Genomic DNA, 56550 nt, shown 5'->3' with positions numbered 1-56550 from the left:
CTGCGCTCCGGACTCGGCCAGCACGTGGTCGAGGGCCGACGCGGTGTCCGCGCCGACGGCGAGCGGGCCGTTCAGGTGCGCCCGCGGTTGTCCCGGTCCGAGCGGGTGGCCGACATGCCCAGCTCCCGGCCCTCCTGGTTCTGGCAGATCTCCAGCAGGCGTTCGGGGGTGGGCAGCGTCGTGCCCTTCCTGCGGGCTGCTGCTTCCGCCTCCTCGCGGGTCGCCGGTTCCATCTGGACGTACGGGTCCTCGTCGAACACCGCTTGCGCGTTCGTCTCGCTGCCGCTCACCGGGTCCCAGATCCACCGGCCGCTGGGCACGTCGAACAGGACCGTCTCCCAGCTCCCCCGCACGTTCCGCCGCGCCAAGATCTGGGTGACGCCGAGCTTGGTCCAAGTCACGACTGCGTACTCGAAGACCTCCGCCCGCTCCAGGTCCTCGGCCTCGTGCCGCACGAGCAGGTCGAGGTGTTCCTCGCCCGGGTCGTCCGGGAGAGCTTGATAGGGGGGCGGCGGAGCCAAACCCAGCCTCTCGTTCCTGGCTCGCACCTTGTCCAGCAGCGCCTCGTCCTCCTGCCGCACCCGTTCCCACAACACCCAGCCCGGGTGCTTCGGATCCGTCATCCGTTGATCCTCCCTCCGTGGTCTGCTGTGCAGCCACCTTCTCGGCGGCCGTGACTATCTCTTCCACGACCGGCTGGCTAATACCGGCCCGGACCAGGAAGGTCTCGGCCGACCCAACCTTGTGCACTGCAGCCTTGATGAACTGGACCGCTAGTTCCGGATCCTTCTCAAAGATGCGCGCCGGACTGTTTGCCTTGCCGGGCCCTAGCTTGTCGAGTCCCCGCACGACCTCAGATTCCAGCCCTTGCGAACGCACGATCTCTCGGATCTGCGCCAGCGCTTCGACCCGCTCTAGAGGGTTGTCTCGGTTCAAGCGGAACGTCTCGTACATCTCGTGGGTCTGTTTGCCCACCGCCCACGACGTCGCCGTTGGGAACTGCACCTCGATGCGCTGGCCGGTCACCACATGGGTCAGCACGACGAGCAGGCCGAAGTGCCGGTTGCCCGGCGCCCAGGTGTTCCGCCAGTCCTCATGCGCCGGCTGACCGGGTCGCGGGACCGGCGCTGCCCATCCGTGCTGGCCCAGCAGCTCGAGGGTGGCGAGCACAGAGTCGCCGTAGCGGGACGGGTCGGTCTGCACCGCGAACCGGACCAGGTCGTCCATGGCCCAGAACGCCGAGGCGACCGTGGACCCACCCTGCACCGGCGGCTGGATCTTTCGGACCGCCGACCACACGGTCTTGACCGCGTTCTCGGTGCCGACCGCCTCAGGCCTCGGGAACCCGCCCGCCTCTAGAACATCGAAGACCTCGTCGAGCTGCTGCCCCACCAGGTCGGCCCAGGGCTGCGCCCCGGCGACCGCCTCGATGGCGTACCGCTGGATCGCCCTCGGACTGCCCTCGTAGTGCTCCCGCTCGGCCGACGGCGGCGGATCCACCGGCGGTGGGGGCGAAGCTTCCGCGGGAGCGGCGGGCTCGTGCCCCTGCCCATCCTGGGTCTGGCCGTCTGCGTCCGACGTCCCGCCAGCCTTCGGTCCGTCGCTGTCGCCGCCGATCCCGCCGTCACCGGCGTGGGGCTGCGTCGATCCCGGCACGTCCGCGGCCGGAGACGTTCCCGCGGGAACGTCTCCGAGCCCTGCGGCGTGGTCGGTCGACGGTTGCACTGATGAGGACACGGCCCGGTGGACCTCGAACGCCCCTGACTGCTCGGCCGCGCTCACTGCCGTCGGAGTGGGGACCTCGGCAGCTGCAGCCCAGGTATCGACAGGCCCACCGGCGGCCGCCGAGGGACGTGCGCCTTCGGCCAAGCCGGCGGCGATCACACCCATGCCGGGCGCTCGGTCCGCACCCGCCGCCGAGGGCCCTACCGCGTCGGCCACCGAGGCTCCCGGACCGACGTCGGGCGGTCCAGCAATGGTCCCGGCCGGCGCGGCGGACGAGATAACGGGCGCCGCGGGACCTGCCGACGCAGGCCCGTCCCCGAACGAGGTGGCCGCCGCCCGGCTCGGGTCCGCGGTGGCCAGCGCGGAAGCTGTCCGAGAGGTCGTCAGCCGGTCCGCCCCCGCGGTGTCCGCTATTACTGCGACCCGGCCATCTGTGTCCGGGTCGACCGCGCCACTCCCCGGAGAGCCGGCCGCATCGAGAGCAGCCCCGCGGAACTCCTCCTGCGCGGTGCGTCCGGCCAACGCGTCGACGTGCAAGCGGGTCAGCGTCTGCATCGGCCGCGTGCCCGCGGCCAGCACTGCCGGGTGGGTCGGGCTGACCGTGCCGTAGCGGCCCGCTGCACCGAGCGCGGCGGCGAGGAAGGTCAAGCCGTCCATCGTCGGGATGCCCTGCCCCGTCAGCAGACCCGCCGCGATGCCGCCCGCCGGCGAGGCCACGACGTTGGTGCCGGCGGTGGCGGCCAGCCCGCCGGAGTGCCGCAGCACGCCGTTGCCGGTCCGCGCGGCGAGCCCGCCACCGGCGCCGAGCCCGGCCAGCGCGGCCATCCGCGGCGTCGACCGCATCCGCGAGAACACCGGCGCCACCAGCCCTGCGCCCACCGCACCACCGGTACCCCCGGCCAGCCCGGCTGTCACCGTGGAGAGCCCGTCCCAGCTGGTGCGCGTCCCGTCGCCGGCCTGCCAGGCCTGCGTACCGACGTCGATCCCCAGCTCCTCGAGCACCTCCTCCACGACCTCGTGCCGCAGGTGGTGACCGGTCGTGTGGACCGCGGCCACGCGTCCCGCCCCGTCCACGACCGCCCGGCCGACGTCCTGGACCAGCGCCCGCCGTCCGGCCGCGGACGCGAGGCCCTCCAGCGCGGTGAGCACCGCCTGCCGAGCGGTCGACGCGATCGGCCCCAGCGTCGCCAGGGACAGCCCGCCGGCGAAGGCCATCACCATCGCGAGCACCGCTGCCGTGGCCGCGACGGCGACCGCCACGTTCACCGACACCTTCGCGTACTGCAGGTCCACCCCGAAGCCGCCGACCTGGCGCGCGACCGCCGCGGCGTTCTGCACGTGCCCGGGCAGCCCGGACTCGGCCGACCCGAGCAGCGTCCGGGCCAGGTCGTCGAAGGCCTCGGCCGCCGGTGCGTCCCACGCGGTCAGCAGCTCGGCGGCCGCCGACTGCAGGTCACCCGACGCGTCGGCGAGCCCCTGAGCCAGGTCGGCCCACTCCTGCGCCAGCTCCCCCACCGCCGACTCGCTGCCCTCGGGCCAGGTGGACCCGCCGAACACCATCGACAGCAGGTCGACCCAGAACCCGTCGCCGTCCGCCCCCAGCCAGGTGAACGGGCTGACGACGTCGTCCGGGCGCTGCACCACCGTGTCCTGCGGTCAGCGCCGGCCGCGGAGCTGCTCGCCGACGATCCCGGCGACGACCTCGTCGTCCCCGTTGAGCATCGCGCGCACCTGCTCGCCGTCGGCGACGCCGGACATCAGCGCGACCACCTGGTCCTCGGCGGTCCAGACGGCGTGCTCGATGGTCTCGGTGATCAGCGCGGCCAGCGCCCCGGCGTCCTGCGTCCGGTAGATCCGCGGGTCCAGGTCGAGCCGGACGACGCGACCCTGCGGGCCGACGGTGACCGAGACGAGCCCGTCCGGCGAGGTCTCGGTGGCCTGCACCGCGCGCGCCTGACGGGCCAGCTCGGGACCCTGCTCGACCAGCCGCCGGAGGTCGAGTTGCAGCTGCTGCGCGTAGGCGCGGAAGTCGACGGTGGGACGTCGGTCGGGCTCGGTCATGGGGCTGCACTCCTGCCGGTCGAGGACAAGTGGTGCAGCGGACGGTAGGGGCCGCCGACCGGGCCACCGCGGGCTCGACGACCGAAACGAGCGCTCTGAGCTGGACTTTCGCAGTTGTCCACAGGCTGCGGGCAACGGGTTGGTGGCGTCACCACCCCGACCTACGCTCCCCGTCATCACCAGCCGCGGACGCCGAGGGAGGCCCGATGAGCGAGAGCACCGATGTGGACGCGGACGTCGTCCTGGAGTTCGCGAGCCGCCTGCACGCCCGCGCCGCCGACGTCGCCACTGCGACCTCCTCGCTCCAGCTGCCGATCGCCGGCGCCGGTCTCGGCGGGAGCGGGATGCAGGAGTCGGTGGTCGCCGCCGGCGCCTACTCGGCCGCGACCCAGGCAACTGCCCGGTTCCTGCGCGACGTGCACGACGGGCTGCTGTCGCTGAGCTACGTGGCCGCGACCGCGGCGGCGCACTACCGCGCCGGGGACGCCGAGCAGGCGGTCAGCATGGCCGCTGTCGACGCCGCCTTCGCGCCAGCAACCGGCCAGACCAGCATCACGTCGCGGCGGGCCGACGCCGCCGCGCAGGCCGAGCGGGTGGCGCACGAGGCGCTGCGTGCGCAGAACCAGGTCGACGGCACCCGTCCGCCGCTGCCGCCGGACCCGGAGCAGCAGCGCTTCGGCAACCAGCTGGACGCCGGACGACGCCCCGGCACAGCCGACGACCGGTACTCCCGCCCCGCCGACGCCGTCGCCGCGCACGACGACCAGATCGGGGACGACGGCGTGCTGGCCGAGGCCCGCTACGACCCGGCCGGCGACCACGACGAGGCTCTTCGCACGGCCGAGCGGCTCACCGCGCAGCACGGCATCCCGTACACCGCGGTCGTCGACGACCACGGTGTCAGCGAGGTGGTGCAGGCCGACCCCGACGACGTCCCGGCCGCCGAGCCCGACACCGACGTCGTGCAGGAACACGACCAGCAGGCCACGGACCTCGCGGCGGCCCTCGGTGGGGCGGGCTGAGGTGCCGGCCCCGCGCACGGACGGCGCCGGCGGCGGCTACCGGGTGGACCCGGTGGAGGCCGGCGGGCTGGACCTCCGGCTGCTCACCATCACCCGGATCTACCCCGCCGTCATGCTCGAGGACCCGACCGGGATGCGGGACGCCGCAGTGGCCTGGCAGGACCTCGGCGGTCTGCTGGACGCCGAGGCGCGCTCCCTGCGGCGGTCGCTGGCCGGGCTCGGCGACGGCTGGCGGTCCGAGGCGTCGACCAGGTTCGCTGAGCGCGGCGCGGCCGCGGTCGGCTCGCTGGAGTCCTGGTCCGAGATCGCCGCCGCGCGGGCCACCGAGCTGGCCGACCTCGCCGTGGTCGTGGCCGGCGCGAAGCTGCGGATGCAGTGGATCTGGGACGACTTCACCCGGGCGGCCGGTGCGATCGCCGACCGGCCGGACACCTCAGGCAGCCTGCTGGGACCGGCCGGCACGGCGGTGACCGACCTGGTGGACAGCGCACTCGTGGCCGGGGACCTGGAGGACAACGTCCGCCGGTACACCCGTCAGGCGCTCGACGAGGTGGTGGGCCCGCTCGCCACCCGGTTCGCCCAGAGCGCGTTGACCTTCGCGGCGCCCGGTCCCGTGTTCGCCGGTCCCACCGACGCGGTCGTCCCCGGGAACGCCACCCTCGCTGCCCTGGTCACCGGCGCCTGGCTGCCCGACGGGGTCGGCTTCCCGGGTGGGCCAGCGGCGCCCCGCATCCCGATGGCCCCTGCCGTCCCGGTGCCGCGTGCCGCATCGGCCTTGCCCACGCTCCCCACTGCTCCATCGATGCCGCCGCTGCCCGCGCCCGCGATGCTGTCCACGCCGGGCATCACGGCTGCGCCTGGCATCCCGGCCCTGCCTTCACCCGTGTTCCCACCTGGTGCGCCGGTCCTCACCGGGCGGGTGCCGGTGGCCCCGGCTTGGGGGGCGGCCGACGTGGTTGCAGCCGTGTCAATCTCAGCCCCGTCCTGGCCGTTTCCCCAGGTGTCGTCCGCTCCGGGGCCGGCGGGCGCGCGCTGGGTTCCCGCTTCGCCGAGGCTGGCGGGCCACCACTGGGTCCATGCCACCCAGGGGCCAGGACGCGCGCCGGTGGTCCCGACCCTCCCGGCCGGGCTCAGCCAGGTCGGCCGAGGTGCCGTGCCGTCGTTGGCCGGACGCCGAGCGCCCGCGATCGACCACATCCCGACCGTGCCCGGCCCGGCGCCGGGTCTGACTCCGATGCGGCCCATCGGGCCCCCGACGCTGCAGGACCACCTGCGTGGCCGCGGACTCCACGGGCTGCCTGAGCATCTGGGGGCACCGAAGCTGCCGCCGGCTCCTGGTGCGCCGGTGCGGGATGCCGGTGGTTCGTCGGCGCGGCCGGCACGCCGCACCGGACCTGGCGCCCACACCCGCCGAGGCCCGCGCCGTCGACCGGTCCCGGCGGCGGGCGGCGTGGGACGAGGACCGTCAGCAGCACGCCTCGGGTCGACCGCCCAGCTCATGACGGTCGACCGCGGGAGCCAGCCGCAGGTCAGCGGCCGGCGTCGAGCCTGGCCCGTGCCGGGGCCAACGCCGCGGCCTGGGCCTCGTCGCTGGCGAGGGACGCCTGGATTGCCGCCGCAACCTGCACGCCGAGCTCGTCGAGCCGGCCGGTCATCGTCTGCACCGCGTCCCGGGACGGTGCTGCGCCCTGCCGGTAGACGTCTGCGAACAGCGGACCACCGTTGTCCCCGCCCCAGGGCCGGGCGGCCTCGGCATCCTCGATGGCGGCGGCCCGCAGCTGCACCACCCGCTCGAGCTGCTGCACGGCCGCCTGCCAGGAGCGCAGTGCCGCACCGGCGGCATCGGGATCGACGTGCACCGAGTCGTAGGCCATGGGTCCTCCCGGGAGTGGCGGCCCGGCCACCGTGCCACCGGCCCGGCTGTGACACCAGCCCGCGGACCGGACCTGTGGACAACCACCTACCCCCCGGAGGTCAGCCGCCGGTCGACGCAGCAGCCGCCGCGGCCTCGGCGCGGGCAGCCATCCGGGCCCGCTGCGGGATGACGACGTACTTCGGGTCCTTGGACGACGCCATCCCCGCGTCGAACACGCCGAACCTGGTCAGCAGAGACCCCGTCGCCAGCAACGCGCCGGATGCCACGGCGCCCCAGCGCTTGCCACCGAGCACGGCGGCCCCGATTGCGCCGGCCGTGGTGCAGGCCTTGGCGATCCGCAGCGTCGTGCCGGCCCGGCCGATGTGGAAGGGCTCGCTGACGATGCCGTGGTCGTTCTCCACCTTGTGCATCGCGGCCAGCTCGACCGCGGCGCCCACGACGGCGGCCTTTCGGGCCGGTCCGGCCTGGTCGACCGGGGTGAACGCCATCGACAGGCCACCGCCGGCGGCCAGCGCCGACCCGGTGAACACGAACGGCAGCTGGTTCCCCGGCTCGTGCCAGGACGGCGTTGCCGTGTTGGCCAGCAGCACCGCGGTGTAGGCCGCCATCGGACCGCCGAACGCGGCCGCACCGACGCTCGCCGTCCGGCGCAGCCCGGTCGAGCGGATCAGCTTCGGCAGCCACCCGCTCGACCGACGCACCGCCGGCACCGAGCCGAGCAGGCTCAGCGCCGCCGCCCCACCGGCCGCGGTGCTGAACGGCGACAGGATGTAGGAGCCCACGCTCAGCGGGGACGTCGGCTTGAACACCCGCAGCATGTGCAGGAACCGCTCGGGCCGGCCCAGGTCGTGGATCAGGAACCCGACGCTGGCGATCGCGCCGCCGCCGGCGATCAGGTGCGCCGACCGGGCCAGCGCCGGCCGGTCGGTGAACTCGGCTCCGGCGCCGAGCACCGCAGACGCGCCGGCCGCGCCGCCCAGGAACAGGTAGAGCGGCACGTCCGGGGTCTTCCAGACGGCCGACTTCACGATCTGCCGGCCGTAGTAGCTCTGGAAGTCCGCGTCGCCGACGGTCGGATCACCGTCGCGGGCCCCGCCCCGGCGTCCACCGCGCTTGCGCTTGCGCGCCTCCCGACCGGACGCGGACGGGCCGTCGGCCTTGCGCCAGCCACCACCGGGGGTGGCCACGCCCGAGACCCCGGGCCGGTGGTCCAGCGGGGCGTCGACGTCCTCGTTCGGCCGGCCGGTGCGGTGCAGCTCCGGCGTCGCGGGCTGCGAGACCTCCGGGTCGGGCTGCTCCACCGGGGCCTGGGCCGCGCGGTCCGGGCCGGCGCCCTCGACCGGGGCTCCCTCGCCGGGGCCGGAGGCGTGCCGGCCGGTCACCGTCGCCGTCCCAGGAACCCGGACAGCGCGACGCCGACGAGCATCGCCGCAGCACCCGCGGCGTGCCGCCACATCGAGGGCAGGTCGCGGGTGGTCACCACCGGGTCCGGCGGCAGGCCGTAGACCTCGGGCTCGTCCAGCAGCAGGAAGAACGCCCCCGCGCCGCCCACGCCGTCGTCGGTGTCCCGGCCGTACAGCCGCGCGGTGGTCACGCCCTGCTCGGTGAGCGTCGCCAGCCGTGCGTCGGCGCGGGCCTGCAGCTCGTCGAGGTCACCGAACTGGATCGACTGGGTCGGGCACGCGGTCGCGCAGGCCGGCTGCAGACCGTCGGTCAGCCGGTCGTAGCACATCGTGCACTTGAAGACCCGGCCGTCGTCCTTCCGCTGGTCGATCACGCCGTACGGGCAGGCCGGCACGCAGTAGCCGCAGCCGTTGCAGATGTCGTCCTGCACCACGACGGTGCCGAACTCGGTGCGGAACAGCGCACCGGTCGGGCACACGTCCAGGCAACCGGCGTGCGTGCAGTGCTTGCAGACGTCGCTGGACATCAGCCAGCGGATCTCCCGGTCGGCCGACTGCGCGGTCTGCGGGTCGAAGCTCGACAGCGCCTGCGCGTTGAGCACGTCGGCCTGGTCGATCGTCGCGCCGTCCGCGTTCGCGTGCGACGGCGTCTCCGCCGACCCGCACGACCCCCCGCAGCCACCGCCGGACCCGGCGCCCTGGCCCGGCGCGGCCGGCAGCCCGATCCCCGGCATCGGCAGGTCGACCTCGCGGGACTGCTCGACGAAGGCCACGTGCCGCCAGGAGTTCGCTCCCAGCATGCCGGTGTTGTCGTAGCTCATCCCCGACAGGCCCAGGGCGTCGATCGTGCCGTCGGCGTCGTCCATCGGGAGCGTGTTCCACTCCTTGCAGGCCACCTCGCACGCCTTGCAGCCGATGCACACGCTGGTGTCGGTGAAGAACCCGACCCGCGCCGGGTGGTCGGGCTCGTAGCCGGCTTCGGCGGTGACGTCGGGCAGCGGCCCGAACAGCCGGTTCTCCGGGTCGTTGCCGGTGAAGGCCGGGCTGGCGGAGCTGATCTGGCTCACGAGGTGCCCTCCGCGATGTGGTCCGGTGCGCTCTGGGTGGTGTCGGCCTGCGGACCGCCCTCACCGGTCATGTTCGTCTCCTCGACCGGCGACCGTCCGCCGACCGGCACCCGGCCGCTCTTCACGCCGGCGCGCTGCCGGTAGGACTCCACGAAGTCCACCAGCGCCGGACCCCGCGGACGGCGGCCGGGCTGGATGTCGCAGGTGGCGACCTTGGACTCCTGGATGTGCACGTTGGGGTCCATCACCACGCCGAACAGGTCGTTGCCGCTGTCGCCGGTGGAGATGCCCTGCTCGCCCCAGTGGTACGGGATGCCGATCTGGTGCACGACCTTGCCGCCGCCCAGCTTCAGCGGCCGCATCCGCTCGGTGACCAGCACCCGGGCCTCGATCGCCGTCCGGGCGCTGACCAGCGTCGCCCATCCGCCGTTCTCCAGCCCGCGCTCGACGGCCAGCTGCGGGCTGACCTCGACGAAGAACTCCGGCTGCAGCTCGCTCAGGTAGGGCAGCGTGCGGCTCATCCCGCCGGCCGTGTGGTGCTCGGTCAGCCGGTAGGTGGTGAACGCGTAGGGGTAGACGTCGCTGGTCGGCGGGTTGCTCCGGTTCCAGGCGGCCTCGATGACCTCCCGACCCGGGTTGGCCTGCTGCCGGTAGAGCAGGTTGGGTACCGGGGACTCGTCGGGCTCGTAGTGCGTCGGCAGCGGACCGTCGGCCAGGCCGGACGGCGCGTACAGCCAGGCCTTCCCGTCGTTCTGCATGATGAAGGCGTCCGCGCCGCTGATGCCGGCGGGACCCTTCGCGCCGGGCTCGGGACGGTAGGACGGCGGCTTGGTGGCCTCGAAGTCCGGGACGTCGTGACCCGTCCACCGCTGGGCGCCCTCGTCCCACCAGACGTAGGCCTTGCGCTCGCTCCACGGCTTGCCCTCGGGGTCGGCCGAGGCACGGTTGTAGAGCGTGCGGCGGTTGGCCGGCCATGCCCAGCCCCACTCGCCGGCCACCCAGTTCTGCTCCCGGCCGGGCTTGCGGCGGTCGGACTGGTTGACCTCGTCGGCGTAGACACCGGTGTAGATCCAGCAGCCGGCGGTCGTCGTCCCGTCGTCCTTGAGCTCGGTGTAGCTGCCCAGGGTCTTGCCGTCCGGTCCGGTGCCGTTGATCTCGCGCAGCACGGCCTCGGCCGACGGCTCGACCAGGGGTCCGTGGGTCGGGTAGTCCCAGGTCAGGGCCTGCAGGCCGGCGTCGCGGGGGTCGGTCGAGTCGCGCAGCCGGTCGCGCAGGATGCGGCCCAGGTGGAAGTAGAACCACAGGTCGCTGCGGGCGTCGCCCGGCGGCTCGATCGCCTGGCGGTGCCACTGCAGCACGCGCTGGGTGTTGGTGAAGGTGCCTTCCTTCTCCGTGTGCGTGGCCGCCGGCATGAAGAAGACCTCGGTGCCGATGTCCTCGGTGACCAGCTCGCCGGTCTCGATCTCCGGCGCGGTCTTCCAGAAGGTGGCCGACTCGATCATCTGCAGGTCGCGGACGACGAGCCAGTCCAGGTTGGCGAGGCCTAGGCGCTGCATCTTGCCGTTGGCGTGCCCGACCGCCGGGTTCTCCCCGACCAGGAAGTAGCCGGGGATCTTGCCCTGGATCATGTCGGCGACCTGGCGGTAGGAGCCGTGGTCGCCGTTGATCTTGGGCACCAGGTCGAAGCAGTAGTCGTTCTCCGCCGTCGCGGCGTCGCCGAACCAGGCCTTGAGCAGGCTGACCATGTAGGCGCGGGTGCCGCCCCAGAAGCCGACCATCTGGTCGCCGACCTTGCAGTACTCGTCGAGCGTGGCGTGCTCGCCGGCGTGCGGCATGGGCAGGTAGCCCGGCAGCAGGTTGTACAGCGTCGGGATGTCGGTCGAGCCCTGGATGGAGGCATGCCCGCGCAGCGCGAGGATGCCGCCGCCGGGTCGGCCCATGTTGCCGAGCAGGGCCTGCAGGATGCCGGCGGTGCGGATGTACTGCACGCCGACGGTGTGGTGCGTCCAGCCGACCGAGTACACCCAGGCCGTCGTCCGCTCGCGGTTGCTGTTCGCGGTCACCGCGCGGGCGACGTCGAGGAAGACCTCGGGCTCGATGCCGCAGATGTCGGCGACCATCTGCGGGGTGTAGCGGGCGAAGTGCCGCTTCATCACCTGGTAGACGCTGCGCGGGTGCTGCAGCGTCGGGTCGGTGGCTGGCTGCGGGTCGACCTTGCCCGGCTCCGGGGCAGGCGGGTCGATCTCGTCGGTGCCGGTGGCGCTGGGTTCGTGCGCACCCTCGAACTGCCACGACGTCTTGTCGTAGGACTTCGACTCGTCGTCCCAGCCGGAGAACAGGCCGCCGAGGTCCTCGGTGTCGACGAAGTCCTCACCGACCAGGGACGACGCGTTGGTGTAGGCCAGCACGTAGTCGCGGAAGTCGAGCTCGTTGTCCAGCACGTAGCTGATCAGCCCGCCGAGGAACGCGATGTCGGTGCCCGCCCGCAGCGGCACGTGGGTGTCGGCCACCGCGCTGGTGCGGGTGAAGCGCGGGTCGATGTGGATGACCTTCGCCCCGCGCGCCTTCGCCTCCATCACCCACTGGAACCCCACGGGATGGCACTCGGCCATGTTGGAGCCCTCGATGACGATGCAGTCGGCGTTGACCAGGTCCTGCTGGAACCCGGTGGCCCCGCCGCGGCCGTACGTGGCACCCAGACCGGGCACCGTGGCGGAGTGCTATATGCGCGCCTGGTTCTCGATCTGGATGGCGCCCATGGCGCTGTACAGCTTCTTCATCAGGTAGTTCTCTTCGTTGTCCAGCGTCGCGCCACCGAGGCTGGCCAGCCCCATGGTGCGGTTGACCCGCTGGTCACCGTCGAACTCCTGCCAGCCCTTCTCCCGCGCGGCGAGCACGCGGTCGGCGATCATCTCCATCGCCTCGTCGAGGGCCAGGTCCTCCCACTCGCTCCCGTGCGGACGGCGGTACTTGACCGTGGTGACCCGGGACGGGCTGGTGACCAGCTGCTTGCTGGCGCTGCCCTTGGGGCACAGCCGGCCGCGGCTGATCGGCGAGTCCGGGTCGCCCTCGATCTGCACGATCTGCTCGTCCTTGACGAACACCCGCTGGCCGCAGCCCACCGCGCAGTAGGGGCAGACCGACTGCACCACGCGGTCGGCGGTGGCCGTCCGGCTGGTGATGCCCTCGGTCTTCTTGCTCCGGGCAGCGTGCCCGCGACCCAATGGATCGGGTCCGGTCAGCTGCCGGAACACCGGCCAGGAGTCGAGCCAGGTCTTCACCGGGTCCACTGTGCCACCGGCACATCGGCGGCGCCCGTCACGGGCCCGACGCTCAGCGGGAGGGACGACGGACCAGGAGCACCACGGCGACGATGGCCACGACCCAGCCCAGCAGGATCAGCACGTCGCCGGCGTGCAGCCCGTGGTTGTAGGTCAGCGTCAGGACCACCGGGCCCTCGAACTCGTAGGTGCCGTGCAGCAGCAGGGCGGTGAACCCGCTCAACACGAGCGCGACCAGCGCCCCCGCCGCAGTCCGCATGGGTGAACCGTAGGCGTCCGGCGGGTGGCCGCCCGGGACATCACCCGGGAGGGCGGACCCATCCGTCCCAGGAACCCCTCCTGCCGCGTGTCGGGGCGACACGCCCAGACGCACTGTCGTCAGATGCCTCCGGAGTGTCACCATTCCCGCCGACTGGGTGTCCACGGAGGCACCCGCACGGGGAAGGGACCACGGTGGACGATCACTTGATCACGCCTCGCCGCGCGTTGCCGCCGGTGCCGCCTCCGGGCCGGCAGTCCGGGACGGCCACCTTGGCACCGGCGGTGGACCAGACCAGCTGGTTCGACCCGCTGGACCCGATGAACGACTCGGCCGTGCACGCCGCGTTCACCGGCCTCGACCCGCTGGACGACGGCACGGCGGCCAAGGCCGCCCGGGACCTCATCCGCGAGTCCGGCCGCCAGCCGGTGCTCGACCAGGCCCTGCTGGAGGCGCTGGACGCCGCGGCGAAGGCCGCCGAGGCCCGTCGCGCGGTCACCCTCGCCGTCCTTCCGGCCACCGCTACGACCCCCTCCGTCATCGCGCCGCGGCCGGCACCGCCCGTGATGACTGCCGCACCCGTCCCCGTCACCGACCGCTCCGACGAGCCCGCCCTCGACATCTCTGCCGAGTTCGCCCGGCACGACGACCTGGTCGAGACCGCCCGGCACGCAGCGATGGACGACGGCTCGACGTCTGCCCCGACCCCTCCCCCACCGGCCACCGGCACCGGCCGACACCTGGCCCTCGACGTCGACGAGGACGCCGCCCAGCGCCGTCATGGAGGACCCGGCAGCCACCCTGGACGGGAACACCCCGGTCCTCGACCCCGAGCTCACCGACCCGACGGCGTCCACCGCGTCCGTGCAGGCGGACAGCAGCGTGCCGACCACCTGAGGCGGAACTCTCGCGCTGGCGAATGGTCCTGCATCCGCCACCCGACCGAACCGTGCTCCCGCACACTTCCCCGACGGCCATGTCCTCAGGGGAACGTTCGAACACCTGACCGATAACTACGCTGCGTGTTCGCCCACTAGGCGATGCGATGTAAATGCCTCCGGCGTGTCGCCACCAACACGCCGGTCGGGGCTGGTCCAGTGCGCACTGCGATCGATACCTTCCGTCTCCGTCAGCAGCGAATGACACGCATGCAATTCAACGGGGGACCACGATGGGCGGACATCGGCAGGACACCGGAAGCCGGCGGCGCTCGGAGTCCCGGACGGTCGGGCGACCACTGGGCCGCTCCGCACCGTCTCCCTCCCCACGGCTGCCCTCCCTGGACGACCAGACGTCAGGTGCGTCCACCGGATCCCGGCGTGCCCCGTCGGCGGGACCCTCGACGGGCCGTACCCGCGGCCCGTCCACCGGATCTTCCCGTGGTCCGACGACGGGCTCGCGACGTGCACCGCGGAGGACAACACCCCGGTGGCTGCCCATCGCGCTGGCCATCTGGATCGCCAGCTTCCTGGCCGTCCCGGCTGCCGTCCTGGTGCAGCAAGCGGTGTCCGCTGACGACGCCGCCGTGGTCGAGGCCGGAGACGTCATCGACGAGTCCGAGCCGTCGGCCGGGTCCTCCACCGGCGTCGGCGACCCCGGGGCAACGACCACCGCCCCCGCCGCCACCACCCCGCCAGATCCGGCCGACCTCACCGATGGTGCGGGTGAGGCCGTGGTACCCGGCACCGAGGTCGTCCCCCCGGGCCAGGGCGCGGTCTCCGAAGAGGTCGTGGCGACCTCGTCGGCTGTGCCGGCAGCGACCGTCTCGTCCTCCGCCTCCGTCGTCCCGAGCGGATCTCCGGCGACCTCACCCACCCCCGGCGTAATCAGCTCGCCCCCGGCCACCGAAGAGGCTCTGACCCCCGTGGAGCCGATGCCGCCTGTGCAGGACTCCCAGCAGGGCTACCCCGGCGCCGAGGCCGTACCGGCCCCCTGACCCGCAGGGGTCAGAGGCCGGCGAGCTCGTACCGCAGCGCGGACTCCACCTCGACCCGCAGCCGGTCGTTGCGCTCAGCGGTGCGCAGGGCACCGCCGAGCCACACGCCCGCGAGGCAGGCGAGCGCGAACCACACGAAGGGGAGCCAGAGCCACATCATCGGGACCTCGCCGGGAACTGCTGGGACGGTGCGCGGAACGTACAGGTGAACACCGGGTTCCCCGGCCCTGGAGCCGCAAAACGCCGGTGCGGCGCATCCCCCTTGGGGTGAACTGCCCGACAGGTGCTCAATGCCGCCCCCCGGGCGACCGACGTGGTCCCTGTGAACCCCCAGGTCCCCGACGGGCCCCCGCTGCCGACGACGCCCTCCCGCGTCGCCGTCGGGGCCGTCCTGCTGTCCCTGGGCGTGCTGGTCTCCGCCGCGCTGCCGTCCCCCGCCGACGACCTCGGCGTCGGCCTCCTGGCCGCGGTGGCCTTCCTCGTCGGGTCCTGGGCGACCTGGACCGCGGCCCGCCGCAGCAGCCACCCGCCCGTCTGGGGCTGGTACGCCCTCGGCCTGACCGTGGCCGGGACCGGCGCCACCCTGGCCCTGCACCTGCCCGGCTCCACGGTGCCGATGACCGTCGGCGCCCTGCCCGGCATGCTGCTCACCCTCGTCCCGCTGCAGCGGCTGCTCCCGCCCGGCACCTGGCGCCGCATGCGCGCCCAGCTGGTCACCTCGCTGCTGCTCCTGCTGGTGGCCAGCATGCTCTGCGCGCTCGCCTCGTTCGAGCTCGTCGCCGGCCGACGGCTGGGGCTGAGCACCCTGTTCGACGGCACCCTGGTGGCCCTCGGCGTCACCCTGTCGGCGCTGGTGTCCCTGGGCCTGCTGGTCCTGTCCACCACGGCCGGCAAGGTCCGCCGGGTCGCCGCCCTCGCGCTGGGTGCGCAGCTGGCCGTCGCCGTCGCGCTCGTGCTCATCGCCTTCGCCGACGAGGCCCGCGGCACCAGCCCCGCGCTGGTGGCCAGCACCGTCGCCGCCGTCGCCGCCCTCGGCCTGCTGCTGTGCGCCGCCCTGCTCGACACCACCCCCGGCACGCCGGCGTCGCCGGACGAGGCGCCGTCGGTCGTCGCCGCGCTCCTGCCGCACCTGGCCGCGCTCACCGCCGGTCTGCTGCTCCTGGCCGGGGTCCTCGCCTCCGGCAGCCTCGGCGCTCCGCAGTCCGTGCTCGGCGGGCTCGGCCTGCTGCTGCTCTTCGCCCACCAGACCGTCTCCTGGCGGGACGGCCGCGACCTCACCCGGCGCCTGCAGCGCAGCGAGTCCCGCTTCCGCGCCGTCGTCCGGGCCGCCGTCGACCAGGTGGTCATCCTGGACGGCCGGCTCGCCATCACCTGGGCCTCCCCGGGCATGGCCGACCTGATCGGCCGGACCCCCGCGCGGCTGGTCGGCCGGGACGTCCGCGTCGCCGTCCACCCCGATGACCGCGCCGCCCTCACCGCCGCCCTCCTCACCCCGCAGACCGACGCCGGGGACCGCACCACCACCGCCCGCGTCCGGCACGACGACGGCCGCTGGCGGCTGGTCCAGGCCCTCGTCCGCGACCTGCGCCAGGACCCCGACATCGAGGCCCTGGTCCTCTACTGCCGCGACATCACCCGGGTCGAGGCACCGGCCCCCGCGCAGGCCACCCACCAGCCGGCCGGCGGCAGCGACCCCGAGACCGGGCTGCCCGACCGCAGCGCACTGGTCGCCGGGCTGGCCGAGGTCCTGGACGGCGGCGGGCCGGGCCACGCGCTGGTGCAGCTCTGGGTGACCGGCCTGGCCGACGCGCACCGCGGCACGGCCGCACCGCCGGAGGTCGCCCTCGACCTGGCCGGCCGGTTCTCCCGCGTGCTGCGCACCGGCGACCGGCTGTTCCGGGTCGGCCCGCAGGAGTTCGCGGTGCTGCTGACCGGTGCGGTCAGCGACGCCGAGACGCTGGCCCACCGGCTGGTCGCCACCGTCGGTGCCGACGTCCCGGTCCTCGGTCTACGACTGTCGGCCTCGGCCGGCACCACCGCGGTGACCGCCGACGACCTCGAGCCCGTCCAGGTCGTGCGCCGCGCGGCGATGGCCATGGCCAGCGCCCGCACGGCCGGCCCCGGCCGGGTCCGCCGGCACTCGGTGGCCGCGCTGATCGCCGCCAACCGGCAGGAGGCCCTGCGCACCGACCTGGCGCACGCCCTCGAGCGCGACGAGCTGCGGCTGGTCTACCAACCCGTCGTCGACCTCGCGCTGCAGCGGGCCGGCTCCGTCGAGGCCCTCATGCGCTGGCAGCACCCCGTCTGGGGCGCCATCTCGCCGGCGGAGTTCATCCCGCTGGCCGAGGAGTCGGCCATGGTCACCACGCTGGGCCGCTGGGTCATGCACACCGCGACCGCCGCGGTCGCCGCCCTGCACCGTCCCGACCTGTCGGTGGCGGTCAACGTCGCCGCCCGGCACGTCCGCAGCGGCCAGCTGCTCGCCGACGTCCGGGACGCGCTCGCCGCCAGCGGCCTGCCCGGCGACCGCCTGGTCCTCGAGCTGACCGAGTCGGTGCTGCTCGACGAGGCCCACGTGACCGACGACCTGGAGGCCCTGCGCCGCCTGGGCGTGCGAATCGCGGTCGACGACTTCGGCACCGGCTGGTCCTCGCTGGCCTACCTGGTCGGGCTGCCGATCGACGTGCTGAAGATGGACCGGCAGTTCCTCGCGTCGGTCGAGTCCGGCCCCCGCCACCAGGCGCTGTGCCGCTCCGTCCTGCACCTGGGCACCAGCCTGGGCATGGACGTCGTGGTCGAGGGCGTGGAGACCCCCCGCGAGCTCCAGCTGCTGCGCGACATGGGGCACCGGTTCGTGCAAGGCTTCCTGCTCGCCCGGCCCACCGAGCTGGGCCGCCTGGAGGACACCCTGGACGAGATCCCGGCTGCCCTCCACGCCGGCACCGCCGACGACGTCCGGGAGGTCGTGCTGTGAGCCGCGGCCTGCGCACCAGTGCGGTCGCCGTGCTGCTCGGCCTGCTGGCCCTCGTCCCGGCACTGGCCCTCACCCCGCCCGCGGGCACCGGCCTCCAGCCCGACAACCTGCTGATCGGGATCCTCGCCGGCATCGGGGCCGTCCGCGGCTTCCGCGCGACCCGGGGGATGACCGGGCTGCTGGCCCTGACCTGGCGGCTGATGGCCGGCGCCGGGGCGCTGTTCTCGCTGGCCAGCCTGATCACCGGCAGCGGCCTGGCCGGTGCGTTCGGGGTCGCCGGCGTCGGCGACCTCCTCCTGCTCGTCGTGCTCTGCATCCCGCCGGTGGTCTGCGCGCTGCTGGCCAACCAGGTGCGGACGGCGGGCTGGCTCACCCTGCTCGTCGACGGCGCCACCGTCGTCCTGGCGCTCTCGGTCGCCGCGGACGTGTTCGTGCTCTCGGCGCCCGACCAGGTCGGCCGGGTCGATCCCCTGGTCGTCGGCTACACCGGCTACGCCGTCCTGGCCGTGGGCCTGGCCGGCGCGCTGTGCACCGCCACGACCCGCGAGCTGCAGCGGTCCTCGACCGCCGTCGTCGCGTCCGCCCTGCTCGTCGCCGCCGCCGTGGCCATGCTGGCCGTCGGCATCGACCGGCCCGGGCTGCTGTGGCAGGCGCTGGGGGACGTCGCCTGCGTGCTCTGCTTCGAGGCCGGGGTGCTCGCCGTCCTGTCCTCGCCGCGGCACCTGTCCTCCCCCGACGACGTCGTCGCCCGCAGCCCGCGGGTCAACCCGGCCGGCATGTCGATCACCGTCCTGGCGACGTTCGGGCTGCCGGCGGCCCTGCTGGTCGCCCTGGCGCGCGGCCAGGCGCTGACCCCCTGGTCCATCGGGGCCGTGTCGGCCGTCGTGCTGCTGCTGCTGGTCCGCAGCACCCTGCGCATCCGGACCAGCACCCGGCTGGTCGCCGACCTCGTGCGCAACGAGGAGGACCTGCGCGACCTCGTCGAGGGCAGCTCCGACGGCGTCGTGGTCGTCGACGACGACCTGCGCCTGCGCTTCGCCTCCCCCGCCGCGCGCACCCTGCTGGGGCTGCCCGCGGGCACCGGCGACCCCGACCGCCGGCTGCCCGACCTGGTCCTCGCCGAGGACCGGGACCGGATCGCCGAGCAGCTGGACGACGGCACGGCCGGCACGCTGCACCTGCGGATCCCCGGCACCGACCGGCCCACCGAGCTCGAGGTCACCCACCACGAGCACCGCGGCGAGGGCCGCCGGGTGCTGCACCTGCGCGACGTCACCGTGCGGCTGCGCCGCGAGCGCGAGCTCGAGCGGATGGCCTACACCGACCACCTCACCCGGCTGCCCAACCGGGCCCTGCTGTTCCAGGAGCTGGCCCGCCCCGCCGGCGAGCGCTGCCTGCTGGTGCTCGACCTCGACGGGTTCAAGGCGGTCAACGACGTCGCCGGCCACGAGGCCGGTGACCAGCTGCTGGTCGAGGTGGCCCGCCGGCTGCGCAACGTCGTCCGCGACCAGGACGTCGTCTGCCGGCTGGGCGGCGACGAGTTCGCCGTCGTCGTCGACGGCACCCCCGCCGAGGCCCGCGAGGCGGCCCAGCGGGTGGTCGACATCATGGCGCTGCCGCACCGGACCGCCGGCTTCACCTTCGCCATCGGCGCGAGCGTCGGCGTCGCCGAGGTGCAGGCCGGCGGCGGCCAGCTGGCCTTCCGCGAGGCCGACACCGCCCTGCGCGCGGCCAAGCAGGCCGGCAAGGGCTGCGTCCGGGTCTGGGCCGACGGCACCGGCTCGTCGCCGTCGGGCGACTCCGTGGCCGCCGCGCTCGCCGCCGGCCACATCGAGCTGCGGTACAGCGTCGCCGGCGGCGAGGGCCAGCCCCAGCGGGCGCTGCACGGGGAGCCGTTCTGGCGGCACGCCTCGGGCGACCTGCTGCCGGCCGCCGAGCTGTGGGCCGCCGCCGGCCGGCAGGGCCAGGACGGCGCGCTGCAGACCTGGGTCTTCGCCGAGTCCACCCGCACGGCCGCCGACCTGCCCGGGGTCTCGCTGCTGGCCCTGGACCTGCCGGCCGGGCACGTGCGCGCCGACCAGCTGCTCGACGACGTGCGGTCGGCGCTGGCCGCCACCGGGTTCCCGGCCGAGCGGGTGTCCCTGGCGGTCACCGAGGAGGCCATCCTCACCGCCGGTGCCGAGCTGGTGCCGGTCCTGCACGAGCTGCGCGCCCTGGGCGTGCGGATCTGCCTGGACGACTTCGGCATGGGCCAGACCCTCTACGCCCACCTGGCCCGCCTGCCGCTGACCAGCGTCCGGATCGACGTCGCGGCCCTCGGCGGCGGCGGCGACACCGCGCACGCGCTGAAGGTCGTCCGGTCGATCGTCCTCAGCGCGCAGACCTTCGGCCTGGCCGTCGTCGCCCACGGCGTCTCGCCCGGCCCGCTGCTGGACGACGTCCTGGCCTGCGGGGTGCACATGGTGCGCACCCGGGAGGACCTGCGGCACGTGACGGCCGAGCGCGTCCGCGAGGAGCTGGCCACGGGCGCGGAGGCCGTGCGGATACTGGCCCGGTGACCCTCACGTTCCTCGGGCACTCCAGCGCCCGGGTCGAGCTCGCCGGGCGCACGGTGCTCACCGATCCCCTGCTCACCGGCCGGGTCGGCCCGCTGCGCCGGGTCGCACCCCCGCTGTCCCCGTCGTCCTGGGCCGGGGTCGACCTCGTGCTGCTGAGCCACCTGCACGGCGACCACCTGCACCTGCCCTCCCTGCGGCTGCTCGGCCGCGGCACGACCGTCGTCGTCCCGCGCGGGGGCGGGGCCTGGTTGCGGTCCAAGGGCTTCACCGCCGTCGTCGAGCTGGCCCCCGGCGAGGTGCACACCGACGGCCGGCTCACCGTCACCGGCACGCGAGCCGTGCACAGCGGGCACCGCTGGGGACCGCGGTCCACCCACGGCCCGGACGCCGCCGCCATGGGCCACCTGCTCAGCGGGGACGGCGTCACCGTCTACGCCGCCGGCGACACCGACGTCTTCCCCGCCATGGCCGACCTCGGGCCGGTCGACGTCGCGCTGCTGCCGGTGTGGGGCTGGGGCACCACGCTGGGGCCGGGCCACATGGACCCCGCCGGCGCCGCGCTGGCCTGCACGCTGCTGCGCCCGCGGTTCGCCGTCCCGGTGCACTGGGGCACCCTCGCGCTGCCCGGCGTGGCGCGGACCCGCCGCATGCGGTCGCTGCTGGTCGACCCGCCGCGCCGGTTCTCCGATGCCGTCGCCGCTACCTGTCCGGCCACCACGGTCCTGGTCACCGACCCCGGCTCCCCCGTCGCGCTGCCCACCACCTGGACCGCCGCGTGAGCGTCCTGGCCGCGAGCTGGACCGACAGCAGCTCCCTGGGCTACCCCGTGCTGTTCGGCGGGGTGCTGCTCGGCTCGATCATCCCGGTCGTGCCCACCGGACCGCTGCTGTCGGTCGCCGCCGCGGTCGCCATGACCACCGACCGGCTGGACATCGCACTGGTCCTGCTGCTGGCCACCGTCGCCGCCTTCCTCGGCGACGTCGTCACCTTCGCCGTCGCCCGGTTCGGCGGGCCCGCGGCCGTGCGCTGGGTCGCCCGCGGCCAGCACGCCGGCCGGCTGGCCGAGGTGCAGGAGCAGTTCCGCGCGCACGGCTGGCAGATCGTCGTCGTCGGCCGGTTGCTTCCCGCCGGCCGGATCCCGGTGCTGGTCGCCGCCGGCGCGCTGGCCTACCCGTGGCGCCGGCTGCTGCCGGCCTCGTTCGGGGCCGCGGCGCTGTGGGCGGTCGCCTACGCGCTGCTCGGGGTGGTCAGCGGCGGCATCTTCGACTCCCCGCTGGTCGCCACGCTGGTCGCCACCGGCCTGGTGCTGGTCGTCGGGCTGGTCTCCAACCTGGTGGCCAGCCGCCGGCGCAAGGCCAAGCAGCAGGCGGCTGAGCAGGAGACCCGGTGAGCGCACCGCACCGCCCCCCGCCCGGCCGGGTGCTGACCGGCGGCCGCCTGGTCGCCCGGGTGCTGCTGGTCTGGGCGCTGACCACCGCCGCCCTGCTGGTGCTCGACCGCTGGCTGACCGGCTTCGCGATGAACTCGTGGTGGCAGCCGCCGGTGGCCGCGCTGCTGCTGGGCGTGCTGGCCGGCGTGGTCTGGCCGCTGCTCATGCGGGTCGCGCTGCCGCTGGCCTTCTTCACCCTCGGGCTGGGCGGCTTCGTGGTGCTCGGGGCCGGCGTCCTGGGCATCTTCATCGCCATCCCGGGCGTCGTCGTCACCTCCTTCAAGACGTCGGTCGTCGTCGCCGTCTCCATGGCCGGGGTGGCCGCGGTGATCAGCAGCCTGCTGGCCGTCGACGAGGACGAGCTGTTCTTCCGCCGTGCCCGCCGCAAGGACGTCGCCGCCGCGTCCACCGACGTCCCCGGCGTCCTCTTCCTGCAGGTCGACGGGCTGGGATTCGCCACCGCGCAGCGCGCCGTCCGGGACGGCACGATGCCCACGCTGGCCGCCTGGCTGCGCGAGGGCAGCCACGCGCTGACCTCCTGGCACACCGACTGGAGCTCGCAGACCGGGGCCAGCGTCTGCGGGATCATGCACGGCTCCAACCACGACATCATCGGGTTCCGCTGGTACGAGAAGGACCGCGACAAGGTGGTCGCCGTCTCGCACCCCGAGGACGCCGCCCTGGTCGAGACCCGGCACAGCGACGGCGCCGGCCTGCTCTCCGGGGACGGCGCCGGCCGCGGCAACCTGTTCACCGGCGACGCCCGGCACGTGTCGCTCACCATGAGCTCGCTGGCCCTCGTCGTCCCCAAGGGGGCGCGGCGGGACCGGCGCGGCCGGGACCGCGTGGGCGCCGGGTACTACGCCTACTTCGCCAACCCGGTGAACGCGCTGCGCACGCTGGTGGCCTCCCTCGTCGACGTCGGCCGGGAGCTCGCCGCGGCGGGCAAGCAGCGGCGCGCCGACGTGCGCCCGCGGATCGACCGCGGCGGGCTGTACCCGCTGGCCCGCCCGGGGACGACGGTGATCGCCCGCGACGTCGTGGTGGCCGCCCTCATCGAGGACATGCTGGCCGGCCGGCCGGTCGCCTACGCCGACTTCCTGGGCTACGACGAGGTCGCCCACCACTCCGGGATCGAGCGCTTCGACACCCTGGAGGTGCTGCGCTCGATCGACCAGCAGATCGGCCGGCTGTGGCGGGCCACCCAGCTCGCCCCGCGGCCCTACCACCTGGTCTGCCTGTCCGACCACGGCCAGACGCAGGGCTGGGCCTTCGCGAACCGCTTCGGCGAGACCGTCGAGCAGCTGGTCGGCCGGCTGTGCGGCGGCGACCCCGACGGCGGCCGGTCCGGTGACCGGCAGCGGGCCACCGAGGGCTGGCAGGTGGGGGCCGCCCTCGCCGAGGCCGCCAGCGGGCCGGGGCTCATCGCCCGCCGGCTGCGCGACCGGGTCGAGCGGGCCGGGTCCGCCGAGCACACCCCGCGGGACGCCGCCGGTGCACCCGGCGCGGTCGCCCGGGTCGCCCCCGGTGTGGTGTGCGTGGTCAGCGGCCACACCGCGATGGTCTCGTTCACCGAGCTGCCCGGCCGGGTGCCGATCGAGGTGATCGAGCGCCGCTGGCCGCACCTGCTGCCCGCCCTGGTCGACCACCCGGGCGTCGGCTTCCTGCTGGTGCACTCCGAGGAGTTCGGGCCGGTGGTCCTCGGCCGCGACGGGCTGCACAGGCTGGACTCCGGGGTGGTCATCGGCGAGGACCCGCTGGCCCCCTACGGCGAGCACGCCGCCCGGCTGGTCGCCCGCACCTCCACCTTCCCGCACTGCGCCGACGTGATGATCAACAGCCGGATCGACCCGGCGACCGAGGAGGCGTCGGCGTTCGAGCCGCACGTCGGGTCGCACGGCGGCCTCGGCGGGCCTCAGCAGCACGGGTTCCTCACCTACCCCGCCGGGTTCGCCGACCCCGGCGAGGTGGTCGGCGCCGAGCACCTGCACCGGGTGCTCCGCGGCTGGCTGACCGACCTGGGCCACCCCGACCCCCGGGCCGGTCGACCACACCCCTCAAGCTCGGCCGCGCAGGTGTCGATCACCGAGGGGTGACCCTGCTCGAGCACCCCGTCCTGGCGCCGTCCCGCGCGCCCGGGACCGTGCTGTCCTGGGTGCTCCTGGTCTCGACCCCCGACCCCGACGCGGCCGCCCCGGCCCTGCGCCGGGAGACCCGTCTCGGCGACCACGTGGACCGGGACGGCGACGACCTGGTCCTGACCCTCGCCGTGCGGGCCGCCGACCTCGACGCCCTCGCCGACCGCCTGCTCACCGTGGTCGAGCGGGCCACCGGCCGGCCGGCCGCCGCCGGGGTCTGCCTGGCCGACTCCGGGCTGACCGACCCCGAGGTGCTGCGCCGGGCCCGCGCCGGGATGGCCGTGGCGTGGGCCTGCGGCGGCAGCCGCGTCGTCCGGCACCCCTGACCTGCGTTACGGCGGGGTGGGCCGGCCGGGCCGCCGGTGAAGATCGTGTGAACCGCGTCCCGCCGACGAGACACGCGGCCCCGGCTGCCCGACAGTGGGGGCATGCGACCCGACGCCCGCGCCTGGTTCGAGAACCGCACCACGTCCGCCACCTCCCTGGCGGAGATCGACGTCCCCGCCCTGCTCGCGGCCAAGCGCCGCGGCGGGCACGCGGTGAGCGTCGTGCTGCCCGCCCGCAACGAGGCGGCCACCGTCGGCGGCCTGGTCACCGACCTGGTGCAGCGGTGGGTCCGCGACGTCCCGCTGGTGGACGAGGTCGTGGTGATGGACTCCGACTCCACCGACGACACCGCGGCGATCGCCCGGGCCGCCGGCGCCGTCGTGGTGGCCACCGCCGACGTGCTGCCCGGCCAGGGCACCCGGCCCGGCAAGGGCGAGGCGCTGTGGAAGTCGCTGGCCGCCACCACCGGCGACCTGGTGGTCTTCATGGACTCCGACCTGCTCAACGACGTCTCGCACTACGTCCCCGGGCTGCTGTCCCCGCTGCTGGCCGACACCCGGGTCTCCTACGTCAAGGGCTGCTACACCCGGCCGCTGAGCGTCGACGGCCAGGTACGGGCCGCGGGCGGTGGCCGCGTCACCGAGCTCACCGCGCGGCCGCTGATCAACGCCCTGTGGCCCGAGCTGGCCGGCTTCGTGCAGCCGCTGGGCGGTGAGTACGCCGGCCGCCGGTCCGCCCTCGAGCAGGTGCCCTTCGTCTCCGGCTACGGCGTGGAGGTCGGGCTGCTGGTCGACCTGCTGCAGGTCTGCGGCCTGCCCGGCCTGGCCCAGGTGGACCTGGGCACCCGGGTGCACTCGCACCAGACCGACGAGGCCCTCGGCGTGATGGCCGGCCAGATCGTGTCCACCGTCCTGGCCCGCGCCGCCCGCGGCAGCACCGACCGGCACCGGGTCTCCCCCGGCGGCCTGCTCACCCAGTTTGCGCACGACGGCGAAGGCTTCGTGCCCACCAGCATCCCGGTGGCGGTCGACCAGCGCCCGCCGATGGTCGCCGTCGCCGAGTACGTCGACCGCCTCCGCGCCGCGGTCTAGCTACCGCAGCGGGGTGTCGTCCAGAGCAGCGACGAGGTCGGCCGGGGTGTCGTAGAGCTCGACCGCGCCGGCGTCGCGCAGCTCGTCGTCGCCGAACCCGCCCGAGCGCACGACGTAGGCCGGCATGCCCGCCCGCCGGGCGGCCTGCACGTCGTACACGGAGTCGCCGACCACCACCGCCGGCGCGTCGATCGGCTCCCCGAGCTTGCGCAGCGCCGTCTGCAGCAGGTCGGGCGCGGGCTTGGAGGCCTGGACGTCGTCGCTGGTCGTCCACGCCTCGGCCAGGTCCCGGGCGTCGAGCAGGTCGAGGTAGTGGTCGACCTGGTCGGCCTTGCCCGAGCTGGCCAGCACCAGCCGGTGGCCGCGCTCGCGGACGGCCACCAGGAGGTCGCGCGCGCCGGGCAGCGGGCACAGCTCGCCCAGCAGCGGCTGCACCTCGGCCTCCCACCGGTCCCGGGCCGCGTCGCCGAGCCGCTCCTCCAGCTCGTCGCCACCGACCGCGGCGACCAGCTGGTCCCCGCCCATGCCGATCAGCCGGTGCAGCCGCCACACCGGCACGACCTCGCCCAGCGAGCGGAAGGCCCGGTACCAGGCCAGGGCGTGGTGGTAGTTGGAGTCGACGAGCGTGCCGTCGACGTCGAGGACGGCGATCTGCGGAGGCATCGTCGTACCGTTCCCCGCCGCCACGGGGTCCCAACCCCCTCCCGCTGCCAGCGGGCGACGGCCCCGTGCGGCAGGATCGGTGGGTGCCTCTCGCCAGCCGTACCGACGGGGCCCCNGGGCCGTGCTGGCCGCCACCCCCGGCATCGAGGCCCGCCACCCCGGTGCCTCCCCCGGCTGCACCCGGTTGTTCGACGTCACCGTGCGGGGCCTGCGGGACGAGGCGCCCAGCGACCTGCGGGCCGCCCAGCTGGTCGAGCTGGCCACCACCACCTACGACGCGCAGCACTCCCCGGACCCCGAGTCGCTGCACCGCCTGCGCGCCGCGCTGGGCGAGGGCGCCCGTCGTCCGGTGCGGGACACCCCGCCGCGCCGCTGGCGCACCACGGTCGCCGACGTCGCCGCCGACCTCGACGTCGTCGACCTCGCGGTGCTGCTGCGCTCCTGGGCGCAGGCGGTCTCGGCGGACTGGGCCGACGAGAGTTCCTGATCGAGGCGTTCCGGAACGAGCGGAACGACTTCTTCCCCTTACCCTCTGCACCATGCCCGACCAGGCGGCCAGGGATCGTCGCGCCCAGAAGAAGGCCCTCACCCGCATCGCCGTCCGCCGCGCCGCCCAGCGGCTGTTCGCCGAGCGCTCCTTCGCCGAGGTCACCGTCGCCGACATCGCGGCCGCGGCCGACGTCGCCGTCCAGACGGTGTTCAACCACTTCCCGACGAAGGAGGACCTCTTCTTCGCCGACCGCGCGGCCTGGGTCGCCGGCCCCGCTGCGGCGGTGACGAACCGGCGGCCGGGCACCGCCGCGGTGGCCACCGCGCACTCCTGGCTGGCCGACCAGGTGGCCGAGGTGCCCGAGCTGCTCACCCGGGCCGCCGTCCGCACGTTGAGCGCGGACATCCTGGCCAGCCCGTCGCTGCGGCTGCGCCAGCGCGAGCTCTTCCGGGACTCCGAGGACCAGCTGGCCGTGGCGCTGCACACCACCTGGTCCATCGAGGTCGGCGAGCTGCCCGGGCTTGAGCTGGCGGCGAGCATGACCAGCGCCCTGCTGGTGACCGCTGCCCGGGTGGTCCTCACCGACCAATGGCGCCAGCTGGTCGAGGTCCCCCTGGACTCACCCGCCCTGGCCGACCGGGTGGCCGAGGTCCAGCGCACGTCGCGGCAGGCCCTGGCCGCCGTCGGCGGGGACTTCCCGCGGCTGGCCGACCGGGAGGGCACACCCTCGGCGCTGCGGACCGTCGCCCGCCTGGAGGCCGGGAAGCCGGCCGACGACCGCGTCGCCCGGTCGATCCGGCCCGCCGGCGGTCAGCCGACGGCGACCACGGGCAGCAGCACCGTGTCGACGAGGTCGGCGACCTCGTCGGCGGACATCGGCACCGCGAACGCGGTGTAGCGCTCCCACCAGAGGGCCTGCACCAGGGTGCCCAGCAGCTCCAGGCGCGGACCGGCGACCGGCTGCCCCCGCTCGGCCGAGCGGTGCGCGAGCTCGGCGAGCACCGTGGTCAGCGGCTCGACGACGGCGTCCTGCAGGCCGGCCCGGAGGTCCTCGTCGTGCCGTGCCGCGCCCACCAGGCTGGCCGCGGCGCGCTCCTGCTTGTCCAGCGGACGGGTCCACGGCTGCAGCAGGGCGACCAGGTCGTCGCGCAGCGAACCCTGGTCGGCCGGGCGGGGCACCAGGTCGAAGCCACCCACCGCGTGCCGCACCAGGGCGGCCATCGTGGGCCAGCGACGGTAGATGCCGGCCTTGCCCGCCCGGGCCCGGGCGGCGACCCGGTCGCTGTTGAGCCGACCCCAGCCCTCGTCGGCCAGGATGTCGACGGCGACGGCGACGAGCTGCTCCGACAACTCGGCGCTGAGCGGGCGGCCGGGGGACTTCACACCCGGACGGGAAGCAAGGTCGGAGCTCGTCACACCTGCATAGTGCACGGTGGAGTGGATCCACCACAACGACCGACGCGATGGCGTGACCCACAGTCACAGCATCCCGGCCGGTCGCTCACCGGGCGTGAGGTGACGACCTCACACGTGCCACGGGAAACGGCTGAAGTCGGCCGGCCGCTTCTCCAGGAAGCTGTCCCGGCCCTCGACGGCCTCCTCGGCCATGTAGGCCAGCCGGGTGGTCTCCCCGGCGAACAGCTGCTGGCCGACCAGCCCGTCGTCGACCAGGTTGAACGAGTACTTCAGCATCCGCTGCGCGGTCGGGCTCTTGGCCACGATCTTCCGGCCCCAGTCCAGCGCGGTGGCCTCCAGCTCGGCGTGCGGGACGACGGCGTTGACCATGCCCATCCGGTGCGCGTCGGCCGCCGAGTACTCCTCGCCGAGGAAGAAGATCTCCCGGGCGAACTTCTGGCCCACCTGGCGGGCGAGGTAGGCCGACCCGAAGCCGCCGTCGAAGCTGCCGACGTCGGCGTCGGTCTGCTTGAACCGGGCGTGCTCGGCGCTGGCCAGCGTCAGGTCGCTGACCACGTGCAAGCTGTGCCCGCCGCCGGCCGCCCAGCCGGGCACCACGCAGACGACGACCTTGGGCATGAAGCGGATCTGCCGCTGCACCTCCAGGATGTGCAGCCGGCCGCTGACCCCGGCGCCGGCCTCGTAGCCGTAGCGCCCGCGCACCCGCTGGTCACCGCCGGAGCAGAACGCCCAGCCGCCGTCCTTCGCGCTGGGCCCGTTGCCGGTGAGCAGCACGCACCCGACGTCGGTGGCCAGCCGGGCGTGCTCCATCACCTGCAGGAGCTGGTCCACCGTCTGCGGCCGGAAGGCGTTGCGCACGTCGGGCCGGTCGAAGGCCACCCGGACCACGCCGGCGTCGACCGCCCGGTGGTAGGTCAGGTCGGTGAGCCCCTCGAAGCCGGGCACCGCCGTCCAGGCCGCGGGGTCGAAGGTCTCGGAGACGCCGTCCAGTGCACTCACGCCCGCGGACGCTACCCGCCGGTCAAGGCGTCCTTGGCCCGGTGCCAGAGCCCCCGTGCCGGCGCCCCGACGGCCTCCCGCAGCCCGTCGGCGATCACCAGCGGTGCCGCCGGGTCGCCCTTGAGCTGGGACTTCGCGGTGTTCACCACCTGCTGCAGGGTCAGGTGCGGCGGGATCAGCGGGACGTTCGCGTCGACCACCGCGTCGACGACGAACGGGCGGTCGGCGGCGAGCGCCTCCTCCCACAGCCCGGGCACCTCGTCCTTGCCGCTGATCCGCCGGCCGCCCAGCCCGAGCAGCCCGGCCCAGTCGGCGTAGGGCACGTCGGGCAGGTCCTGGCTCTCGGCGAACGGGACGTCGCCGACCAGCGCCCGCATCTCCCAGGTCACGAAGGACAGGTCCCGGTTGTTCAGCACGAGGACGACGAACCGCGGGTCGGCCCAGGTCTTCCAGTACCGGCTGACCGTGATCAGCTCGTTGACCCCGTTCATCTGCATCGCGCCGTCGCCGATCACCGCGAACACCGGCCGGTCCGGGTGGGCGAACTTGGCCGCCAGGGCGTACGGCATGCCCCCGCCCATGGACAGCAGGGTGCCGCTGAGGCTGCCCAGCATCGAGGGCCGGACGTCGATGTCCCGGGCGTAGAAGCTGGTCGCCGTCCCGCAGTCCACCGCGAGCACGGCGTCGTCGGGCAGCCGGTCGGACAGCTCGCGGACGACGTACTCCGGGTTCAGCTCGTGGGTGTCGGCGGCGACCCGGGCCTTCGACGTCTCCCGCCAGGCGTGCGTCCACTCCCCGACCTGCTCGCGCCAGGCGCCGTCCCGGTCGGTGCGCAGCAGCGGCAGCAGCGCGGCCAGGGTGGGGCCGGCGTCACCGACCAGGTTGACCTCGGTGTCGTAGCGCAGCCCGCACTGCGCGCCGTCGATGTCGATCTGCACGGCCCGGGCCTGGCCCGGGGCGGGGTAGAAGTCGGAGTAGGGCATGTTCGACCCCACGACCAGCAGGACGTCGCACCCGCGCATCAGGTCCCAGCTGGCCCGGGTGCCCAGCAGCCCGATCGCCCCGGTGACCCAGGGCAGCCGGTCGTCGAGCACGGTCTTGCCCAGCAGCGCCTTGGCCACCCCGGCGTCCAGCGCGTCGGCCACCGCGGTGAGCTCCGCCGTCGCGCCCAGCGCGCCGGCACCGGCCAGGATCGCCACTCGTCGCCCGCTGTTGAGCAGGTCCGCCGCCTGCTGCAGCGCCGCGGCCGGCGGGCTGGTCGGCCGGGTGCTGGGGACGGCGCTGGTGTGGAAGTAGCCGTGCCCGTCCGGCGGCTCGAGGACGGCGTCCTCCACCAGCACGTCGCTGGGCAGCACCACGGCGGTGACGGTGCGCTGGGCCAACGCCGTCCGGGCGGCCCGGTCGACCACGTGCCGGACCTGGGACGGGTCGCTGACCTGCGCGACGTAGGCGCCGGCGACGTCCTTGACCAGGTTGAGGAGGTCGACCTCCTGGTAGTAGCCGGCGCCCTGCGCGGTGAGGGCGGTGTGCCCGAGCAGCGCGACGACGGGCTGGTGGTCCAGCTTCGCGTCGTAGAGGCCGTTGAGCGCGTGGATGGCCCCCGGGCCGGACGTGACGACGACGCAGCCCAGCTCGCTGCCGCCGTACTTGACGTCGGCCGCGGCCGCGAAGGCCGCCGTCTCCTCGTGCCGGACCTGGACGAACTCGGCGCTGCCGTCGTCCACCGCCTTGCGCAGCGCGCTCATCACGCCGCCGACGCCGTCGCCGGGGTAGCCGTAGTACCGGTGGACCCCCCACTCGGCGAGCCGGGCGACGACGTGTTCTCCGACGGTGGTCATGGCAGTCCCCTACCCCGGGCACGCCCGCGGGCGAACCCGCACAGTGGGGCCATGCGCGTGGGCACCCTCAACCTGGCCTCGGGCCGCGGCGACGACGGGGTGTCCGCCTCCCGGGACGACCTGGTGGCCGCGCTCGCGGGGCTCGACGTCGACGTGCTCGCCCTGCAGGAGGTCGACGTCGACCAGCCGCGCTCGCACCGGGTGCACCAGCCGTCGGCCGTGGCCGAGGTGCTGGGCGCCACCGACTGGCGGTTCGCCGCCACCCTCGCCGGCACGCCGGACCCGTTCGCCTCCTGGACGGCGCTGGACCCCGCGCTGGACGACGGGGCGCTGGTCGGTCCGCACTACGGCGTGGCGCTGCTGTCCCGGCTGCCGGTGCGGCGCTGGCACGTCCTCGGCCTCACCGCCGGGCCGCTCAAGTTGCCGCTGGTCGCCCCGGACCCGCGCACCGGTGCCCGCCGGCTGTGGTGGTTCCCCGACGAGCCGCGGGCCGCGATCGCCGCGGAGCTGGACGGGGTGACCGTCGTCGGCACGCACCTGTCCTTCGCCGCGCCGTCGGCGGCCCGGCAGCTGCGCCAGCTGCACCGCTGGGCCGCCCGGCTCCCCGGCCCGGTGGTGGTCGCCGGCGACCTCAACCTGGGCGGCTCGCTGTCCGCGCTGGTCACCGGGGGCCGGCGGTTGGTCACCGGGCGGACCTGGCCGGCACCGGCCCCCAAGGTGCAGTTCGCCCACGTGCTGTCCCTGGGCGGGGCGACCGGGTCGGACCCGGAGATCCGCCGGCTGCCGCTCGGGGACCCCCGGCTGGTCACGGTGCGGGTGGCAACCGCCGGTCGGCCAGCCTGAACCCGAGCAGGAGGACGACGGCCAGCACGGCCACGAAGGCCAGGTTGCGCAGCGCGGCGGCGTAGCCGATCTCGACGACGTCCAGGAACGGGTAGGGGTACCAGTCGGTGAGCGCACCGAGCGCCAGGGCGTAGCCGATCCAGGCCAGCGGCCAGACCATCGACCAGCCGACGGTGGCGCCGGTGACCCGCGGCCGCGGCCCGAGCAGCAGCCAGCTGCCCAGGGCGAGCACCGGGGCGACGTAGTGCAGCCCCGCGTTGGTCCACCAGCCCAGGCCGGTCGGGTTCAGCGCCGGGCCGAGCACGAAGACGTAGACCAGGCCGGTGATCGTGATGCCCAGCAGCGAGGTCAGCCGCAGCACCCGCCAGCCCCGTCCGTCGTGCCGGGCGTCGCGGGTCAGCGGCAGCACCGCGGCCAGCACCAGCAGGTTGCTCTGGATCGTGAAGTAGGAGAAGAACCGCAGCACCCGGGTGCCGGTCCCCGGGGCGTCCGCCGGGACCAGCACGTTCGCGCCGCTGATCGCCCGGCCGAGCTCGGTGAGCACCGAGAGCACCACCACCACGGCCAGCACCGTGTGCACCACCCGGGCGCGCCGGTCGGACTTCCGCAGCTCGGTCACCGGCCGACCCCGAGCAGCGGGCGCAGCGTGTCCAGCGACGCGGCCAGGCCGGGGTGCAGCGGGACGCCCGGGTCGGCCAGCGGCACCCAGGCCACCCCGGTGCTCTCGGAGTTGAGCCGCAGGTCCGCCGGCTCCAGCGCGCCCGCCGGGACGGCCAGCACGGTGGTGTAGCTCCACCCGCCGTGGTCGTCCACGGAGTGCTGGCCCAGGGTGAGCTGGCTCGAGCCCAGGCCCAGCTCCTCCCCTGCCTCCCGCAGCGCGCCGTCGGCCGGGCTCTCGTCGGGGTGCAGCGCGCCGCCGGGGGTGCCCCAGGTCCCGCCGTGGTGGCTCCACTCCACGCGGTGCTGCAGCAGCACCTCCACGCCGTCCGGTCCGGGGCGGTGGACCAGCAGCCCGGCGGCCCCCGCGAGCCCCCAGTGCCGGTGGCCCAGGTCGCAGGTGGTCCACCCGTCGGTGGGCGAGGTGTGCGGCACGCGCCCATCCTCCCCCGCCGCACGCCTCCGTGGCCGGTTGCCGGGGTCGGGGGTGGTTCTGCACGGTTGCGGGCCGGTGCAACGGCCCGCGACCGCAGGAGATCGCCCGCGACCCCGGTCGCCGTAGCGCAACCAGGGCTATTCAGCCGGTCGCCGTCCACAAGCGGGCGGGCCTTCCACAGATCGCCGGCGACCACCCTGCCCGATCCGCCGGACTGCCAGCGTCACGGCATGACGCTCGTGCTGCCGCTGGTCACCCGGGAGACCGCCCGTCCGTGCCTGGGGCTGGTGACCCGACGCGCCCTGTTGGCCGCCGGGGTGACCGACCGGGAGATCGCGGCATCCGTCCGCCGGGGGCGAGCTGCGCCGGGTCCGGAAGGGCGCCTTCATCAGCGCGCCCGACCTCGCGGAGGTCGAGCGGACCCACCGGGTCCCGGGTCTGCAGGCACTGGCGGTCGCCGATGCCGTGGGTGACGCCGAGGCGCCGTTCGGGTTCGACACCGCAGCGTGGATCTGGGCACTCCCCCGCCCGGCCCGACGGCGGGGCACCCCCGAGCGGGTGCACCTGGTCGATCCGCAGGGCGTGGGCGGGCGGGGCTCCGACTGGGTCCTGCACCGCACCGGGCTGCTCCCCGAGGAGGTCACCCGCCGCGGCGCCTACCTGCTGACCGGTGCGGCGCGCACGGTGGTGGACGTGGCCCGGACCTGGAGCGAGGTGGACGCGGTCGCCGCCGCCGACGCCGCCCTGCTGCGGGGGTTGACCACGAAGGCCGAGCTGCTGGCGACCCTGGACCGGCACGCCACCGTGGCCGGCACACCCGCGGTGCGGCGGGTGCTCGACCTGGCCGACGGACGTGCCGAGAGCTGGCTGGAGACGTGCGGCCGACTGGCGTTCGCCGCGGGCGGTCTCCCCCCGTTCGTGCCGCAGGTCGAGATCTGGCTGGACGGGGAGCTGCTCAAGGTGGTCGACGGCTGGTACCCCGAGATCGCGTTGGCCGTCGAGTTCGACGGGCTGACCAAGTACCGGGGGACGGCGGAGGAGGCGCGACGCACCATCGCGGAGGAGAAGCGGGTGGAGGACCTGCTGCGCTCGTTCGGCATCCGGTTCGTGCGGGTCACCTACCGGATGCTCACCCAGGGGTGGACGCAGCTCCGGGACCGCGTGCTGCGGGAGCTGGCGGTGGCCGGCCCCCCGGCGCGGGCGTTCGAGGAGCGGCCGAGGTCGACGGGGAAGGTGCGCGGCGGGGTGCAGGCCGACGACGGCTGGCTGTGGCGTGCCCAGGACGCGGTCGGCGGCCCGGGAGGTCCCACCGGGACGAGCACCCCGGCCCTGGGGGCGTGACCGGGTTGCGGGTCGTCCTGCACGGTCGGGGGCCGTTGCGCTGGCCCCCGACCGTGAGCGATCACCCGCTACCCCGCCCGCAGCCGCAGCTGCCTACCGGCGGAGGGGGCGGCGGCGGGAGGTGATGACGCCGGTGTCGAAGCCGGCCAGGTGCAGGCCGCCGTGGAAGCGGGCGTGCTCGATCTTCAGGCAGCGGTCCATGACCACCTCGAGGCCGGCGTCCGAGGCCCGCGCGGCCAGCGCGTCGTCGGAGAGCCCCAGCTGCAGCCAGAAGGTCTTCGCCCCCACGGCGATCGTCTCGTCCAGCACACCGGGCAGGTCGGCGGGCTTGCGGAACACGTCCACCAGGTCCGGCACACCCGGCAGCTCGGCCAGCGACGGGTAGACCGGCCGGCCCAGGATCTCGTCGACCCGCGGGTTGACGAACCAGACCTCGTACGGCGTGGTCGACAGCAGGTAGGTGGCCACGAAGTAGGAGGCCCGGGACGGGTTGTCCGAGGCGCCGACGACGGCGACCGTGCGGGTGCGGTCCAGGATGTCCTGCCGCTCCCCGGCGGTCGGGCTCACGACCGCACCGCCGCGGTCAGCGCCTGGTCCAGGTCCCACAGGATGTCCTCCACGTCCTCGAGCCCCACGGAGATCCGGATCAGGTCCGGCGAGACCCCGCCGGTCTCCAGCTGCTCCACCGACAGCTGGCCGTGCGTGGTGGACCCGGGGTGGATCACCAGGGTCCGGGCGTCGCCGATGTTGGCCAGGTGGCTGCACAGCTGCACCGACTCGATGAACCGCCGTCCGGCGTCCCGGCCGCCGACCACCCCGAAGCTGAACACCGCGCCCGGCCCCTCGGGCAGGTACCTCTGCGCCCGTTCGTGGGACGGGTGCGAGGGCAGCCCCGAGTACCGCACCCAGGCCACCCGGTCGTCGGCCTCGAGCCACTCGGCGACCCGCTGGGCGTTCGCCACGTGCTCGCGCATGCGCTGTGGCAGCGTCTCCACGCCCTGCAGCAGCAGGAACGCGCTGTGCGGGGACAGCGAGGCGCCGATGTCGCGCAGCTGCTCGCTGCGCAGCTTGGTCAGGAAGCCGTACTCGGCGAAGTTGCCCCACCAGGACAGCCCGCCGTAGGACTCGGTGGGCTCGGTCATCTGCGGGAACCGGCCGTTGTCCCAGGGGAACGTGCCGGCCTCGACCACGACGCCGCCGATCGTCGTCCCGTGGCCGCCGATGAACTTGGTCGCCGAGTGGATCACGATGTCCGCACCGTGCTCGATCGGCCGGCACAGCCACGGGGTCGCGGTCGTCGCGTCGACCACCAGCGGGATGCCCGCGGCGTGCGCGACGTCGGCCAGGCCCCGGATGTCGCTGACCTCGCTGCCGGGGTTGGCGACCACCTCGGCGAACAGCAGCTTGGTGCGGTCGGTGATCGCCGCGGCGTAGTCGGCCGGGTCGGTGCCGCGCACGAACGTCGTGGTCACCCCGAACCGGCGCAGGGTCACGTCGAGCTGGGTGATCGTGCCGCCGTACAGCGACGCCGCCGCGACGATCTCGTCGCCGGCCCCGGCGAGGGCGGCGAAGGTCAGGAACTCCGCCGACTGCCCGGACGACGTCGCCACCGCCCCGAGCCCGCCCTCCAGGGAGGCGATCCGCTCCTCGAACGCGGCGACCGTGGGGTTGCCGATCCGGGTGTAGACGTTGCCGTACTTCTGCAGCGCGAAGAGGTTGGCCGCGTCGTCGGCGCTCTCGAACACGTAGCTGGTGGTCTGGTAGATCGGCACCGCGCGGGCACCGGTGGTGGGGTCGGGCTGCCCGCCGGCGTGCAGCGCACGCGTGCGGAAACCCCAGCTGCGGTCGGCCATGCCGCCAGTGAACCCGACGGTTGCCACCGGCACCCGCCGGGCACCGGGACCACGACCGACCGACGAGCAGAGGAGACGGCATGGCCAGCGGAGTGGCGAGCGTGTGGGTGCCCGTGGACGACATGGACCGGGCCCGGGCCTTCTACCGGGACACCCTCGGGCTGCCCGAGGGCAAGGTCACCGAGGACTGGAGCGAGTTCGACGCGAACGGCCTGATGATCGGGCTCAACGCCCGCGAGGGGACGGCGCGGCACGCCGAGGGCGGCGCGGTGATCACCTTCCAGCCCGACGGCGGGATCGACGCCGAGGTGCAGCGGCTGCAGGACGCCGGGGTCGAGTTCGCCGGCGGGATCAGCGAGCACCCGTGGGGCCGGATCGCCCCGTTCACGGACTCCGAGGGCAACGACCTGCAGTTCTACGCACCCCCGGCGTGAGGCGGCTGCCGGGGTCCGCGCGGGCCCCGGCAGACTCCCCTGCGTGACCACCACCGTGCAGCTGCGCCGCTACACCGTCGAGCCGGGCCGGATGGCCGAGTTCGTGGCCTGGTTCCCGGGCATCCTGCCGGTCCGCGAGCAGTACGGCTTCCGGGTGCTCGAGGCCTGGGTCGACGAGGCCAACGACGCGTTCGTGTGGTCGGTCGCGCTGGACGGCGACGAGGCCCGGTTCCTCGAGGTCGAGGCGACCTACAACGCCTCCGCCGAGCGGGCCGCCGCCTTCGAGACGTTCCCCAAGGTGATCACAGCGCAGCTGAACTCGTTCGTCCGGCCGGCTCGGTAGCGGCCTCGCCGTCGGGGGTCTCCCGCAGCGCCGCGCGGCGGAACCGCCAGATCAGCCCGAGGACGGCGAGCTCCACCCCGGCGGCACCCGAGGCCACCCACTGGTCGGTGTAGAACAGCAGCACGTTGACCAGCGTCAGCGCCAGCAGCAGGCCGCCCTGGCCGACCTCCACGCCGCGCCGGTCCCGGCCGCGCAGCAGCAGGACGGCGGACACCAGCAGCAGCACGCCGACCACGACGTCCAGGCCGACGCGGGCCAGCAGCAGCGTCGTGCCCAGCCCGTCCTGGATGTCCACCCGGGCGTAGTCGTTGGCCGCGTCCGCCAGGGTGGTCGTCGTCCCGTCCAGCAGGTCCAGGCCGATGAAGCCGACCACGGCGAGGTCGCCCACCGCGACCACGCCCAGCACGGCCAGCGCGCCCGCGGTGAGCCGGCGCAGGCGGGTGCCGGGCAGGGTCCGGGCGGCCCACGCGGCCGCCCGGCCGGCCAGCCGGCGCAGCCGGCCCGGCTCCTCGACCCCCCCCTCCAGGGCGCCGCTGCGGGTGAGCTCCAGCAGGTCCCCGGCCAGCCGGGACAGCCGCTCCACGTCCGACCGGGAGGCCGACTCCAGTCGGCGCTCGAGCTCCCGGCGGTCGTCCCGGGACAGGTCGCGGTCGACGACGTCGCCCAGCAGCTCGAGCGCGGCGTGCAGCTCCGACCGCGGCGACCCGTCGCGCTGCCCGCGCACCCGCAGGTAGGTCCACAGCGCGAGCACGAACACCGCGTAGGCCACCGGCGCGGCCGCGGCGAAGAAGTAGTCGTTGTCGACGGTGATGAACTTGCCGATCTCGTCGACGAACAGCCCGGCGCCGACGCCGGTGGCCAGCCCCGCCGCGAGCAGCGCCGACCGGTTGGCCAGCCCCAGCGGCAGCACCCCGCCGACGAAGAGCAGCAGCCCGCCCCAGACGGCGTGCGCGATGTGCAGGGTGTCGCCGCCCACGGTCGGGTCCCCGGTGAGCTCCAGGTACAGCCGGGTCACCACGATCGACCCGCCGAAGCCGAGGAGGACCAGGAACAGGTAGCGGTCGGCGTCCAGCCGCCGGACGAGGTGGTCCAGGCGGCGGCGCAGGGCGGAGGGCACACGGTGACCTGCCCCCACGGGTTCCGGGTCAACCGCCCAGCAGGCAAGGTGACGCGGGGCCGGACCCACCCGTCCGGGGTGGCCCGGCCCGGCCCCGGCTCAACCGCGGGCCCCGGGACGACGAAGGGACGACGTGGACCTCCTACCGACGACCTCGCCGGACGGGCCGTCCGCGGCTGTCCTGGGGGCCGCCGTGGACGAGCTCGAGGCCCTGTCGCGCTTCGAGCAGGACCTGGACCGGACCGGCACGGACGCCGTCCGGGCCGCCGACGCCGCCCGGGCGCTCGGGCTGGTCGACGTCGCGCTGCGCGCGGACCTCGTCGCCGCCGACGTCCGCCGTCGGCAGGGGCACCTCGCCGAGGCCGGCTCGACGGCGCAGTCGGTGCTCCGCTGGGCCGCCGAGCACGGCGCCCCCTACGTCGAGGCCCGGGCGCACTACGTCATGGCCGCCGTGTTCCAGGAGCTGGGCGACCTGGCCCAGGCCCTCGAGCACGCCCTGCACTCCGTCGACCTCCTCGCCGAGGACACCCCGATCCCGGTGCGGATCGACCACCGCAAGCGGCTGGCCGACTGCCTGGGCCTGCAGGGCGACCTGGCCGCCCAGGACCGGTACGCCGAGGTCCTCGTCCTGGCCGAGCGGCTGGGCGACGTGACCCGGCTGATGCAGATCCTCAACAACACCGCCTACACCGCGTCGCTGGGCGGGCTGCACGACGTGGCCCAGGCCGCCGTCGTCCGGCTGCGGGACCTGGCCGCCGCGCACGGCGTCCGGTCCGACCTGGCCACGATGGACACCATCGGCCGGGTGCTGCTCAACGTGGGCCGGCCCGACGAGGCCGAGGCAGCGTTGCGCCCCGGGCTGGACCCGGCGGTGCTCGACGCCTCCCCCGACGGCGACGCCGGGGCGGACTTCCTGCTCACGCACGCCGAGGTGCAGCGCGTCCGCGGGCAGCACGCCGAGGCCCTGGCCTCCCTGCAGGAGTGCATCCGGCGCTGCGAGGCCCACGGGTTGACCGCGATCCGGATCCGCGCCCGCCGGGAGGCGGCGGCGCTGTCGGCCGCCGCGGGCGAGTGGCGCGAGGCCTACGACGAGCACGTGCGCTACGCCGAGGACGCCCTCGCCCTGCAGTCCGAGCAGCGCGACGCCCGCGCCCGGACCCTGCAGGCGATGTACGAGACCACCGAGGCCCGCCAGCAGAGCCGGCGCTACCGCGAGCTCTCGCTCCGCGACGCCCTGACCGGGCTCTACAACCGCCGCCACCTGGACGACGAGCTGCCCGTGCTGCTGGCCGCCGCCGGTGCCGACCGGCCGCTGTCGGTGGGCCTGCTCGACCTGGACCACTTCAAGCTGGTCAACGACACGTGCTCGCACGAGGTGGGCGACGAGGTGCTCCGCCGGGTGGCCCGGGTGCTGGAGGCGACCGCCGCCACCCACCGGCCGGGCTCGTTCGCGGCCCGGATGGGCGGCGAGGAGTTCCTGCTGGTCCTGGTCGACTGCCCGGCCGACGCCGCGCTCGACGTGTTCGAGGAGGTCCGCGCGACCATCGCCCGCCAGCCGTGGGAGGAGCTGACCTGCGGACTGCCGGTGACGGTCAGCGTCGGCGCGGCGATCAGCCCGCACCCGCTGCCGCTGCAGACCGCCGAGCTGCTGTCCCGCGCCGACGCCCGGCTCTACGAGGCCAAGCACGCGGGCCGCGACCGCGTGGTCGGCCCCTCGGGCACGGTCACCGCGGCAACGAACGGCTGATCCCGCGGGCCGCGGCCATCACGCCGCTGATGTTCGGCCGGACGGCGGCGGCGGAGTCCCCGCGCACCACGACCGACAGCGCGGCCACCACGGTGCCGGCCTGCCAGACCGGGGCGGCCACCGACACCGCGTCGTCGGTGACCTGCCGGTCGCTGATCGCGTGCCCGGCCCGGCGCACCTCGGCCAGCACCCGGCGCAGCTGCGCGGGGTCGACCACCGTCTGGCGCGTGTAGCGCTCCAGCGGACCGGCGAGGACGGCGTCCTGCACCGTGGTCGGGGCGTGCGCCAGCAGCACCAGCCCCACCCCGGTCGGCGGCAGCGCGAACCGGCCGCCCACCTGCGTCAGCACGGTGACCGCCCGCCGGGCGGCGAACCGCTCGACGAAGAGCACCTCGTGCCCGTCCCGCACGGCCAGCTGCACGTTCTCGTGGGTGACCTCGTACAGGTCCTCCATGAACGGCAGCGCGACCTCCCGGAGCCCGAGCGCCCGCGGGGCCAGGGCGCCCAGCTCCCACAGCCGCAGGCCGACCCGGTAGCCGCCGTCCTCGTCGCGCTCCAGGCCGCCCCAGGCGGTGAGCTCGGCCAGCAGCCGGTGCGCGGTGGGCAGCGGGAGGCCCACCGCCCGGGCGACCTCGGACAGCGTCAGGCGCGGCCGGTCCCGGGTGAAGGCGTCGAGGACGGCGAGCAGCTTGCCGTTCGCCGTCCTCACCGGCGCAGTGTCACAGCTCCAGCACCAGCTTCGGGCAGGCAGCGCGCGAGACGCAGACGAACATGACGTCGTTGGCCGCCTGCTCGTCGGGGGTGAGCAGGGAGTCGCGGTGGTCGACCTCGCCCTCGAGCACCCCGGTCTCGCAGGTGCCGCAGGTGCCCTCCTCGCAGGAGCTGAGCACCTCGACGCCGTTGTCCCGGAGCACCGCCATGATGCTGAGCTCCGGCGGCACGGTCAGGGTCTTCCCGCTCAGCGACAGCTCGACCTCGAAGGACCCGGTGAGCACGGGCGCGCCGACGTCCTTGGGCGCGAAGCGCTCCACGTGCAGCACCTCGGCCGGGCAGCGCTCCTCGACCGCGGCCAGCAGCGGCTCGGGACCGCAGCAGTAGACCGCCGTGCCCTCGGGCAGGTCGCCCAGGATCGCGTCCAGGTCGAGCAGGCCCACCTCGTCCTGCGGGTGGATCGTGCCCTCCAGCTCGGCGAGGAAGGCCATCGAGCGCCGGCTGCGCCCGCCGTAGTGCAGCTCGTAGGGCACCCCGGCGGCCCGTGCGGCGTCGGCCATCGGCAGGATCGGGGTGATCCCGATGCCGCCGGCGACGAACACGTAGCGCTGCGCCGGCACCAGCTCGAAGTTGTTGCGCGGGCCCTGCACCTGCACCTCGTCGCCCTCGTGCAGGTGGTCGTGCACGTGCGCCGACCCGCCGCGGCCCGCGGGCTCGCGCAGCACGCCGATCCGGTAGCGGCTGCGGTCGGCGGGGTCGCCGCACAGCGAGTACTGCCGGGTGAGCGAGTCGGTGAGCAGCAGGTCGACGTGCGCGCCCGGCGTCCAGGCGGGCAGGTCGGCCCCGGCGGGGTCGGTCAGCTCCAGGACGACGACGCCCTCCGCCCCCTCGGTGCGCCGGGCGACGGCCAGCCGCAGCCGCTGCTCCGTCGTCCCGGCGGCCGCCTCCTGCACGGCGGTCACCGGAGCGGCGTCCGCGGGCCGGCGGCCTGCTCGGGCCGGGCGACCCGGTGCGGCGGCGGCACGTGCACCGCGGCCGTCCCGGCGTCGGGCTCGGCGACCTGGCCCGGGTGGTCGGGGTGCGCCAACAGCCACTGCCACATGCCGATCGGGTCGCCGCCCTCGGCGTGCGCCCCGCAGGAGCACTCCCCCAGCAGCCGGTCGCTGCCGGGCAGCCAGGCCACCCGGGTGACCCGGTCGCCGACCAGGACCCGGGTCGGCGTCGCCGTCGGGCCGGCCGGGACGGTCCGCAACGGGCCGGTCATCGGTCTGGTCATCGAGCCAGGGCCGCGGGGCTCTCGGGCACCTGCTCGGCACCGGCGGCGGCCTGCGCGGCCATGATCCGGCGTGCAGCGAGGCCACCGGTGTCGATGTTGATCGACAGCTCCTGGTAGCCGTCGGGCTCGCCGGCGAGCACCCGCTCCAGGGTGTCCAGGGCGACGACGTCCTGCAGCACGACGGTGCGGTTGCTCTCGCGCAGGAAGTCGCTCACGCCCTCGTCCTCGAGCGCGAAGTCCCGGGCCACGGCCCAGAAGTCGTGCGTCGAGTGCTCGGTCTCGGGCGTGATCGCGTAGACGACCTCGACGTGGAAGCCGCCGGGGTCGGTGCCGTCCTCGTTGGGCAGCGTGCCGACCGGGGCGACCCGGCTGTGCAGCAGGTAGAGGCACGGCGGGTGGAACTCGATGTCCTGCCAGCGCACGATCCGGCCCTCGATGCCCGTGGACTTCGCGTAGAACGGCGGGCAGTCGGCGTCGTCCATGTGCCGGGAGACGTAGACGACCTGGGCGTCCTCGTCGACCTCGGTGGTGATGGGGGTGTTGGCCACCTCGGGCGTGCCGATGTAGCCGCCGTGCAGGTAGGTCTCGTGGGAGAGGTCCATGAGGTTGTCCACCAGCAGGCTGGCCCGGGCGGCGAGGGGCTCCATGCCGCTGACGGTGGTGTAGCCCTCCTGGTCGAGCCAGGGTGCCCGCGGGATCGGCACGGTGTCGCTGCGGTCGTCGTCGCCGATGAACACCCAGACGAAGCTGTCCTGCTCCACAACGGGGTAGCTCTTGAGCCGGGCGGTGCGCGGCACGCGGGTCTGCCCGGGGACGGCGACGCACGTGCCGTCGGCGTCGTAGGTGAAGCCGTGGTAGCCGCAGACGACGGTGTCGCCGACCAGGTGGGAGGGCTTCTCGCTCAGCGGGAAGCGGCGGTGCACGCAGCGGTCGCTCATCGCGGTGGCCGAGCCGTCCTCGCGGCGCCAGAAGAGGATGGACTCCCCGCAGATGGTGCGGCCGAACACCTCCCGGCCGACCTCGCGGCCGTAGGCGGCGACGTACCACTGGTTGCGGACGATCGAGGTCATGCGGGTCCCTCCCGGGCGTCGACGGTGACCGGTCCAGCGTGACCGCTGTCACCGGGACCCGGAAGGCCGCTTCCGCCTCGTGGAAGCACACCCGTGGCCGGGGTCAGGTGGCGGCGCGGCGGCGCAGCTCGGCGCGCTGGACCTTGGCCGACGCGGTCATCGGCAGCTCGTCGACCAGGTGCCAGCGGCGGGGCACCTTGAACGGCGACAGCCGGTCCCGGCACCAGGCCTCGAGCTCGGCCACGTCGACGTCGGCACCGGCCGGCACCACGAACCCGACCACCAGCTCGCCCCACCGCTCGTCCGGCGCCCCGACGACGGCGGCCAGCGCGACGCCCGGGTGGGCGGCCAGCGCCTCCTCCACCTCGACCGGCGACACGTTCTCGCCGCCGGTCTTGATCATGTCCTTGAGCCGGCCGACCACCCGGCAGGCCCCGGACGCCGACATCTCGGCCAGGTCGCCGGTGTGCAGCCAGCCCTCGTCGTCCAGCGCGGGCACCGGCGGGTCGGCCAGGTAGCCGTCGGTGAGCCGGGCGCCCCGCACCCACAGCTCGCCGGGCTCCCCCACCGGCACCGGGACGCCGTCCGGCCCGCAGATCCGCACCTCGGTGCCGGCCAGCGGCCCGCCGACGGTGCCCCGCCGCACCTCGTCGGGGTCGCCCGGACCGGTCATCAGCGCCGACCCGCACGTCTCGGTCATCCCGAACGTCGTCGCCAGCCGGGCGCCGAAGGCCGCCTCGACCCGGTCCACGAACGCCGGGGTCACCGTCATCCCGCCGGTGACCAGCACCGCCAGGTCGGGCAGGTCGGGCACGCCCTCGCTCACCAGCAGGTCCAGCAACGTCGGGGCCGCCGACAGCATCGTGACCCGCGACGACGCCAGCACCTCGAGCACCGGCCCCGGCGCGAACGGCAGCACCACGTGGTCGGCCCGGGCCCACAGCGCACCGACGACGCCCAGCACGTTGCCCGCGGTGTGGAACAGCGGCATCGGGTTGCACCACACCCGCCCGGCGGTGGGACCCAGCCGGTCGGCGAACGCCGCCCCGGTGGCGACCATCCCGGCGTGGGTGATCCGCACGCCCTTGGCCCGCCCCGTCGTCCCGGAGGTGAACTGCACCTGGGCCAGCGAGTCCGGCGCCACCTCGGGCAGCGCGCCCGGCGGCGCCAGCAGCGACCGCCAGTCGGCCACCACCTGCACCCCGGGGACGGCGGCGCAGAACTCGGCACCCGGGCCGTCCGCGACCGCGACCCGCGCCCCGGCCAGGGTCAGCGCGTGCTCGACCTCGGCCGGGCGGGACCGCGGGTTGACCGGCACCAGCGTCTGCCCGGCCAGCGCCACGCCGAGCTGGACAAGCACCGGCGCCGGGCCGTTGGCCAGGCAGGTGGCGACCCGGGCACCCGGTCCGGCCAGCTGCAGCAGGCCGGTGGCCAGCGACGTCGCGTCGGCGAGCAGCCGCGCCGCGCTCCAGCTCTCCCCGGTGGCCGGGGTGGTCAGGAGGACGTCGTCCGGCCCCAGCTCGACCGCCCGGCGGAGGACGTCGCCCAGGACGCCCCCCGCCGGACCGGTCGCCGGCGCCCGCAGCTCGCTGGTGACGAGCGCGGGCACCGGTCAGCCCCCGTAGGAGAAGGACTCGGCGCTGGGACCGCTGACCTGGTCGAGCAGCTCCAGGCCGGCCTCGGCGTCCGCGCTGACCTTCGACACGAAGACCGTGGTGGTCGGCGACTGGCCGACCTCGGAGTAGTCCAGGCCGTCGGGCAGCAGGCCCTCGGTGTCGGTCGAGCTGCTGTCGCGGAACGCGGCGACAACGCCCTCCGGGGTCAGGTCACCGGCCTCGCAGGCACCCTCGAGCGCCTGCTTGAGCAGCTCGGCCTGCACGTAGGCCAGCGGCACCTCCCAGCCCAGCGCACCGTCCGGGTCGGCCGACGCGTAGAGTTCGTTGGCCGCCTGCACGCCGGCGGAGTCGGGGTTGGCGTAGGGCGAGATGCTGGTCATCGAGTACGCGTTGGCCAGCAGCGCGTCGGCGGCCGGGGTGGTCAGCAGCGAGGGGTTGAACGTCGGGTTCATGCCGATGATCGGCACGTCGGCGCCCTGCGAGGCCAGCACGCCGGCCAGCGAGGCGAACTGGGTCGGGGCGGCGGCGAGCACCACACCGGCCACGTCGGCCTGGGCCAGCGCGGAGGCCTGCGCGGACAGGTCGGTGGTGGCCGGGGTGATCTCCTGGGCCAGGATCTCCACCCCGCGCTCCTGCGCCGCGTGCTCGGCGCCGGCCAGGGCGTCCCCGCCGTAGTCGCCGGTGAAGTAGACGACGCCGATGGTCGAGCCCTCGGGCACGTCCAGGTCGTCGAGCATGTAGTCCACGGCGTTGGCGGCCTGGATGGCGTTGGAGGCACCGGGCAGCTGGTTGTTCTCGAAGGCCAGCGCCGAGCCGGCCCAGCCGACCCCGCCCACGTAGAGGGAGTCCTGCTCGGCCAGCGGCAGCACCGCGGAGCTGGTCGGGCCGCCGAGCACCTGCTGCAGCGCGACGACGTCGGGGGCCATCGAGCGGTAGAGGGTGACCGCGCGCTGCGGGTCGTAGCCGTGGTCCTGCACGTCCACGGTCACGTCGCGGTCGCAGATCCCGCCGTCGGCGTTGACCTGGTCCCAGTAGGCCTGGGTCTCGGTCACCTGGACGGCGGCACCGGCGGCGAACGGGCCGGAGAGGTCGGTGAGCATCCCGATGGTCATCTCGCTGTCGGTCACCCCGTTGCCGGTGGCGACGTCGTCCCCACCGCCCTCACCGGAGGACGACGACGGGGCGGTGGTGCTGCACGCCGCCAGCGCCAGGGCGGCGGCGGACAGCGTGGCGGCGGCGCGGAGGCGGTGCTTCATCGGGTGGTCTCCTTCGACCGGGATGGTGCGGCGACGGCCGGCTGGCCGACGGCGGGGGTGGGGCGCAGGCGGGCACGGAGCCGGCGGGCGGCACCGGCCAGCCCGCCGCGGAGGAACACCAGGACGGCGATGATCGCCAGCCCGTAGACGATCCGGGCGGCGGTGGAGGGGTCCAGCCCGCCCGAGCCGGGGGCGGCCAGGAACGGCAGCGCCGAGCTGTACTGGGCCAGCACCAGCGGGAGCGAGGTCACGAAGACCGCCCCGACGACGGCGCCGGCCACCGAGCCCAGCCCGCCCAGCACGATCATCACCAGGAAGTCGACCGAGGCGGTCAGGCTGAAGACGTCGGGGGCGACCCGGCCGTAGGCCAGCGCCAGCATCGCGCCGGCCACCCCGGCGTAGGCCGAGGAGACGACGAACGCCGACCGCTTGGCCCCGGCGACCCCGATGCCCATGGCGGCGGCCGCGGTCTCGGAGTCCCGGACGTTGGCCCAGGCCCGCCCGGTCCGGCCGGCCCGCAGGTTCGACGCCAGCCAGATGGCCACCACCGCGAGCAGGAGGAACAGGTACCAGAGCCGGTGCAGGCCGCTGAACTCCACGCCGGCGATCGCCAGGTAGTCGGGGTCCCGGTTGCTGAAGCTGAAGCCCAGGACCGCGAAGGGCTCCACCGAGCGGCCGACGAACCCGCCGGTCCACTGGTCCAGGTTCACCAGCAGGTGCCGGACGACGAAGACCAGCCCGAGGGTGGCCAGGCCCAGGTAGATGCCGCGCAGCCGCCCCGCGATCGGGGAGAACGCCGCACCGACGCCGGCGCTGACCACGGCGGCGAGCACCAGGCCCAGCACCGGGGGCAGGCCGAGGCCGGAGACCGACGTCGTCGACTCCCCGGTGGACCAGGCGAACACGTAGGCCCCGATCGCGGCGAAGGCGGCGTGGCCCAGGGACAGCTGGCCGGCCACGCCCACCAGCAGGGTCAGCCCGACCGCACCGATGGCGGTGGCCATGACGAACAGGCCGGTCTGCAGCCAGAAGTCGCTCATGACCAGCGGCAGGGCCAGGGCGACGAGCAGGAGCACCAGCCCGCTGATCCGGCGAGGGAGGTCAGACACGGACGGCCTCCTTGCTGCCCAGCAGGCCCGAGGGCCGCACGAGCAGGACGACGATCATGACGACGTACGGGGCGACCTCGCCGAACCCGGACCCCAGGAAGGGCTCCAGGTCGGACTCGTAGCCGGTGACCAGCGCGCTGGTGAGCCCGATGAGCAGCCCGCCGATGACCGCGCCGGGCACCGAGTCGAAGCCGCCGAGCACCCAGGCCGGGATGGCCGCGAAGGCGCTGAGCGCGACGGTCGGCGCCACGCCGGGGGCCGGGAAGGAGGTGAGGAAGATGCCGGCGACGGCGGCCAGCACCCCGGCCAGCGCCCACCCGGTGGCCGCGGTGCGGGACAGCCGGATGCCCATGAGGGAGGCGGTCGGCCCGTCGGCGGCCGCGGCCCGCATGCCCACGCCCAGGTCGGTGCGGGAGAACAGGTACCAGAGCGCACCGAAGGCGACCACCGTGACGCCGGCGGCGAGCACGCGTCCGGTGGGCAGGGAGACGTCGCCGAACCGGACCACCGAGGCACCCCACGGCGCGCCCAGGGTGAGCACCTGGTTGCCGATCCGCCGGGTCAGCTCGGTGAGCAGCACGATGTCCACGCCGAGCATGAGGATCGCCGCGGTGTCGGGCTTCTTGTCCGCCAGGTTGCGCACCAGGACGGCGTTGATGGCCACCCCGACGAGCGCGGCCCCGGCCAGCCCGACCAGCACCGCGGGCCAGAACCCGATGCTGTCGTGCAGCACGGCGACCAGGTAGGCGCCCAGCAGCACGATCGAGCCGTGCGCGAAGTTGAGCACCCCGGTCGAGGTGAACACGATCGCGAACCCGGCGGCGATGAGGCTGAGCACCAGGCCGTAGGACAGCCCGTTCAGCACCTGCTCGAGGAGGTAGCTCATGCGGCGGCCGCTCCCAGGTAGGCCCGGAGCACCTCGGGGTCGCGCTGCACGGCGGCCGGCGTCCCCTCGGCGATCTTCTTCCCGAAGTCCAGGACGGTGACCTGCTCGGCCAGCCCCATGACGAAGGGCATGTCGTGCTCGACCAGCACGATCGACAGCCCGAGGTCCCGGCGGACCTGGCGGATGGTCTCGGCCATCTCCTGCGACTCCCCGTGGGTCATGCCGGCGACCGGCTCGTCGAGCAGCAGCAGCGAGGGCCGCGCGGCCAGGGCCCGGCCCATCTCGACCCGCTTGCGGTCGCCGTAGGCCAGCGTGTGCACCGGGGTGCGCAGCAGGTGCGCGATCCCCAGCATCTCGGCGATCCCGCCGACGGTCTCGCGGTGCTCGCGCTCCTCGCGCCGGGCACCGGGGAGCCGGAGCATGCCGGGCACCAGGCCACGGCGCATCAGCCGGTGCCGGCCGACCAGCAGGTTGTCCTCGACGGTGTCCTCGAGGGCCAGCGAGATGTTCTGGAAGGTCCGGGCCACGCCCAGCCCGGCGACCCGGTCCGGCCGCAGCGCGGTCAGCTCGGCGTCCCCGTAGTGCACGGCGCCCTCGGTGGCCCGGTAGGTGCCGCCCAGCACGTTGACCAGCGTGGACTTGCCCGCGCCGTTGGGCCCGATCAGCGCGTGCACGGTGCCGGGCTCGACGGTGAAGGAGACCTCGCTGAGCGCGGTGATGCCGCCGAACCGCACGGTCAGGCCCTCGACCCGCAGCCGCTGCGGCGGCTCGGCGGTGGGGATCGCCGGCTCGCTCTCGACCACCTCGGTGGCCACCACGGGGACGGCGACGCCCAGGTACCGCTCCTGCACGTCGTCGCTGGCGGCCAGCTCGTCCGCCGTCCCCGACGCGGTGACCCGGCCGATCTCCAGCACCGAGGCGGCGTGCGCGACCCGCAGGCCCATCACCGCGTTCTGCTCGATCAGCAGGACGGCGGTGCCCTGCCGGTTGATCTCGGTGACGATCTCGCCGATCTGGTCGACCAGCAGCGGGGCCAGGCCCAGGCTCGGCTCGTCGAGCAGCAGCAGCTGCGGCGAGGCCATGAGCGCCCGGCCCATCGCCAGCATCTGCTGCTGGCCGCCGGACAGCAGGCCACCGGGCTGGTCGCGGCGCTCGGCCAGGATCGGGAACAGGTCGAACACCCGGTCGCAGGCCTCGGCGCGGGCCGCCTTGTCCCGCACGGTGTACCCGCCGGCCCGGAGGTTCTCGGCCACGGTCAGGTCGCGGAAGATCCGCCGTCCCTCGGGCACCTGGACCAGCCCGCGCCGGACGACGTCCGCGGCGTCGGCCCCGGCGAGGTCCTGCCCGGCGAAGGTGATCGTGCCGCCGGTGACCGCGCCGCCGTAGGGCTGCAGCGACCGGGAGACCGCCCGCAGCAGCGAGGTCTTGCCGGCCCCGTTGGACCCCAGGACGGCGACGACCTGCCCGGGCGCGACGGTCAGCGAGACGTCGGACAGCGCGGTGATCGTCCCGTCGTAGACGACGTCGAGGTGCTCGACGGACAGCAGCGGTGCGGACATCGATGTCCTTCACGATCGACTGGGGTGTTCCAGGTCACGAGAAAGCTAGAGAAAACCTCTACGTCCGTCAAGAAGTTGTCTACCTTTCGTCGGACCTGGTGCAGCTGTGCTGGGATCTGCGGGACCGAGGAGGCACATGGACGGGCCCGGGCCGGGGGCGGCGCACCGCCCGCAGGCGCTCCTGCTGAACTTCCTGGGCTCCCAGGTGCTCGACGCCGACCTGCCGCCGCTGCCGTCGTCCACGCTGCTGGACGTGCTCGCCGACCTCGGCGTGGCCGAGGCGGCCGGGCGGGCGACGCTGCAGCGGATGGTCCAGCGCGGCCTGCTCGCCCGCGGCCAGGTCGGCCGGACGGCGGAGTACTCGCTGACCCCGCGGATCGAGGCGGTGCTGCGCCGGGCCGACCGCCGGGTCAGCTCCCCGACCCCGTTCGAGCACCCGCCCGGGGAGTGGACGCTGCTCAGCTACTCGGTGCCCGAGACCCAGCGGGTGCTGCGGCACCGGGTGCGCGGCGCGCTGGCCTGGGCCGGGTTCGGCGGGCTGCGCGACGGCCTGTGGATCGCCCCGGGCACCGTCGACGTGGCCGCCGTCCTCGGCGACCGGGGGCTGGCCGAGGCGACCGGGCTGGCCGACGCGTTCGGCGCCCGTCCCCTGCCGGGCACCGACGTCGACGGGATGGTGCGGCGGGCCTGGGACGTCCCCGCGGTGCGCGCCGCGCACCTGCGCTTCACCGAGACCTGGGGCGGTCCGCCCCCGGTCGCGGGCTCGATGGCCCAGCTGACCCTGCTCGGCGCGGACTGGCTGGACCTGCTGCAGGCCGACCCCGGGTTGCCGGCGCAGAACCTGGGCCCGGACTGGCCCGCCGCGGCCAGCGCCGCCACCTACCGGCGCGCCCGCACCGCGCTGGAGCCGGCCGCCCGGGCCGCGCTGGAGCGCAGCCTGCGCGCCACCGGCCGCGTCGCCTGACTGTGAGGCTGGCAGGGTCGGCTCATCGGTGATGGGCTGATGGCTGGCAGCAGTGGGCGTGACCCTTCGCCTGACTGGCTTCGTGCCTTCGACGGGACTTGTCCGTCTGCTGCTGCCGGCACCGGCCCGGCCGGAGACGTTGGCCTGATCAGGAGCTTGACCGCCAGTTGACGCTGGCGTGTCTCATCACAGTCCTGCCATCTCCGCACCGGACCGGGACCTGCACGCGTCGCCCCGGTCAAGGAGAACAACGCATGTCCATGTTGGCAGAACTGGTCGAGGTCGTCATCGGCGTCGACACCCACAGCCAGACCCACACCGCCGCCGTTGTCGAGGTGGCCACCGGCGGGGTGCTGGCCCGGGCCACGGTGCCCGCCGACCCCGACGGCTACGCCGAACTGCTCGCCCTGGCCGAGCAGCACCCGGGCCTGCGGGCCTGGGCGATGGAAGGAGCCGGCGGCTACGGCGCCGGCCTGGCCCGCCACCTGGCCGAGGTCGGTGAGTGGGTGGTGGAGCTGGACCGCCCCAAGCGCCCGGCGCGGCGTGCCGGGGCCAAGTCCGACCCCATCGACGCCGAGCGCGCCGCCCGGGACGCGCTGGCCCGTACCCAGCTGGCCGCACCCAAGACCGGCCCCGAGCGGGCCGCGCTGCAGATGCGGCTGACCGCCCGACGGATGGCAGTCCAAGCCGCCACCGACGCCGGCCGGCAACTGCTTGCCATGGTCATCACCGCACCAGAGGTCGTGCGCGCCCGGTTCCGCGGCCAGTCCACTCGCACCATGATCACCACCGCCGCAGCGCTACGACCAGGTGCCAGCAGTGGCGCCATCGACGTGCTCACCGCGCTGACGGTGCTGCGGGACCTGGCCCGCCGCGTCCGGTTCCTCGAAGCCGAAGCGCTCGAGCACGAGAAGGCGATCCGGGCCGTCGTGCGCTCCTGGCGACCGGACCTGCTCGAGGTCAGCGGGGTCGGCCCCATCGTGGCCGCCACAGTGCTCACCGCCTGGTCCCACCCGGGGCGTTGCCGCAGCGACGCCGCCTTCGCGATGCTCGCCGGCACCGCACCGATCCCCGCGTCTTCGGGCAAGACGGTGCGCTACCGGCTCAACCGCTCCGGGGACCGCCAACTCAACCGCGCCCTGCACACCGTGGCCCTCAGCCGCCTGCAACGGGACGAGCGCACCCGCGCCTACGCCGACCGCCGCCGAGCCCAAGGCAAGACCGACCGGGAGATCAAACGCTGCCTCAAGCGCTACATCGCCCGAGAACTCTTCCGACGCCTGGAATCAGCACCGGCTGCGGCTTGACGAACCATAGGAGCGTCCCCGCCGGCCCCGGGTCAGCCGGCCGCGGTCCAGATGCGGGTGAGCATGTCCCGCAGCCGCTCGCGCTCGGCCTCGGCGAGCAGGCCCAGCGGCACCTCGACCGCCTCGGTCGCCGCGCGCTCGGCGTCGGCCCGCACCCGCCGGCCGGCGTCGGTGGCCACCACCAGCCGGGTGCGCCGGTCGGCCTCGGACGGCCGGCGCTCGACCAGCCCGGCACCGGCCAGCTCGTCGACCAGCAGCACCACCTGGGACGGGTCCAGCCCCAGGACGTCGGCCAGCTCGCGCTGGGTCACCCCGTCCGCGGCGTCGCAAGCCAGCACCAGCACCGAGTACTGGCGCACCCGCAGCCCGTGCGAGGTGAGCGCGGCGTTGGTCGCCCGGACGACGGCGCCGCTGGCGCGGGAGAGCAGGAACCCCAGGTCGTCGGTCAGCGGGTGACCCATGAACACCTCCATCGTTGACAACCTCCATGATACCGACCTACGGTCCGGGCACCACCCCCTGCACCGAGGAGAACCCGTGGAGCTGACCGGCAAGGTCGCCGTCGTCACCGGATCCGGCCGGGGCCTCGGCCTCGCCTACGCCCAGGAGCTGGCCCGCCGCGGCGCAGCCGTCGTGGTCAACGACGTGGACGCCGAGGTCGCGCAGGCCGCCGTCGACGCGATCACCGCCGACGGGGGCAGCGCCGTCGCCGAGGTCGTGCCCGTCGGGTCCAGCGAGGCCGCCCAGGCCCTGGTCGACCGCGCCGTCGCCGAGTTCGGCCGGCTGGACGTGCTGGTCAACAACGCCGGCATCCTGCGCGACACCACGCTGTGGAAGATGACCGACGAGCAGTTCGACGCGGTCATCACCACCCACCTGCGCGGCACCTTCACCTGCACCCGCGCCGCCGCGGTCAAGCTGCGCGAGCAGGGCGAGGGCGGCCGGATCATCTGCATCGGCTCCCCCACCGGCCAGGTCGGCAACTTCGGCCAGACCAACTACGCCGCGGCCAAGGCCGGCATCGTCGGCATGGTGCGCACCTGGGCGATGGAGCTGGCCCGGGCGCAGATCACCGTGAACGCCGTCGTCCCGGTGGCCGCCACCGCGATGACCGAGACGGTGCCCTTCCTGGAGCCCTACGTCACCGCGCTGAAGAACGGCGACCCACTGCCGCCCTACGCCCGCAAGCAGCTGGGCTTCGGGTCGGCGCAGGACGTCGCCGGGCTGATCGCCTTCCTCGCCTCCGACGAGGCCGCCGGCATCACCGGCCAGGCCATCGGCATCGGCGGCGACCGGCTGGCGCTGTGGACCCACCCGGTCGAGACCGTCGTGGAGTTCGCCGACGGCACCGGCTGGTCGGCCGAGGCCATCGCCGACGCCTGGGGCCCCACGTTCGAGGCCTCGAAGCAGACCGTCGGCCAGCAGTTCGAGCCGGAGTCCTGAGATGGCCCTGCAGCTGGACCTGGACGCCCTGGTCGCCATCGACGTGCACACCCACGTGCACGCCGACACCCACGGCCACCTGGCGCTGGACGACGAGCTCAACGCCGCGGCCGCGAAGTACTTCAAGGGCGACCCCTACGACCCCACCGTCCCGGACATCGCCGCGGACTACCGGGCCAAGAACATGGCCGCGGTCGTGTTCACCGTGGACATCGAGCACGCCACCGGCCACCCGGCGCTGAGCAACGAGGAGATCGCCGACCTCGCCGCCCAGCACCCCGACGTCCTGATCCCGTTCGGGTCGGTCGACCCCGCCCGCGGCGCCAAGGGCATCGCGCTGGCCCGGAAGCTGGTGACCGAGCACGACGTCCGCGGGTTCAAGTTCCACCCGTCGATCCAGGCCTTCGAGCCCAACGACCGCGCGGTCTACCCCCTCTACGAGGAGCTGCAGAACCTCGGCGTCCCGGCGCTGTTCCACACCGGCCAGACCGGGATCGGCGCCGGCCTGCCCGGCGGGCGCGGCATCAAGCTGCGCTACTCCGACCCGATGCTGCTGGACGACGTCGCCGCCGACTTCCCCGGGCTGACGATCATCATGGCGCACCCCTCGGTGCCCTGGCAGGACTCCGCGATCTCGATCGCCACGCACAAGGCCAACGTCTACATCGACCTGTCCGGCTGGTCGCCGAAGTACTTCCCGCCGCAGCTGGTCAAGGCCGCCAACGGCCTGCTCAAGCGCAAGGTGCTCTTCGGGTCGGACTACCCGTTGCTCAAGCCCGAGCGCTGGATGGCCGACTTCGAGACCCTCGACATCAAGCCCGAGGTCAAGCCGCTGATCTTCAAGGAGAACGCGATCCGCGCCCTGGGGCTGAGGTGAGGAATGCCGGCCTGGGCTCGTGGCCCGAGCGGCACCTGCGCAGCTCCGCGCACAAGCCGGCTCTGTGGTTCGAGGGCACGACGACGACGCACGGCGAGTTCGCGCTGCGGGTGCGCCGCGCCGCGGCGGCGCTGGCCGGGCTCGGCGTCCAGCGCGGTGACCGGGTGGCCTGGCTCGGCGCCAACCACCCGGCCGGCCTGGAGACCCTCTACGCCTGCGGCCAGCTCGGGGCGATCTGGGTGCCGGTCAACGCCCGGCTCACCCCGCCCGAGGCGAAGTACGTGCTCGAGCACTCCGGCGCCACGCTGGTCGTGCACGGGCGGGAGCACGGGACGACGGCCGACGCCCTCCGCGAGGCGCTCCCCGCCGTCCGCACCTGGGTGGCCGGTGAGACCCCGCTGGCCGGCGGCGCCGACTCGCTGGACTGGCAGCAGCTGCTCGCCGGTGCCGAGCCGGTGCAGCGGGACGAGCCGGTCACCCTCGACGACGTCTGCCTGATCATGTACACCTCCGGGACCACCGGCCGGCCCAAGGGCGCGGTCCTGACCCACGGGAACATGACCTGGTCGTGCATGAGCCAGGTGCTCGGCTTCGACTTCGCCCCGGACGAGCGGACCCTCGCGCTGGCGCCGCTGTTCCACATCGGCGGGCTGAACGGGACGCTCAACCCCACGCTCATGCGCGGCGGCTGCGGCGTGCTGGTGCGTGGTTTCGACCCGCCGGCGACCCTGGCGGTCATCGCCGAGCAGCGGGTGACGTCGTTCTTCGCCGTCCCCACGATGCTCGACGCGCTCAGCCGCCAGCCGGACTTCGCCACCCTCGACCTGTCGGCGTTGCGCACCATCGGCGCGGCCGGGGCGCCGCTGCCGCTGCCGCTGCTGCGCACCTGGCTGGACCGGGGGATCACCGTGCAGCAGGCGTACGGGATGACCGAGTCGGCGCCGGCCGGCACCGCGCTGGACAGCGCCGACGCGGCGGACCACGTCGGGTCGGCCGGCAAGCCGCAGTTCTTCACCGACGTCAAGGTCGTGCGACCGGACGGGACGACCTGCCCGCCCGGCGAGGTCGGCGAGATCGTGCTGTCCGGGCCGAACATCATGGCCGGCTACTGGAACGCACCGGAGGCCACCGCCGCGGCGATCGTCGACGGCTGGTACCACTCCGGGGACGCCGGCTCCACCGACGAGGACGGCTACCTCTACATCCGCGACCGGTACAAGGACATGATCATCTCCGGCGGGGAGAACGTGTACCCGGCCGAGGTGGAGTCCACGATGCTGGAGCTGCCCGAGGTGTCCGAGGTCGCCGTCATCGGTGTCCCGGACCCGCACTGGGGCGAGGTCGGCCTGGCCGTCGTCGTCCCGACCCCCGGGGCGGTGCAGGACGCCGAGGCGCTGCGCGCCGCGCTGCGGGAGAAGCTGGCCGGGTTCAAGGTGCCCAAGCAGGTGCGGTTCGTGACCGAGCTGCCCAAGACCGCCACCGGCAAGATCCGCAAGCCCGACCTGAGATCCACGTACTCACCGAGGAGTGACGCATGACCACCACCACGACGATCGCCGAGATCGCCGGCCTCCAGGGCACCGAGCTGGGCACCAGCGACTGGTACGAGATCACCCAGGAGGCGGTCAACACCTTCGCCGACGCCACCGGTGACCACCAGTGGATCCACGTCGACGTCGAGCGGGCCAAGGCCGAGAGCCCCTTCGGCGGCCCGATCGCCCACGGGTTCATGACCCTCTCGCTGGCCGTCCCGCTCGCCACCGCGACGTACACGATCAGCGACGCGGTGATGGGCGTGAACTACGGCCTCAACAAGGTCCGCTTCCCCGCCCCGGTCCCGGTCGGCTCGCGGGTGCGCGCGACGACCACGCTGAAGTCGGTCGAGGAGGTCGCCGGCGGGGTGCAGAACACCATCGCCGTCGTCATCGAGCGCGAGGGCGCCGACAAGCCGGTCTGCATCGCCGAGTGGGTCACCCGCGCGTACGGCGCACCCGCCTCCTGACCCCGCACACGACGGCATGGGAGCCCATGCACCCGGTCACGGGCCCCGTCCCCGGGTGCATGGGCTCCCATGCCTGCCCGGGCGGGGCGTGACAGGGTGCCGGGCATGCGCATCGCCGTCTTCACCGGGTCGCAGGCCGGCCCGCCGTCCCACCAGCACGCCGCGGCCGGGTTCGCCGAGTCCCTCGCCCGGGCCGGCGTCGGCATCGTCTACGGCGGTGGCCGGGTCGGGATGATGGGCACGGTGGCCGACGCCGCGCTGGCCGCCGGCGGCGAGGTGGTCGGGGTGATCCCGCAGCACCTGGTCGACGACGAGCTCGCCCACCCCGGGCTGACCGACCTGCGGGTCGTGCAGACCATGCACGAGCGCAAGGCCGCGATGGCCGACCTGTCCGACGCCTTCGTCGCCCTGCCCGGTGCCGCCGGCACCCTGGAGGAGCTCTTCGAGGCCTGGACCTGGGGCATGCTCGGCCTGCACGCCAAGCCGACGCTGCTGCTGGACGTCGACGACTTCTGGCAGCCGCTGCTCACCCAGCTGCACCGGATGGTCGACGACGGGTACCTCGACGGCCGCCGCCTGGACGCCCTCGGTGTGGTGCACACCGCCGACGGCCTGCTGGAGTTCGTGTCCGGCTACCGGCACCCCGAGCGGAAGTGGCGGAAGCCGCCTCAGGGCTGAGCCAGCTCCTGGGCGCCCTTGCCGTCGACCGTCTCGCGCACGACGTCGGCGTGCCCGGCGTGCCGCGCCAGCTCCTCGACCAGGTGCAGCAGCACCCAGCGGACGGTGGGCTCGACGTCGGCGGCGACGTACTGCCGGGTCTCCGCGCTCAACGGCACCGGCCGGCCCAGGTCCGGCTCGGCCCGGACCACCTGCTCGGTGCGCCCGGCGACGACGTCCCACCGGGCCAGCAGCGAGGCCACCGTGTCCTCGGGGGTCAGCTCGAAGCCCGCCACCCACCCGGCCGGGCCCTCGTCGGGGACGCCCCCGCCCACCCGCGCGCCCACCCAGGTGTCCTCCCCCCAGACGGCGTGCTTCACCAGCACCGCCAGCGACAGCGCGCTGGCGCTGGGCACCGCCCGCGCCTGCTCCTCGGTGAGGCCCGACACCGCGGCCCGGAAGGCGGCCCGCTGGTCGGCGATCGACCGCAACC

At 74.6% G+C, this 56550-nt stretch carries 54 protein-coding genes and 2 pseudogenes (2 of these 56 cut by a window edge); 24 read left to right on the top strand and 32 right to left on the bottom strand.

The window, feature by feature from the left end; translation table 11 throughout:
- On the bottom strand, positions 1-24 hold the 5' portion of the coding sequence (locus LFA75_RS13640) for a toxin glutamine deamidase domain-containing protein (RefSeq protein WP_225234173.1). 1713 nt of this gene lie to the left of the window's left edge; the window shows 24 of its 1737 coding nt (coding positions 1-24); its start codon is at positions 22-24; the stop codon falls past the left edge of the window.
- 47 nt (positions 25-71) lie between these two features.
- Positions 72-623 carry a hypothetical protein gene (locus LFA75_RS13635; RefSeq protein ID WP_225234172.1) on the bottom strand — a complete coding sequence of 184 codons (552 nt, stop codon included), beginning with the start codon at positions 621-623 and terminating at the stop codon, positions 72-74.
- Between the two features lie 1796 nt (positions 624-2419).
- On the opposite strand from LFA75_RS13635, the gene LFA75_RS13630 reads away from it, so the two are divergent.
- A complete protein-coding gene (locus LFA75_RS13630; RefSeq protein WP_225234171.1) occupies positions 2420-2758 on the top strand; it encodes a hypothetical protein in 339 nt (112 codons plus the stop codon).
- 212 nt (positions 2759-2970) lie between these two features.
- Here LFA75_RS13630 and LFA75_RS24290 read toward each other — a convergent pair.
- A pseudogene (locus LFA75_RS24290) lies at positions 2971-3285 on the bottom strand (WXG100-like domain-containing protein); the annotation flags it as partial.
- A 96-nt stretch (positions 3286-3381) separates the two neighbouring features.
- Positions 3382-3786 carry a YbaB/EbfC family nucleoid-associated protein gene (locus LFA75_RS13620; protein WP_225234169.1) on the bottom strand — a complete coding sequence of 135 codons (405 nt, stop codon included), beginning with the start codon at positions 3784-3786 and terminating at the stop codon, positions 3382-3384.
- Between the two features lie 206 nt (positions 3787-3992).
- On the opposite strand from LFA75_RS13620, the gene LFA75_RS13615 reads away from it, so the two are divergent.
- Positions 3993-4808 (top strand): hypothetical protein, encoded by an 816-nt coding sequence (locus LFA75_RS13615; RefSeq protein WP_225234168.1) that lies wholly within the window; start codon positions 3993-3995, stop codon positions 4806-4808.
- Between the two features lie 99 nt (positions 4809-4907).
- Here the strand turns inward: LFA75_RS13615 and LFA75_RS13610 are convergent, their stop codons facing one another.
- The 7 genes and pseudogenes from LFA75_RS13610 to LFA75_RS13575 form a co-directional block, all read right to left on the bottom strand.
- On the bottom strand, positions 4908-5240 hold the full coding sequence (locus LFA75_RS13610) for a hypothetical protein (protein WP_225234167.1): 333 nt from the start codon (positions 5238-5240) through the stop codon (positions 4908-4910).
- Positions 5241-6337: 1097 nt separating this feature from the next.
- Positions 6338-6682 carry a hypothetical protein gene (locus LFA75_RS13605; RefSeq protein ID WP_225234166.1) on the bottom strand — a complete coding sequence of 115 codons (345 nt, stop codon included), beginning with the start codon at positions 6680-6682 and terminating at the stop codon, positions 6338-6340.
- A gap of 100 nt (positions 6683-6782) precedes the next feature.
- Positions 6783-8066 (bottom strand): NrfD/PsrC family molybdoenzyme membrane anchor subunit, encoded by a 1284-nt coding sequence (nrfD, locus tag LFA75_RS13600; RefSeq protein ID WP_225234165.1) that lies wholly within the window; start codon positions 8064-8066, stop codon positions 6783-6785.
- Positions 8063-9154, bottom strand: coding sequence for a 4Fe-4S dicluster domain-containing protein (locus LFA75_RS13595; RefSeq protein ID WP_225234164.1), 1092 nt, complete (start codon positions 9152-9154; stop codon positions 8063-8065). The genes nrfD and LFA75_RS13595 overlap by 4 nt, the downstream gene beginning before the upstream one ends.
- Positions 9151-12444: pseudogene (fdh, locus tag LFA75_RS13590) on the bottom strand (formate dehydrogenase). Before fdh ends, LFA75_RS13595 begins: the two are co-directional and overlap by 4 nt.
- Positions 12445-12487: 43 nt before the next feature.
- On the bottom strand, positions 12488-12694 hold the full coding sequence (locus tag LFA75_RS13580) for a hypothetical protein (RefSeq protein ID WP_225234161.1): 207 nt from the start codon (positions 12692-12694) through the stop codon (positions 12488-12490).
- 202 nt (positions 12695-12896) lie between these two features.
- Positions 12897-13193 (bottom strand): hypothetical protein, encoded by a 297-nt coding sequence (locus tag LFA75_RS13575; protein WP_225234160.1) that lies wholly within the window; start codon positions 13191-13193, stop codon positions 12897-12899.
- Between the two features lie 1005 nt (positions 13194-14198).
- Here LFA75_RS13575 and LFA75_RS13570 point away from each other — a divergent pair.
- Positions 14199-14630, top strand: coding sequence for a hypothetical protein (locus tag LFA75_RS13570; protein WP_225236125.1), 432 nt, complete (start codon positions 14199-14201; stop codon positions 14628-14630).
- A gap of 10 nt (positions 14631-14640) precedes the next feature.
- On the opposite strand, the gene LFA75_RS13565 is transcribed toward LFA75_RS13570, so the two are convergent.
- Positions 14641-14787 (bottom strand): hypothetical protein, encoded by a 147-nt coding sequence (locus LFA75_RS13565; RefSeq protein ID WP_225234159.1) that lies wholly within the window; start codon positions 14785-14787, stop codon positions 14641-14643.
- Between the two features lie 165 nt (positions 14788-14952).
- Here LFA75_RS13565 and LFA75_RS13560 point away from each other — a divergent pair, with 165 nt between their 5' ends.
- From LFA75_RS13560 to LFA75_RS13530, 7 genes are all read left to right on the top strand, one after another.
- Complete coding sequence (locus LFA75_RS13560; protein WP_225234158.1) at positions 14953-17604, top strand: putative bifunctional diguanylate cyclase/phosphodiesterase; 2652 nt, start codon at positions 14953-14955, stop codon at positions 17602-17604.
- Positions 17601-20162 (top strand): GGDEF domain-containing protein, encoded by a 2562-nt coding sequence (locus LFA75_RS13555; protein WP_225234157.1) that lies wholly within the window; start codon positions 17601-17603, stop codon positions 20160-20162. The genes LFA75_RS13560 and LFA75_RS13555 overlap by 4 nt, the downstream gene beginning before the upstream one ends.
- A complete protein-coding gene (locus tag LFA75_RS13550) occupies positions 20159-20941 on the top strand; it encodes an MBL fold metallo-hydrolase (RefSeq protein ID WP_225234156.1) in 783 nt (260 codons plus the stop codon). Before LFA75_RS13555 ends, LFA75_RS13550 begins: the two co-directional genes overlap by 4 nt.
- Complete coding sequence (locus LFA75_RS13545) at positions 20938-21552, top strand: DedA family protein (RefSeq protein ID WP_225234155.1); 615 nt, start codon at positions 20938-20940, stop codon at positions 21550-21552. The genes LFA75_RS13550 and LFA75_RS13545 overlap by 4 nt, the downstream gene beginning before the upstream one ends.
- Positions 21549-23687 carry a phage holin family protein gene (locus tag LFA75_RS13540; protein WP_225234154.1) on the top strand — a complete coding sequence of 713 codons (2139 nt, stop codon included), beginning with the start codon at positions 21549-21551 and terminating at the stop codon, positions 23685-23687. The genes LFA75_RS13545 and LFA75_RS13540 overlap by 4 nt, the downstream gene beginning before the upstream one ends.
- On the top strand, positions 23684-24055 hold the full coding sequence (locus tag LFA75_RS13535) for a hypothetical protein (protein WP_225234153.1): 372 nt from the start codon (positions 23684-23686) through the stop codon (positions 24053-24055). The genes LFA75_RS13540 and LFA75_RS13535 overlap by 4 nt, the downstream gene beginning before the upstream one ends.
- 102 nt (positions 24056-24157) lie before the next feature.
- Positions 24158-25147 (top strand): glucosyl-3-phosphoglycerate synthase, encoded by a 990-nt coding sequence (locus LFA75_RS13530; protein ID WP_225234152.1) that lies wholly within the window; start codon positions 24158-24160, stop codon positions 25145-25147.
- Here the strand turns inward: LFA75_RS13530 and LFA75_RS13525 are convergent, their stop codons facing one another.
- Positions 25148-25810, bottom strand: a complete 663-nt coding sequence (locus LFA75_RS13525; RefSeq protein WP_225234151.1) for an HAD family hydrolase — start codon at positions 25808-25810, stop codon at positions 25148-25150.
- Between the two features lie 121 nt (positions 25811-25931).
- Between LFA75_RS13525 and LFA75_RS13520 the strand changes: the two genes are divergently transcribed.
- Together LFA75_RS13520 and LFA75_RS13515 are read left to right on the top strand one after the other, a co-directional pair.
- Positions 25932-26297 carry a DUF5946 family protein gene (locus tag LFA75_RS13520; protein WP_225234150.1) on the top strand — a complete coding sequence of 122 codons (366 nt, stop codon included), beginning with the start codon at positions 25932-25934 and terminating at the stop codon, positions 26295-26297.
- A gap of 52 nt (positions 26298-26349) precedes the next feature.
- Positions 26350-27198 (top strand): TetR family transcriptional regulator, encoded by an 849-nt coding sequence (locus LFA75_RS13515; protein ID WP_225234149.1) that lies wholly within the window; start codon positions 26350-26352, stop codon positions 27196-27198.
- Here LFA75_RS13515 and LFA75_RS13510 read toward each other — a convergent pair.
- The 3 genes from LFA75_RS13510 to LFA75_RS13500 all read right to left on the bottom strand — a co-directional run bounded on the left by LFA75_RS13510 (position 27111) and on the right by LFA75_RS13500 (position 30553).
- Entirely contained in the window at positions 27111-27683 is a 573-nt protein-coding gene (locus LFA75_RS13510) for a TetR-like C-terminal domain-containing protein (protein ID WP_225234148.1), read from the bottom strand. The two genes, LFA75_RS13515 and LFA75_RS13510, sit on opposite strands and share 88 nt — an antisense overlap.
- Positions 27684-27824: 141 nt before the next feature.
- Entirely contained in the window at positions 27825-28715 is an 891-nt protein-coding gene (locus LFA75_RS13505) for a 1,4-dihydroxy-2-naphthoyl-CoA synthase (protein ID WP_225234147.1), read from the bottom strand.
- A gap of 11 nt (positions 28716-28726) precedes the next feature.
- Entirely contained in the window at positions 28727-30553 is a 1827-nt protein-coding gene (locus LFA75_RS13500; RefSeq protein ID WP_225234146.1) for a thiamine pyrophosphate-requiring protein, read from the bottom strand.
- A gap of 51 nt (positions 30554-30604) precedes the next feature.
- On the opposite strand from LFA75_RS13500, the gene LFA75_RS13495 reads away from it, so the two are divergent.
- Complete coding sequence (locus LFA75_RS13495) at positions 30605-31396, top strand: endonuclease/exonuclease/phosphatase family protein (RefSeq protein WP_225234145.1); 792 nt, start codon at positions 30605-30607, stop codon at positions 31394-31396.
- On the opposite strand, the gene LFA75_RS13490 is transcribed toward LFA75_RS13495, so the two are convergent.
- Together LFA75_RS13490 and LFA75_RS13485 are read right to left on the bottom strand one after the other, a co-directional pair.
- The gene (locus tag LFA75_RS13490; RefSeq protein WP_225234144.1) at positions 31359-32015 is read right to left on the bottom strand and encodes a Pr6Pr family membrane protein; all 657 of its coding nucleotides are present in this window, start codon (positions 32013-32015) and stop codon (positions 31359-31361) included. The two genes, LFA75_RS13495 and LFA75_RS13490, sit on opposite strands and share 38 nt — an antisense overlap.
- On the bottom strand, positions 32012-32488 hold the full coding sequence (locus LFA75_RS13485) for an NUDIX domain-containing protein (protein ID WP_225234143.1): 477 nt from the start codon (positions 32486-32488) through the stop codon (positions 32012-32014). The genes LFA75_RS13490 and LFA75_RS13485 overlap by 4 nt, the downstream gene beginning before the upstream one ends.
- 466 nt (positions 32489-32954) lie before the next feature.
- Here LFA75_RS13485 and LFA75_RS13480 point away from each other — a divergent pair, with 466 nt between their 5' ends.
- Positions 32955-33830 carry a hypothetical protein gene (locus LFA75_RS13480; protein WP_225234142.1) on the top strand — a complete coding sequence of 292 codons (876 nt, stop codon included), beginning with the start codon at positions 32955-32957 and terminating at the stop codon, positions 33828-33830.
- Positions 33831-33923: 93 nt separating this feature from the next.
- Here the strand turns inward: LFA75_RS13480 and LFA75_RS13475 are convergent, their stop codons facing one another.
- Both LFA75_RS13475 and LFA75_RS13470 read right to left on the bottom strand, forming a co-directional pair.
- Positions 33924-34397 carry a CoA-binding protein gene (locus tag LFA75_RS13475; RefSeq protein WP_225234141.1) on the bottom strand — a complete coding sequence of 158 codons (474 nt, stop codon included), beginning with the start codon at positions 34395-34397 and terminating at the stop codon, positions 33924-33926.
- Complete coding sequence (locus LFA75_RS13470) at positions 34394-35683, bottom strand: O-acetylhomoserine aminocarboxypropyltransferase/cysteine synthase family protein (protein ID WP_225234140.1); 1290 nt, start codon at positions 35681-35683, stop codon at positions 34394-34396. Before LFA75_RS13470 ends, LFA75_RS13475 begins: the two co-directional genes overlap by 4 nt.
- Positions 35684-35763: 80 nt before the next feature.
- Between LFA75_RS13470 and LFA75_RS13465 the strand changes: the two genes are divergently transcribed.
- On the top strand, positions 35764-36117 hold the full coding sequence (locus tag LFA75_RS13465) for a VOC family protein (protein WP_225234139.1): 354 nt from the start codon (positions 35764-35766) through the stop codon (positions 36115-36117).
- Positions 36118-36160: 43 nt separating this feature from the next.
- On the top strand, positions 36161-36460 hold the full coding sequence (locus LFA75_RS13460) for a hypothetical protein (protein WP_225234138.1): 300 nt from the start codon (positions 36161-36163) through the stop codon (positions 36458-36460).
- Here LFA75_RS13460 and LFA75_RS13455 read toward each other — a convergent pair.
- Positions 36420-37577 carry a hypothetical protein gene (locus tag LFA75_RS13455; protein WP_225234137.1) on the bottom strand — a complete coding sequence of 386 codons (1158 nt, stop codon included), beginning with the start codon at positions 37575-37577 and terminating at the stop codon, positions 36420-36422. The two genes, LFA75_RS13460 and LFA75_RS13455, sit on opposite strands and share 41 nt — an antisense overlap.
- Before the next feature lie 133 nt (positions 37578-37710).
- On the opposite strand from LFA75_RS13455, the gene LFA75_RS13450 reads away from it, so the two are divergent.
- A complete protein-coding gene (locus tag LFA75_RS13450; RefSeq protein WP_225234136.1) occupies positions 37711-39324 on the top strand; it encodes a tetratricopeptide repeat-containing diguanylate cyclase in 1614 nt (537 codons plus the stop codon).
- Here LFA75_RS13450 and LFA75_RS13445 read toward each other — a convergent pair.
- The 9 genes from LFA75_RS13445 to LFA75_RS24285 all read right to left on the bottom strand — a co-directional run bounded on the left by LFA75_RS13445 (position 39302) and on the right by LFA75_RS24285 (position 48807).
- On the bottom strand, positions 39302-40033 hold the full coding sequence (locus LFA75_RS13445) for an IclR family transcriptional regulator (protein WP_225234135.1): 732 nt from the start codon (positions 40031-40033) through the stop codon (positions 39302-39304). The genes LFA75_RS13450 and LFA75_RS13445 overlap by 23 nt on opposite strands.
- Before the next feature lie 10 nt (positions 40034-40043).
- The gene (locus LFA75_RS13440) at positions 40044-40997 is read right to left on the bottom strand and encodes a PDR/VanB family oxidoreductase (RefSeq protein ID WP_225234134.1); all 954 of its coding nucleotides are present in this window, start codon (positions 40995-40997) and stop codon (positions 40044-40046) included.
- Positions 40994-41311 (bottom strand): hypothetical protein, encoded by a 318-nt coding sequence (locus LFA75_RS13435; RefSeq protein WP_225234133.1) that lies wholly within the window; start codon positions 41309-41311, stop codon positions 40994-40996. Before LFA75_RS13435 ends, LFA75_RS13440 begins: the two co-directional genes overlap by 4 nt.
- Positions 41308-42381 (bottom strand): aromatic ring-hydroxylating dioxygenase subunit alpha, encoded by a 1074-nt coding sequence (locus LFA75_RS13430; RefSeq protein ID WP_225234132.1) that lies wholly within the window; start codon positions 42379-42381, stop codon positions 41308-41310. Before LFA75_RS13430 ends, LFA75_RS13435 begins: the two co-directional genes overlap by 4 nt.
- 103 nt (positions 42382-42484) lie before the next feature.
- Positions 42485-43990, bottom strand: a complete 1506-nt coding sequence (locus LFA75_RS13425) for a class I adenylate-forming enzyme family protein (protein WP_225234131.1) — start codon at positions 43988-43990, stop codon at positions 42485-42487.
- 3 nt (positions 43991-43993) lie between these two features.
- Positions 43994-45253 carry an ABC transporter substrate-binding protein gene (locus LFA75_RS13420; RefSeq protein WP_225234130.1) on the bottom strand — a complete coding sequence of 420 codons (1260 nt, stop codon included), beginning with the start codon at positions 45251-45253 and terminating at the stop codon, positions 43994-43996.
- Positions 45250-46362 (bottom strand): branched-chain amino acid ABC transporter permease, encoded by a 1113-nt coding sequence (locus LFA75_RS13415; protein WP_225234129.1) that lies wholly within the window; start codon positions 46360-46362, stop codon positions 45250-45252. The genes LFA75_RS13420 and LFA75_RS13415 overlap by 4 nt, the downstream gene beginning before the upstream one ends.
- Positions 46355-47248, bottom strand: coding sequence for a branched-chain amino acid ABC transporter permease (locus LFA75_RS13410; RefSeq protein ID WP_225234128.1), 894 nt, complete (start codon positions 47246-47248; stop codon positions 46355-46357). The genes LFA75_RS13415 and LFA75_RS13410 overlap by 8 nt, the downstream gene beginning before the upstream one ends.
- Positions 47245-48807, bottom strand: a complete 1563-nt coding sequence (locus tag LFA75_RS24285) for an ATP-binding cassette domain-containing protein (protein WP_225234127.1) — start codon at positions 48805-48807, stop codon at positions 47245-47247. The genes LFA75_RS13410 and LFA75_RS24285 overlap by 4 nt, the downstream gene beginning before the upstream one ends.
- A 136-nt stretch (positions 48808-48943) precedes the next feature.
- On the opposite strand from LFA75_RS24285, the gene LFA75_RS13400 reads away from it, so the two are divergent.
- Positions 48944-49771: a PaaX family transcriptional regulator gene (locus tag LFA75_RS13400; protein WP_225234126.1), complete on the top strand. Its 828-nt coding sequence runs from the start codon at positions 48944-48946 to the stop codon at positions 49769-49771.
- 254 nt (positions 49772-50025) lie between these two features.
- A complete protein-coding gene (locus LFA75_RS13395) occupies positions 50026-51078 on the top strand; it encodes an IS110 family RNA-guided transposase (protein ID WP_225232357.1) in 1053 nt (350 codons plus the stop codon).
- A gap of 32 nt (positions 51079-51110) precedes the next feature.
- On the opposite strand, the gene LFA75_RS13390 is transcribed toward LFA75_RS13395, so the two are convergent.
- Entirely contained in the window at positions 51111-51539 is a 429-nt protein-coding gene (locus LFA75_RS13390; RefSeq protein ID WP_225234125.1) for a MarR family winged helix-turn-helix transcriptional regulator, read from the bottom strand.
- A 76-nt stretch (positions 51540-51615) separates the two neighbouring features.
- Between LFA75_RS13390 and LFA75_RS13385 the strand changes: the two genes are divergently transcribed.
- The 5 genes from LFA75_RS13385 to LFA75_RS13365 all read left to right on the top strand — a co-directional run bounded on the left by LFA75_RS13385 (position 51616) and on the right by LFA75_RS13365 (position 56078).
- On the top strand, positions 51616-52521 hold the full coding sequence (locus LFA75_RS13385; protein ID WP_225234124.1) for an SDR family oxidoreductase: 906 nt from the start codon (positions 51616-51618) through the stop codon (positions 52519-52521).
- Between the two features lie 13 nt (positions 52522-52534).
- Positions 52535-53398 carry an amidohydrolase family protein gene (locus LFA75_RS13380; RefSeq protein WP_318250073.1) on the top strand — a complete coding sequence of 288 codons (864 nt, stop codon included), beginning with the start codon at positions 52535-52537 and terminating at the stop codon, positions 53396-53398.
- Entirely contained in the window at positions 53395-54936 is a 1542-nt protein-coding gene (locus LFA75_RS13375; RefSeq protein WP_225234122.1) for an acyl-CoA synthetase, read from the top strand. Before LFA75_RS13380 ends, LFA75_RS13375 begins: the two co-directional genes overlap by 4 nt.
- Positions 54933-55400: a MaoC family dehydratase gene (locus tag LFA75_RS13370; RefSeq protein WP_225234121.1), complete on the top strand. Its 468-nt coding sequence runs from the start codon at positions 54933-54935 to the stop codon at positions 55398-55400. The genes LFA75_RS13375 and LFA75_RS13370 overlap by 4 nt, the downstream gene beginning before the upstream one ends.
- A gap of 105 nt (positions 55401-55505) precedes the next feature.
- Positions 55506-56078: an LOG family protein gene (locus tag LFA75_RS13365; RefSeq protein WP_225234120.1), complete on the top strand. Its 573-nt coding sequence runs from the start codon at positions 55506-55508 to the stop codon at positions 56076-56078.
- Here LFA75_RS13365 and LFA75_RS13360 read toward each other — a convergent pair.
- Positions 56069-56550, bottom strand: the 3' portion of a protein-coding gene (locus LFA75_RS13360) for a DinB family protein (RefSeq protein ID WP_225234119.1). The gene runs 19 nt beyond the window's last position; only the last 482 of its 501 coding nucleotides appear in the window; the start codon falls outside the window, past its right edge; the stop codon is at positions 56069-56071. The two genes, LFA75_RS13365 and LFA75_RS13360, sit on opposite strands and share 10 nt — an antisense overlap.

Source organism: Klenkia terrae, assembly GCF_900491935.1.
In the GTDB taxonomy this organism is placed as follows: Bacteria; Actinomycetota; Actinomycetes; order Mycobacteriales; family Geodermatophilaceae; genus Klenkia; species Klenkia terrae.
The sequence above is the reverse complement of the archived record's forward strand: the minus strand, read 5'-3'. Positions and strand labels throughout refer to the sequence as shown.

Excerpts from the sequence above, each read along its gene's own strand:
- LFA75_RS13580 (WP_225234161.1), bottom strand. The coding sequence starts at position 12,694 with ATGCGGACTGCGGCGGGGGCGCTGGTCGCGCTCGTGTTGAGCGGGTTC.
- LFA75_RS13635 (WP_225234172.1), bottom strand. The coding sequence starts at position 623 with ATGACGGATCCGAAGCACCCGGGCTGGGTGTTGTGGGAACGGGTGCGG.
- LFA75_RS13370 (WP_225234121.1), top strand. The coding sequence starts at position 54,933 with ATGACCACCACCACGACGATCGCCGAGATCGCCGGCCTCCAGGGCACC.
- LFA75_RS13565 (WP_225234159.1), bottom strand. The coding sequence starts at position 14,787 with ATGTGGCTCTGGCTCCCCTTCGTGTGGTTCGCGCTCGCCTGCCTCGCG.
- LFA75_RS13465 (WP_225234139.1), top strand. The coding sequence starts at position 35,764 with ATGGCCAGCGGAGTGGCGAGCGTGTGGGTGCCCGTGGACGACATGGAC.
- LFA75_RS13470 (WP_225234140.1), bottom strand. The coding sequence starts at position 35,683 with ATGGCCGACCGCAGCTGGGGTTTCCGCACGCGTGCGCTGCACGCCGGC.
- LFA75_RS13630 (WP_225234171.1), top strand. The coding sequence starts at position 2,420 with ATGCCGCCCGCCGGCGAGGCCACGACGTTGGTGCCGGCGGTGGCGGCC.
- LFA75_RS13365 (WP_225234120.1), top strand. The coding sequence starts at position 55,506 with ATGCGCATCGCCGTCTTCACCGGGTCGCAGGCCGGCCCGCCGTCCCAC.
- LFA75_RS13420 (WP_225234130.1), bottom strand. The coding sequence starts at position 45,253 with ATGAAGCACCGCCTCCGCGCCGCCGCCACGCTGTCCGCCGCCGCCCTG.
- LFA75_RS13430 (WP_225234132.1), bottom strand. The coding sequence starts at position 42,381 with ATGACCTCGATCGTCCGCAACCAGTGGTACGTCGCCGCCTACGGCCGC.
- LFA75_RS13530 (WP_225234152.1), top strand. The coding sequence starts at position 24,158 with ATGCGACCCGACGCCCGCGCCTGGTTCGAGAACCGCACCACGTCCGCC.
- LFA75_RS13620 (WP_225234169.1), bottom strand. The coding sequence starts at position 3,786 with ATGACCGAGCCCGACCGACGTCCCACCGTCGACTTCCGCGCCTACGCG.
- LFA75_RS13400 (WP_225234126.1), top strand. The coding sequence starts at position 48,944 with ATGGACGGGCCCGGGCCGGGGGCGGCGCACCGCCCGCAGGCGCTCCTG.
- LFA75_RS13390 (WP_225234125.1), bottom strand. The coding sequence starts at position 51,539 with ATGGGTCACCCGCTGACCGACGACCTGGGGTTCCTGCTCTCCCGCGCC.
- LFA75_RS13395 (WP_225232357.1), top strand. The coding sequence starts at position 50,026 with ATGTCCATGTTGGCAGAACTGGTCGAGGTCGTCATCGGCGTCGACACC.
- LFA75_RS13500 (WP_225234146.1), bottom strand. The coding sequence starts at position 30,553 with ATGACCACCGTCGGAGAACACGTCGTCGCCCGGCTCGCCGAGTGGGGG.
- LFA75_RS13605 (WP_225234166.1), bottom strand. The coding sequence starts at position 6,682 with ATGGCCTACGACTCGGTGCACGTCGATCCCGATGCCGCCGGTGCGGCA.
- LFA75_RS13515 (WP_225234149.1), top strand. The coding sequence starts at position 26,350 with ATGCCCGACCAGGCGGCCAGGGATCGTCGCGCCCAGAAGAAGGCCCTC.
- LFA75_RS13615 (WP_225234168.1), top strand. The coding sequence starts at position 3,993 with ATGAGCGAGAGCACCGATGTGGACGCGGACGTCGTCCTGGAGTTCGCG.
- LFA75_RS24285 (WP_225234127.1), bottom strand. The coding sequence starts at position 48,807 with ATGTCCGCACCGCTGCTGTCCGTCGAGCACCTCGACGTCGTCTACGAC.
- LFA75_RS13525 (WP_225234151.1), bottom strand. The coding sequence starts at position 25,810 with ATGCCTCCGCAGATCGCCGTCCTCGACGTCGACGGCACGCTCGTCGAC.
- LFA75_RS13495 (WP_225234145.1), top strand. The coding sequence starts at position 30,605 with ATGCGCGTGGGCACCCTCAACCTGGCCTCGGGCCGCGGCGACGACGGG.
- LFA75_RS13435 (WP_225234133.1), bottom strand. The coding sequence starts at position 41,311 with ATGACCAGACCGATGACCGGCCCGTTGCGGACCGTCCCGGCCGGCCCG.
- LFA75_RS13410 (WP_225234128.1), bottom strand. The coding sequence starts at position 47,248 with ATGAGCTACCTCCTCGAGCAGGTGCTGAACGGGCTGTCCTACGGCCTG.